Raw genomic sequence first — 56206 nt, forward strand, 5'->3', positions numbered from 1 at the left:
CCGCAAGCCTAACTGTCGGCGGCGCGCTGATTTACGCACTTCAGAACCGTCAACAAGGGCAGGGGCAGGAGCTGTATTCGACCGACAATCGCTCGACGCCCGATGGGCTCGCCGGCCTGCCAAAGGACTATGCGGGCGTTCCGAAGCTTGGCCCACCGCTTCCCGGCGATCTCGGCCGCCCGATCCTCGCCGCACAGAATGGCGGCCCCGCGCCATCGACAGGCCCCATCGGCCCGGACCCGGAGGAGCAGCGCCGGGAGCAGGAACTGGAAGCGGCGAGGACCGCGCGACTGTTCGCGTCCACGCAAACGCGGCCTGCGGGTGAGGCGACTGCCGCTCAAGCCACGACAGAGACCATGCCAAGGCCCGATCTCGCCAGCCTTGGCCTCGCGCCGCAGCCAGCGACGCCCTCGGCGCAGGACCGCCAGCGCGCATTCCTAGATCAGCCACCGGACAAACGCACCGTCTCGGCCGATCGCGTCGCGGCGCCGGCGTCGAAGAACGTCCTGCAGGCGGGCGCGGTCATCGCAGCCGCCCTCATCACCGGCATTCGTTCCGACCTCCCGGGTCAGATTACCGCGCAGGTGACGGAGAATGTCTATGACAGCCCCACCGGACAAATCCGCCTCATTCCCCAAGGGACGCGCCTCATCGGCCAGTATGACAATGGTGTCGGTTTCGGCCAGCGTCGCGTGTTGCTGGTCTGGACCAGGCTGATTTTTCCGAACGGCCGTTCCATCGTTCTGGAGCGTGAGCCCGGCGCGGATGCCGACGGTTATGCTGGTGTCGAGGATGGCGTCGACTATCACTGGGGCGAACTGTTCAAGGCTGCAGCACTTTCCACGGTTCTGAGCATCGGGGCGCAAGCAGGCTCATCGGGCGAGGAAAGCGACGTCGTGCGCGCGCTGCGCCAGGGCGCTTCGGACAGCATCAGCCAGACAGGACAGCAGATCGTCCAGCGGCAGCTCAACATAGCGCCGACGCTCACCATCCGACCGGGATTCCCGGTGCGCGTCATCGTCACACGCGATCTCGTGCTCGAACCTTACGGAGGCTGAAAATGGCCAAGCTGAAACTGGGACCAATCGCCGACGACAAACCCGTCAAGGTCATGGTGGAACTCCCTGCGGCACTGCACCGCGATCTGGCTGCTTATGCCGAGATCCTCGGTCGCGAAGCGGGCCAACGGCCAGCCGATGCGCCGCGCCTCATCGTTGCGATGCTGGAACGGTTCATTGCGACGGATCGGGGCTTTGCCAAGGCAAAGCGTTCGGACGGTGGTTAGAGGCCGTACCACTGAGGCGAACCGGGTCAGTCGCGCCTCCCAGTCATGGCGTGACTTCAGAAATCGCGCCGCGGCGTTCCGTACTTCCTGCATTGACGGGGGTAGGCCCGGGTCGCGTTCCTGTCACCATATTTCTTGCGGTCCCAACCAGCCGCAAAAGCGCGCGCTTTGGGTTCGATTCCAGCCACACTGCCTTGATCGAACTGATGCTGCTCAGGCCACTGATGGGTTTCCACACCGTGGCGTCGATAGCGACTGTGCTGGCAAAACCCTCGCCCGCCAGAGTCACGCCTTGACCGAGTTGCACCTTGAGGATGACCGTTGCTTCGCTGGCGCGACATATCTGGACAGTGGGGCCACCATTCGCAGCGATATGCTCCATCAAACCCAGATCCTGCGGCGATCCGCTTGAAACCAGCAGGCACGTATCTGCAAGATCTGCCCATGTGATCGCAGGCCTCTTGGCCAGCGGATGGTAACAGGGCAGGAGAACGAACAAGCGCTCGTGCGCAAATATCTCGCTACGGCATAATGCGGCGTTCTCAAGTCCATGCGTAAAGACGATGTCGAGGCGCCGGCGGCGTATAGCCGCCAGGCATTGTTCGACTGGAACGTCTTCGATCGCGACGCACACGTCCGGATGCAAACGGCCAAAACGATCGATGAGACGTGCCACGAACGTGCGCCCCATCTGGGCGCATAACCCTATCCTGACCGTTTTGGCATCCTGGTGACCGCGACTACTTCCGGCCAGGGCATCGCGCAAGCCTTCATAATGAGCGCGGACAAGGTCGACCCAGTCCCGACCCGCCTCGGTCAGCCGAACGCCATGGACGTCGCGGTCAAACAACTGCATGTCCAGCAACTGCTCCAGCGCAACGATGTTGCGGCTGACACAGGATTCCCTCACTCTGAGAACTCTTGCAGCCTGCCTGAGGCTGCCATGGTCGACAGCTGCGAAGACATGGTCCAAACGGCGGAGCGTGTTGTTGACCTGTCCCAAGGCCCCGGAGCCTATTCCTGCCCGGCGGCGCGGCTCACCGGCAGGGTCGGATACAAGCTGGTTTCGTAGACATACTCGTGCGGAATGGCTGGCGTGGCCAGCTGGGAGAGGTACCGGTTCAGATTTTCCTCGCTATTGCTCGCAGCGAGGCTACAGAAATTTCCGCTGTTCCAGGTCAGGGCGCAGTGGCTGAAATGCGCGTGTATTGCGTCAGCCATCTGCGCCAAAGTGACCTCATTGCCGAACATCGTATCCAGAACGAGGGTCTGCTTCTTCTCGATTTCGTCTGGGGGAAAATAGCGCGCCTTGAAGCCAAAATCCTTCTGGTATTCGCGGCGCCGGTAATCCGGCTCCTCGGCAGCCCGGAACTTCTCGACGAAGACGAAGATTCCGTCGTGCTTGAGGTGCTGGGTCACGAACTCGATCTGGCTTGCTCTGTTTGGCGAGTACATCTGAAAGGTCGTATCTTCGAGAATAATATCGAACCCGTGCGCGAAATTTGCCAGTCGCGGACCCGAGCTCAGGACGTCCTTGGTCAACTTATGGAAGGGGCCAATGAAGAAGTCGGCGTGCGATGGTTCGCCATAGGCCATGAAGCTTGTGTAGTTCTCAGCGTTTGGGCTGCACGACAGCGTGCGTATCTGTCCCTCGGACAGTTCCGACAACGTTCTCGCCATCGTGCCTTCCGCCGTTCCAAGGCTGTATAGCGAAAGCGGAGCGCCACGATGACGGGCATATTTCAGCACTGTGTAGGCCATCCGACACTCTTCCTCTAGTCTGTAGGGAATGCTGCCGTGGTAGTGCTGGTCGAAAAAACCTTGTCGTGCCGCATGCAGGGCAACCAAGCCGCGCAGCAGTTCATCGCTCGGCAGAAGGCGGGCGTCGGCGATGGGCTTGCGGATTGGCATCCCGCTCTTCCCGGCCGCGGTCGCCGCGAAAAAGCCGGCGAGTCCGTTGATCCGCGGACCATGGTCGCACTCAGCCAGAAAGTCGTCGAGTCCACGCATCGCAGTATGCCTCCAGCACCGTTCCATTGGTGAGATGCCGATACGTCGACGGGGGAAATTCCACTAAGATAAGTGTGGTCTAATATTTCACCGCGCTCAAGTATTGGCTGTGCCAACTGGTAGGCCAGCCGGATACTGGCGGCTTTCACTCGATTGTCATTTTTTCGCTAAAGTCACATCTTCTACCAATCCAGAGTTATTTGCGTGTTGTTCAGCAACCCATGGTTCGCCACATCACGCAACGACTGGCCACTCGCCAGTAAGGAGACTGTGGATACGTGAATACTCTTGCCCTCGACCCGACCGAGAACCGCCATTCACAGCACCAGTCGCTTGCCCACAAGTATGAGAGTTGGGGGAGCGTGCGGGCGGACGTGGTCAAAAGAACCGGGCTTGAGCGCCAGGAGACAAGAATCCTCCAGCCAAACCATGTGTTCTTGATGAACCTGAAGGGCACGGCGAGCCGCGGAGAAGACATTGTGGACGGGCGCCGGATTGCCTTTTTGCCGCGCCGGGCCGGTTCGATAATCTTCATGCCCGCCGGCAGTGATTGGAATGGGTGGGACGAGGGGGACGCGACCGCTTCCTACCTCCTGGTCTCGATTGAAAAAGGGTTCGCTGACGACGTGTTTGCGGGAATGGCTCGCAATCGCGCGGAAGTGCTGCCGCCTTCGATCGGATTTCGGGACACCACTGTAGAATTGGCGTTGCAGAGGATTGTCTTGGAGCTCAAGCAGCCTGACCCCATCAGCGCAACGATAGTGGAGTGCCAGGCCACGCAATTGCTCGGGCAAATGTTCAGGTTGAACGGCGTCCACCGGGAACCGGCAAAAGGCGGTTTGTCATCGTTCGATCTCAAGCGAGCGGTGGGAATGATCGAGGCCTTGTCGGGCGGCAGACCTACGCTCGCCGATTTGGCAAAAGAGGTTGGGATTAGCCGGTTCCATTTCTGGAGGGCCTTCAAGCAGTCGACTGGCATGACGCCGCACGCATTCATTGCGCAGCGCCGATTGGAGCACTCCGCGGATATGCTGCGATCGACCAATTTGTCGGCGACGGAGATCGCGATGGAATGTGGTTTCGGCAGTTCGAGCCATTTCACGACCGCCTTTAAGCGGGCCTTCGGCGCGGCCCCCACGGAATTTCGTCGTCAGTGCAGAATCTAGGCCGCCGATTGTCGGTTCTCAGCAAGTATCGGAAAACCCCAACATCACAGTAAAGCAGGCTTGGCGGAACAAGGTATCCATCGGCGGTCAGCCTGGATGAGCCGCTCATGTCGAACCTGGTTCGAATTCATCATGCCAAGGGGCGGGCCGACCGGTCCAATCCCCGCGTGGGATTCCTGGCGAGCACGCTATCGGCGGCTGTTGCCCGAAACGGCTACTACATCGCATCCGCCTGGATTCTCGTCGAGCGAGGATACGGAACTGCCGGCGTGGCGACTTTCCTTGCGATCGCAAGCATTGTCGAATTCATCGCGAGCCCTTTGGCCGGCCTAGCGGCGGATCGATTTGACAGGCGATGCTTGAACGTATCGGCAGACCTCGGCCGCTTCGTCGTCATGATGGCGACAGCTTGCGCGCTCCTCTACATGGACGTGTTTCTGATTATCTGCCTGTCAGCGGTCCTCTTTTCGTTTTGCGACCGTGTCGCGCTAACGAGCTCTCAATCAATGATCCCCGTGATAGCCGGCGGCCGCGATCTTGTAGCCTCGAATTCCGCCGTCTTCTTCGTCATGCAGTTCGGCAATCTCGGCGCAGCTCTGCTTGCAGGGCCGTTGCTGCATGAGCGCTCCCCAGCCCTGCCATTCACCGTTCTTGCTGCCTTCTTCCTATTTTCAGCGGGCTGCCTTGCCTTGATGCGGCTGGAACCGGTTTCGCGCGATGTCCGCATCGCCAAAATCTCTGCGGCACAAATCGATCCGAGCCTGCGTCGTCTCATCGTCGTCTACGCGCTTCTCTACACTGGCGCGGTGCTTGTCAGCGTCCTGGGATCGAGTTTCGTCTTCCAGGAGCAGAAGGGTACTGCCGTGGATTTCGGCTACCTCGAGGCTGCATGGTCGGCGGGCTCACTGATCGGCGCGGTCATTCTAATCCGAATTGAAAGAGCGATGAGCACTCATGCGCTGCATCTCATGCTTTTGGGCTTAACGGCGCTGGTACTCATGGCGTTGGCATATCTAAGCTCGCCTTGGACAGTGGTCCTTTTTGCCGCGCTCGGATTTCTATACAATCTTGGACGCGTCAGCGTTGAAGTCACATTGCAGTCGCATGTATCCGTTTATCTGTTGGGCCGGGCCAAAGGCATCATGCACAGTGTGGCCGTGGCGCTCGGGTTACTCGTCTTCGGCATCGGCGCCGCTGTAGGAGATCGAGCATTTCCTTCGACGATATTCTTCAGCTTCGGAGTGGTGCTCCTCATCAGTATTTCGTGTTTGAGCGTCGGTGCCGTTCAGCCGCAAGAAAAAGGTGAATCGTGAGGTGGAAGAGCTAACGGCAGGTGCAGATGCGAAACATGCAGTCCTGGGGTCGCTGACGGCACTCTACCCCTGGATGAGCCCATATTATTCCCGGCCGATACGCGACTATGCGTTTCGCCTGTTCGAGGCGCCAGCTCCGAAAGCCGTGCCGGAAATTCGCCGTCACGCCCTTACCAAGGTGCTCGACGCGATCAAGAACGCTGGGGAGCGAAACGGATTGCCCCTCAATGCCGTTTCACAAATCTGCAGAGAATTCGAAAAGCGCCGTGTGATGCAGACAGGCCCTCATTTGTTTCTCCTCATGGAGCCGGAAGCCTATTACACACACATCTTCAGCCTCCTGGGCCTCTCGGCGCATGGCTGTTCGACCTATGTTTCCTACGCCGTTTCGACGGTGAACCTCGTTGAAAAGCCACGCAAGGGGCCAGGCTGGCTCACCGTTGACGGGAAGCCGATCAACGTCTTCGGCCTCAGCCGAAGCCGGATGATCGGATACAGCCTGTTAGCCGGGCAGGGTCCCTATAGGTTCGAGTTGTTGCCGACGGAGTCAAACACGGGGGAAGACGCACTCGGGCTGCTTCGCAGCTTTCTGCCGAAGACGCAATTCGAGCGGCCCGCGCATGCCATCAAGGCAGCCAATCAGCTCCTCTGGCCAAAAATGTTCGGAGGCCGCTTTGCCTTCCTGCAGATCGACGACGAAGATGTTGCCGACCTGGTGGCTGATCATCTGTCGGACGAAAATTCCTGGCTACGCATGAGACTGCTGGAAGACCCGAAGTTCGCTTCCAATATCCTTGCCGGCCTCGACGGGCTCGCGTCTGGCCCCTGGAGTGGCTGGCTCGCTCGGGGTACTGATTTCTTTTGGTTCTATGAAAATGGCAAACGCCGTCCGCTGCGTCTCGTCGCCGGCGAACTCATCGATCCTGCGACCGGTATGAAGGTGGCGTGCTTCACAGCCCCCGACATCCTCGAGCGGCTGGCAAACCGCAGCCTTGTCCCGAATCTCCTGCTGATGTTTCTGGTTTTGTCGATCCTGCCCGGCGTGCGCGCGCTTGGAGGCAGCTATCAGCCAATCTACTACCCCCTGATGCGCTATGTCGTCTGCCGGGCGCTCGAGGCCGCAGGCGTGGATGGAGATCTTCAGCAGGCTCTCGCGACCGACGACGTTCCGGGCGCTTGGGGACATCGGGTCGTTGAGTGTGATGATGATCCGTTCGAGCTGTTCCTAAATGGCATGAACGGCGGGATGAGTGATCTCATCGACCGTTTGGGCGACATTTCCTTCGCCGAGGCATGCGGAAGCATGAAGGGCTTTGTGACTGACCCGTGGTGGCATGAACTTCACAGCCGGTTGCGGCAGGGGTTGGTCACGCCGGCCGACGAGGAATGGGCTTTTTCCTGAAATGTTTTATGCGCTTCCACCGCCGATTGCTAATGGCTGCTTCGCGCCTAATCGGCCGTTCAGGCAAACTTTGCCTTCGCCGAAAGAGGACAGTCCGTTCTAGTGAACCGGATGGCTGCCGTGCGCCCCAATCGAACGAGTCTTTCCATAGCGTCGCCCGAACGGCGCTCTCAGCACGCCCACGGCATCAGAGTTGTCAGCTGAAAAAAAATGCGCCAGGTGAGTAGCGCACCGAGCAAGCAGACGAGAAGGATGATGCTAAGAGCGAATCGGTGAAGTGTAATCCGGTTTTCCAGCTTGCGATAAAGAGGGAGGAACTCCGCGGCGACGACGGAGTAGTCGCCGTTTAGCTTTGTCTTCTGTCGGGTCAGATCGTCGTCTATCGTCGACAGCGTCAGCAGCTGGTTGACGATGGCAAACGCCAGAAGGGCAACAAACAGCGTTGCACCCAGCGAGATAGCCAAGTTCGCCCAAAAATTCACGTCGCATTGAGTTGCGGGTTTGAGCTGGGTGGCGATTATCACACTCGCGACGGGAATGCCCATTATCTGGTTCTGGATGTCGTGGAATGTTTTATGAATCTTACCGGTGTAGTCCGCGATGGCCTCTTCCGCCTTCCCCCGGATCTTGTCGTACGAGAACTCCGACGCGAACAGCCTGTAGCTGTCCTCACACTTCGTGACGAAGTCCCGAAGGTGTCGAAGAAGGTACTTGAAGCGCTCGCCGTCGGGATGAGTGCGGCACGTCTCAATGAGGGTAGTAGCGACGATCGCAGTTTTCTGGTCTTTGTGCACCTTCTGCATGACGAAGTTCTCGAACTCGTCGACCAGCATGGAGTTTAAGGAGACAAGGTCCGATGACTTGAAATCTACGGGGACCATCAGCCGGATCGGGCCGAGGAACAGCATCTCGGCCTGGTATGGGTCGAGAAAGGCAGCCGCCTCTTTTAAGGTGCGGACCAGGCGCAATGCATTCCGGTAGCGCGCGACGGAGTCGGGGACGACGGTATCGTTGTAGGCGAACCTTTCATCGATCAGGTAGTAGCGCTCCGGCTCGCCTATGCGGTTGCGACGGTTCTCGAGCAGCCGGTCGAGGTTGAGCGCAAGGAAGCCAAGTCCTGTGCGCGGAGCGCCGATCTCGACGCTAACGGTCGCGCCTATGAGGATCGAAGACGCTGAATCGACCGTGAATGCCGCGTCGTCGAACGCCTTCTCATCGTTTTCAATCTGCTTCAGCGTTTCCACGATGCTGTAATCGCGGACCGTCAACTTGCCCGCAGAGCCATCCTTCGAGAACTCCGTGTTGCGGTAGAGGGCTATCAGCTGGTCGAACGTGATCATGAGGCTACACTACTCCTGATCGTGTTCCAGTCTTTCGATCAGTTCGGCAGGGAGTTCGGTGAAAGTCAGGGTCTTCTTGTCGTCATTATAGACAATCTTGCCGTCGGTGAGGGCCTGCCGATTGAATTCGACCGACCAGAGTCGGGTCTTCGCGGAGAACTTCACCATCGGCGACAGTGCTCGTTTCTTCGGAACGAAGCCGTCGCTAAGTCCGACATCCGGATCACCAAGCGTTTTGGCGAGTTCTTTCGGATTATCTGGAAACAGCTCGTTGGAGAATGTCTCAAGATCCAAAGGCTCGTTGTCTCGGATGTATCGCTGGCAGATGTCGTACGCCTTCTGTAGAAAAGCCTGCTTGTCCTTCACGAAACCCTTCGCCGGCTCGGCGAAACCGTTCAGCACGCGCACGAGTGTCCTGGTATCCTCGAGGTCCTGAACGGTGCTGTCGCAACCGAGGAATTCCTTGAAGTACTCGGCGACGTTCCCCTTGCCCTTAAGGAAGCCGATGTAACGGTCCGCCGAGTTAGTCCATGCAGTGATGTTGATCCGGCCGGCGAAGCGGAAGCCGTCGAGATCGAGGTGTTCGACTGACGCAATGTCAAAGTTTTTGGTGAGCGCCGCGCCGAGCTTATCGTTGATGATCGCCACTAGCAGATACCGCTGCTCGTCCTTTTCGAGATGCGCGAACAGGACGTGGCCGCCCGTCGCCCCGGGCTTTCGGCGCGCCTGAACGGTCAGTGTCGTCATCAGCTTGGCCGTGAGCGTAGCGAAGTCCTTGAAGTCGCCCTTCCGGAATTCGTCAAGATAGGTCTGTGCCGGATAGTTGTCGGCGCTTGCCGCGAAGCGCCCGTGGGACTTCGAGGCGCGGCTCGCATACATCGCGTGCAGCTCGCCAACTACCCGCTCAACCGTTTTCGAGACCTTCAGGTGCGCGTTACCTGACACCGTTTCGAAGTTCTCGGAATCCTTCTTCAGGTCGTGCACCGCGACCTGAATGACCTGCTCGACCATCGAATCCTCCCCCTCATGATGGCAGTTATGCGAGACGTTAGGCTCCGAAGGCAAGTGTTCGTAGATTAGCGGAGGGAATATCCGCGCCGAGCGTGCAGAAAGGCGGAGCATCTTTCGACACGCATATGGCCTACGATCGCAGCGCGGATTGGATTTTCTTCCACTCAGGAATTTCATCAAAACGGTACTTTCTTAGCCCCAACAACTTCGTAAAAAGATCGAACGCGTGGAGGGTTCTTAGGATTAAGAGCGGCGCATTAAACGACGCCATTACCACGCCCGAGAGAGTGTCTTGCCGTTCAGAAAGCAACGCCTCGAGGACGACGATCTCATTGCCCGGATCTACGATCCAAGCTCCGGCATTGCCAACGAAGGTGAAGACACGGAATCGGCAGCCGGGTGAACGATCTCGCAAAGTTTCGCGTAGAGCGGCTTTACGCCGGGAATCTTCATTTTGTCCACGTGGTCGACGTACTGGAAGGTCTGCATCGCCTTATGACTGTCCGGTGTCTTTTCGGTCTTCAGCACCTTCCGGGCATGTGTGAAATGTATCAGCGTGTCTTCCAGCTCCTTTGCGGACAGCATGGGCTCTCCGGTCTGACCGGAAGTCTCGGCCCGTATCGCATCCTTGTTGTAGGCGAGCGTGTGGGCCACCGATCCCAAGCTGTGGTTTATATCGCCAGCTGATTCGATCAGGCTTCTACATGCCGACGCCCAGCCATATAGGCTTCCCGCCTCATGTTCGCGGATCGCCACCTTGATCCACCTGGACGTACGAAATACCGATGCAACCGCAGCCATATGCGCCCGGTAAAGCATCTCCGTCCAATAGATGTGCTTCATGTATTCTCGCCCGATCGTTTCGTCGCGAGACCTGCGTTCGAACTCCGACAAATCCTCGAAAGTGTACCTGTCTCTCATCAGATCAGGCGCAATGTCGTTGACTATGCGACCGTAGATTTCGGAGTTCTTCCCGAATACTGCGGACATTTTCTTAATGTCAAGATCGAGAGCTGGTGTTGGGGGCGACTCTGGGACCATGGAGAGAACGTCTTTCAAACACATCTTAACAGAGAAGCCGGACGCCCCCTGCCAAGGTGCATCGCTGACAAGGCTAATACATGGACTCGTGCCTAACCGAAATTGGCCTGGGCAGCGTCTAGCGCAATATGCCGACGAGAGCCGGAGTAGGATTAGGTGCGCTGACGCAGAAAATGCCAGCCTGGCGGCCTTCCTACTTCCACTTGGCTATTCGCTCCTTGCCGCTGGTACTCAAAACTGCACCAAGAAAGTCGCTCGAGCGCTCGTGGTCAATCTCTCGCCGCCGCGCCTTTATGACGTGCAAAGGCTTTGGCATCGAACTTGCGGATTCGATTAGGATAAGGCCAACGCCGTGCTTTGAGCACTCGTCCTTAACCCGGCTCTCCTGATCGGGTGCCGTCTTTGTCCACATTGCTGCATCGATGGGGAAGACCACATACGCCTTTGTCGCAGCGCTGGTGTGTGAAAGCGCTTCGAATACCGCCAGAACATTGGCCGAATCGGGTCGCTTCACTTCGAAAGTAACGACGTCAAATTCGTTGCCGATCGTATAGGAGAATTTCTTATGTGAAACGAGAGTGAAATCCGGTCTCGTCCATGGACCTATTATCTTACTATCTTTTCTCGCCGTATTCTCAAGAAGGAACTCAGATCTGTCGTAATTGCTACCGATCCATAATTCTTGAAGAACGTTCTCGACAACGGGATAATAACTCTCCTCAGGTACTATGAATGTTTTGTCACCGACGCTTTTGGTCAGGCTGATATAGCCTTGAGTAAGTTGATTGAGATAGTTTTGGCTTATGCCATATCTGATGGCTGCGTCAGTAGATGCTTCGTTGTCTCCAATCGTCCGCTTCAGTGTGGTGCGGGTAATTTGCCCACCATCCTTGCGGAATCTATCGATTACATCCTTTAAGAGCTCAAGCGTTCTTAGGCTTGGTGATAAAATCGAACCAGACAAACTTCCCCCCTCGTACAGTTTGATATCAGTTCGCTCCGCTACACCATATAAACAGGCTTTTGGCAGACCGAACATCGATAGGAACGCTGCTAACATATCTTCGCAGGACATTATTCTTCAATGGGCATATTTGCTCCTTTCTCAAAGCGTCCGGCCAACCCAAGCCCGCGCCTCGTCCTCCAAAGCGAGCGTCGCAGGCGAAACGCGCCGCGGGCCGTCGTAGGATCAGGTACTCAGGCGCCAGGCATCCTTGCATACAGCTTCCTAAGAGCAAAACCAGCGATCGCCCGAAAGAGCGACAAGTTACTCTTTTTGCTTGAGAGTACCCATACTGTCCGATTCTTGGTGTTATTCTTGGGCGAACAGTGCAGACTGCGTTTGGGGCGGACCATTCCAAGCAGGGGGGATCTTGGGGGAACTCAGAGACGCATTGCAGTCGCTGTTAGAGTCGCGGGGGCTGGCGCTGCCCGATGGCCGTCCGCTCTATGCATACAGGTTCGCGCGCACCGACTTCGACCGAATCGGCGCGATCTTGCGTCTATGCGGCCTTTCGGCGGTACGCGATCGTCATGGCGCGGCGCTAATCGTGTCGCACGTGGCGGAGTGGTTTAGACGCGAGCGGAGCGGCGGCCACTGGGATTGGATTCGTCCGCTCCGAGCCATTGGTCTGGACTACGGACCTTATGCACGGATCCAATATCGAGACGTCGAAAGCTTGGTGAGCCTCGGATTGCGAGTTTGGCGCCGTCCCGAGCCGACAGGAGGCGAGCGGCTCCTCGCCATAGTACGCGAGGCAGGCTTTCCGGTCGCATCGGTTCGCGAGGATCCGCGAATTTCGTCCTGGCTGAAGAATTCGGTGCTGTGCGCCGAAAGAGGTTTCTCGACCCGTGATGCCGTTGGCGCCGAGGCATGGCGCGTGTCGGACCGCTTGGCGCAGGCGCTATTCGATCCGGCAGTCGATCTCTGCGACAAGATCATCGACCTGCGCGCTTCGCTCCCACCCCCCGAAGCCCGCGGCGACCCGGTCGACTATCTAGATCAGAACAGGCTCGGCTGGCGAGACGAACTCCCGTTCGACGTAGAATGTGAGGACATTCGGTCCATGGTCGAGCAAATCGTCCGACTTCGCGACGATGGGGCCGCAGCGCTCGATGTCAGTCGACACCTAGTTCGCGCTGACGACGAATGGCAGGCGCGGGCTTCGCTCGGCTTGTCCGGACGGATCGATCTGCGGCGTTTGCCGTCGTCGGTTGCCGAGGCAGTTCTGGACGGCCGTAGGATCAGAATCTTTCCACGCCCTCCATTCTGCCAGGAGCTGATCGCCGTAGCCGCCATCGAGACGTATGAAAAGGACGACGCGCCAACGCACGAATTGCGCGCGTTTGTGGCCAAGTTTGATTCGCCGCTCGCTTTGGGGGACGAGGCGCGTCTCCTTGTACATTCGGGCAGCAACACCGTCGGTGAGTTCATCGCCGCCGGTGGGGAGCCGCTGCACGATCCTGTCATCGCGCTCCAAATCGAGCAGGTCGACCAAAACGAATCCCCAACAAGGCTGCGAGTGTTGGGGTCGTCACCTGCACGGACGAGCCGGCCCGCGCTTGCGCTCGCCGTGCGCGATGAGCACTTCCGCTCGGTCTCGTTCTCGGCTGGCTTCACGGATCTCGGGCGTTGCGCGGGCGATCGTCGTGTCGTCAGCTTCAGCGGCTCTGCAGCGTTCACGCTAGCGGGCGCGCGATCGTCGTGGAGGACGGCGGCGGAGCGCGAAGTCGACGCACGCCCTATACTCGTTGGCAATCTCGTTCGCAATGTGCGCGAGTCCGTGTTCCGCGGTATGCCGAAGCTATGGATCGACCGAGATGGCCACCTCGCTTCTCCGAGGCGCCAAACGCTGCATTGGCGCCCTCGCGGAAGAGGAACGTGGCGATCGGTCGATGGCTCGAAACCATGGGGAAATGTCGATCTCGCCGTGATCGAGAATGGCGAGCTCCTATTCGCGATTGGGGCATCGATCGTTCCGCCGAACTTTGACCTGGCGGTGGATCGCGGCAGGAGGGAGTTTCGGGTTACTGGGCTCGACACTCGACTGCTCGGCGCGCGCGGGTCGACCAATCTGGACGTTCGGTTCGAAGGCGAGATGGCGATTGTTCGGCTCGGCCCCCCGACCGGAGCATCGACGATCGTCCTCAGACCGCGATGGGATGCAGAGCTCGCGCTGACCTTCACCGATCCGAACTATGACCTGCGCCTAATCGACGCCAACGACGTCCTCGTCCCACCGCGTTCGACCTTCTCGGTCGACGGCTTGAAGGGGTTCCGAATCCTTGCCACGCGCGAAGTATCCTTGTGCATGGAATTGCGCGCGAACGATGCTCCGCGCTTGACGATCACACGGCGCGTGTCCGGCGAAGTTCCTCTTTCCGCCTTCGCCGATACGATAACGCAGTTACTCGGCAACTCGGAGAGCTTGGACGCCCGCGTCGAACTCTCCACGATCGGTGCGACCGCCAACATCGCCGATGTGCGATGGTATGCCGAGGACGTCGATCCTTTCGACGCTCCCCCGCTAAACGCCTTTTCCGTGCTCGCAACCACGCATGGGCTGGATCTCCAAGGGATTTCGCTCGCACATCCGGCAGCCGGCACCGTGTCTCTCGTGGCCCCCGCGAGCCAGGTCGCGATGCGTGCCGAACTAAGCCGCGCACTCCCGCCCGGCCCGTGGCTGATCTATGGTCGGCGTCGGCAAGGCACAAAGGTCCGGCCGAGGATCGTGCCTGCGGCGGCGAGGGCGGCCACAGGAGAAGAAACCTTGTTCGAACGGGCGATCGGCATCGATGGGTCTGCCGCTCGCGCAGCCGCCTTTATTCAGGCCTATGCGCAACCAGAACAGGTTGCCCCGCGAGATCGCCGCACGATTATCGATCTTCTCACGCTGGCTCGCCGCGAGGGCCTCCCTATCTCGTCGATCGACGCGCTGAAAGCATTCGACCGTTCGCCCGGCTTCGCCGCGCTCTTGCTTGCGTCGTGTGACTCCCTCGATGAGCGCGCGGCGCTGCTCGACTTGCAGCGGGACTTACCATTTTTGTGGTCCTCGACGACCGTTGGCAACTGGTTGAGCGCCTTCTCGGCTCGGATCGAGCATGCAAGGATGCGGTTGACGGAGGTCGGGATCGATACCTCCGTTGCCTACCGCAGCGCGATCACCGCTCTCGACGACATCGTTGGACTGAGACCAGAGCTGGCAGGCCATGCAAAGGCGGTCTTTCTGATGCAGATCGCTCCCGAAATGGCGCGTGAGAAAACGTCGATCGATGGTGCGGCCGTAAACTTCCTTCAGATTGGTGGAAGCGATCGAGTGCGACGCGAAATCGACCGTCTGATCGGCCGCCACGACGACGACGACCCACCACCCCAAGGCCTGCTAGGCGTCAGAAGCCGAACAGCTCAGCAGTCGCACTGGGCGCCCTATGATCCAAGCTTCATGGAAGTCATCGCGGTTCCCTTTGCCATCGCCGATCATGCGAGCGGTCGAACACCCCTCGACGAGGGCGAACAGCGGCGTTGCCGCCACGCCTGGCTTTACGATCCCGAATATTTCGAAGCGATTGTGCCGATAGGCATTGACGCGGTCCTTCGCGGCTTCGCTAGGGTTGGAGAAAGAAAATCATGATCGACTTCGACCGCATGATGGTGCGCCTGCCAGAGCAGGCAGCCGACGCTATCCTAGGTATGCTGCGCCCGAAATCGCGGACCCTCGTGAGCCACCTTAGGGCCACTTGGGGGGCGCCCGCCGGAAGCGACGGCTCTCTGATCGCAGAACCCTTTGTGGAAGGCGCGTTTCCATGGTTGCCATTGGACGGTGGTTGGGGGGCGCTCAAGCCGGGACTGCTCGATCCGCGAACGATCGACGTGCTTACATCCGTGTCGTTTCCACCCTATGTGCATCAAGCGGATGCTTGGCAACATCTAACGGCTGAATGTCCCTCTTCAGTGATCGTTTCGAGCGGCACTGGCTCCGGCAAGACGGAATGCTTCCTCGTTCCGATCCTCGATCGCTTGGTGCGACTCTCTGATGGTGGCGCGCGACCGCTCAACGGTGTGCGCGCCCTCATGCTCTATCCCCTCAATGCATTAATTAGCAGCCAGGAAGAGCGACTTCACCGGTGGTTCGAGCCTTTCGGCGGAACGCTTCGGTATTGTCTTTACAATGGGGAGACGCCCGACACTGCACGTGCCGCCGTTCGCGCGCAGAAGCCCTGGCGCGTCGGAGATCGCACAGCACTCCGCGCTTCTGCGCCCCCGGTGCTCGTTACCAACGCGACGATGCTCGAATATATGCTCATTCGCCAGAACGACGCGCCGATTCTGGCGGCGTCACAAGGAAAACTCGACTTTATCGTTCTCGACGAAGCCCATTCCTACATGGGCGCGCAAGCCGCTGAGATAGCGCTGCTCCTTCGACGGGTCGCGCTCGCCTTTGGTCGTACCCCAGATCAGATCCGCTACGTGGCGACGTCTGCAACGATTGGCGGAGCAAGCGCCAAGGCTGATCTCAGCCGTTTCCTGCAAGACCTGTCAGGCGCGCCTGCCGACGCGATCCACGTCGTCGATGGGCAGCGGGCGCCGCTCCCGCCAGAACCGCCGCATTATGACGAGCGGCCGCTCCGACCGGGAGCGCTCACCAACCTCGACCCTATAGAAAGTGGGCACCTACTCGCACAGTCCGCTCGGCTGCGCGCCACGCGCGAAGAGTTGCGGACAGGCAAAATCTATTCGTGGCGCGCATGGACCGAGAAAGCATCAACGCTCGCCGGCGGTGCGGTCGATGCGACGCGATTACTCGTCGAGGCCGCGCGAGCAAAAGACCCGCACGCCGACCCGGTAATGGCAGCGAGCGGCGGAGACGCCATTTTACCCAACCGAATTCATCTGTTTCATCGGACCGTCGCGGGCTTGTGGGTTTGCGTCAATCCCGCCTGTTCGGCGAGTCCCAGGCACGTGGAAGGTTCCGATTGGCCTTACGGTCCGATCTTCTCCGAAACGCGCGAGCATTGCCCACATTGCTCATCTATCGTTCTCGAATGGGTCTGCTGCACGCTTTGCGGCGAGGGTGCCCTCAGAGCCGAGGAGTACGATGGCGGCTCACGTATCGCCGCGTGGAGCGATGGCAACGACGAGGATGGATTCGAACAAACGCTTGAGCGCGAAGATCCAAGCGACCTCCAAGAGGAGGAGGAGCAGGAGAGAGCCGGCGCCGAGGCGCCGACGATAGTGTCGCGTCGATATCTGACGCTGCCGTTGAAAGCCGGGTCGCACGGACTAAGTGTGGAGTTGGAAACCGGCATCATCGATAGTGACGCTCGGCGGCAGATCGTTTTCGCGGCCAGCCGAGACATCTCCGAATGCCCGGCCTGTACGAAAGCACCCAATCGGGTAGATGCGAGCCGCGGCGCCATGCGGGCGGCAGTCGCCGGTGCGCCATTCCTCATGGCGCAGATTACGCCGGGTTTCCTGGCCGACATGTCGCCTGAGCCAGTGTCGGACGAACCGCTTCCCTTCGACGGTCGCCGGCTCATCACATTCACTGACGCCCGGCAAGGTACAGCGCGCCATGCAGCCAACGTGCAGATCGCGTCGGAACGCACTTTCGTGCGCGGCTTCATCTACCAGTTCGTCCAGGAAAGAGCTGGCGTCGACAGCGAGGCGCTAGCTTTGATCGACAGGAGGATCGCTCGGCTCAGGGAAGATCCCGGTGATGCAATGTTCGCTGGCATGGCCGATGATCTTGAGCGTGAACGAGCGAGAATGGTCGGTAGCACTGCGAGGCCCTGGCGCGACCTTGTCCGACGCCTGGCGCGACACACGACGGTTGATCATTTTCTCCGGGCGCTCTGGACGACCACTAATCGCGACGATCGCTTCCAGGACCCTGAAATGCTCGCTGAATTCCTCCTTTACCGGGAAGCCATGCGGCGACCGGTGCGCGCCAATTCGGCCGAAACCCTCGGGCTGTTCCGTTTCGAGCTGCCTGGGATAGACGATGCCGCGCCGCGCGTTCCCAAGTCGGCTCAAGCAGTAGGGATGACCGGTGAAGATTGGCGCGATTTGCTGCGGCTCCTCGTCACTCATTTCCTGCGCACCAACGTCGCGCTTGACTTCCCGCGTTGGTGGCTGAACTGGATCGATCGCCGCCAGAGCCATATTGAGGTCAAGCCTTGGGCACCGGGCGAAAAATCGAGCCTATACGTGCGCCTTTGGCCCAATCCCTATGGCGTACGCCTGACGCGCGTCGTTCGGCTTCTGTTTCAGGCGTTGCAGTTAGACCCGGACTATCAGGTCCACAAGGACAAGGTCAGTGATGTCCTGATCGATGCCTGGCACGCTCTACAACGATTCATGACGCCAACCGACAATGGATTCCGTCTCAAACTCGGCGATCTCGCGGTGGCGAAGGTCGAGAAGGCATTTTGGTGCCCTACGACTAGACGTGTCCTCGACACGACGATGAGAGGAAGGAGCCCTTACGACTTGGACGGCATCCATCCGATCGCCGCGCCAATGACGCTTCCGCGACTGCCGTTTCCTTGGCGCCGTGGCCCGGACGGACATGCAATCGACGAGGACGCGATGGATGCGTGGCTCGCGACCGACCCCATCGTCGTTGAGCGGCGCGACGCTGGTCAATGGGGCGACCAGCAAGATCGAACGGCGAAATTTTCGCCATGGCTGCGGGCCGCCGAGCATTCGGCTCAGCAGGCGAGCACGACGCTAAGGCGCTATGAGCGAGAATTCAAGGCGGGCAAAATTAACGTCCTCGGCTGTTCGACCACGATGGAGATGGGTGTTGACATCGGCAGCATCGAAGCCGTGCTCAACACCAATACACCACCAGAGATTGCCAACTACCGTCAGCGTGTCGGTCGCGCGGGCCGGCAACGCCAGCCGATCGCCGTCGGGTTGACGCTGTGTAAGGACCGGCCGCTCGATCGGATGACCATCGCCAACCCATTGGACTACCTTGAGCGCCAAGTTAGGACGCCTCGGGTCAGCCTTGAGAGCCCGACTATCGCGACGCGCCACGCCGCCGCGCTCCTCCTCGCTCGCTTCCTTGCGAGCCTCGGGACGGAACTCCACAAGCTCACCAACGGGACCTTCTTCGCGCTAACTTCCGAAGCGACTCTCGAGACGGGGACCGCCCCCGCGGTCGCCTTCTTGGCGTGGCTCGACGCGGTTCCGTCGAACCGTGCCATGACGGCCGCGCTGTCGCACTTGCTAGCGGGAACACCGGTCACGCCGGGTTGGGATCTCATCGAGGTACTTCGCACACGAATGGAGAGGATCACGGCCGAACTGCGGGCTGAATGGGAAGCGCTTGCATCCGCCACCAACGAAAGTCCAGCGGGCGATGTGGAGCTCGCCGCGATCAACAAGGCTCGCGAACTTCAGCGTCATCGCCTGGAACGCGGCTACCTGCTGGGCGAATTGGCCGGGAGGGGGTTCCTGCCTTCGTATGGGTTTCCCACCGACGTGGTCCAGTTCGTCACCGAGACGGCTAGCGAGAAATCGGCGAAGGAGCGGGCCGGCGGGGGTGGAGGCGAGCCTCAGGAGCGCAGCTTCGGCCGTGGCTATCCTTCACGCTCACGCGAAGTCGGTATCTACGAGTATGCCCCGGGCCGAGCCATCGTCGTCGACGGCGTGGTTCGCGAATCCGCTGGTGTCACGCTCAATTGGCAGCGTCCCGTATCGGCAGCAGGTCTGCGCGAGATCCAAAGCCTGCGAACAATGTGGTCCTGTAAGACTTGCGGTGCCTTGTCATCGAAACCTTCCGCGATCGAACAGACGCCGTGCGCCGAGTGCGGCTCGAATAGTATGACCCCAGTTCGTTATCTGAGCCCGGGAGGCTTCTCAGTGGATGTCCGTTTCAAGATTCATGACGATCCATCTGACATTGGTGGAGCCAAAGTGGTCGATCCCTGGGTCTCAACGCGTGAGGCGCCTTGGCGGTCGTTGCCGGACCCGGCAGTAGGGCGCGTGCGTGCTAGCCCGGATGGCACGGTCTTCTGGTTTAACCCCGGTGAGCATGGTCACGGGTATGCGCTCTGCCTGCATTGCGGCCGGGCCGAAGCTGAGGAAGACGCCTTGGGTGGCCCCGGTCTGTCGGAGCACAAGCCGTTGCGCGGCGCTCCAACCGCAATCGACGGTTTCACTTGCAGCGGCGCGCCAGAATTCGCCCCATACGCAGTCACGCGCAATCTGATGCTGGCCCACGAGATCAGGACCGATCTTTGTGAGATACAACTCTACGACTGCCGCTCACGCGATGTCGCATTGACCATTGCGCTCGCCCTGCGTGAAGCAGTGGCAAAGCGCCTTGGCGTGGATGCTGACGAAATGGGGTTCGCAGCGCCTGCCGCACCGAACCCACAAGGGCGGGATAATTGGAGCAGCGTCATTTTCGACCGGGCGAGCGGTGGTGCTGGATTCTCCGCGACGATTGCGCGCGATCCGGTTGGCCTGCTTGGCGATGCGCGAACGTTCCTTGATTGCAGCCTGCCCGGCCGATGCGGCGATCGCAACGCAACGCGTGTCTGTCCTCGCTGCGTCCTCGCGCCCGACGCGCAACACGCCGTCGAGGCTACCGATCGAGCCGCGGCGTTTGATCTACTCACCAATACGCTATCTCGCATTGCGCTTCCCGAGGAACATCGTTTGTTCGGGCCCACGACCGCTTACGAGTCTGCGGCGCTTACGGACGCGTTGAACGAGTGGATGACAACCGACCCAGCTGCCGAACTCTGTGTTGTACTGCACGGCGACCCGACGAACTGGGATTTCGATGCTTGGCCGATGGCTCCTGTTGTAGAGCGATGGGGCGCGCGAGGCCGTAAGGTGACGGTTGAAGTCGACAGAGCCGCGTTGGAGCGCGCCGATGCAGTCACTCGGCGCCGCATCGCCCTTTGGATCGAAAGGGCCCGAGCATCGCTCTGCTCTCTACCAAGAGCGGATGCGGAAATCCTGGCGGTCGTGACTGCGACCGACCGGGCGTTCGCTTGGGCTTCCCTCGATCGCGAGGCGTATCGTATCGGCTCCGGCTGGGCGAGCACATCAGGTGCGCCAGTGGTGCGGGGGAAGAGGGAGCGCATAAACGAAAGCCCGGCGACGATCGACTCGAGATCGCTGCTCGTTGAGAGAGTGAGAGAAACAATTTTCGAGCTGTACAACGAGTTAGATGGCCCGGTCACTGGCTTCGGACAGCGGTTGAAGGCCCTCATGATCGGCCGAAACGAGACGCTCGCCGCCGTTTTGTCCGAGCCATGTAGCGAGCTGCGCTATTCAGATCGCTATCTGTTCAGTCCTCTTGTCGTGCGGTTGGTCGCGGAGCTTTTTGCGGGTTTCGCGAATGCGAATACCGCCATTTTCGTCGACACGCTCGTACAGCGCCGCGACAATCGCCGTCCGCGTATCGGTAAGACATTAAAGGACGACTGGCCGGACGTGGCCGACCGCAACGTCGTGTTCCAGCATCTGCTTGCGCAAATTGCTCCCGCCGGGAGGCTCAACCTTCATCAGGACGTTCCCCATCGAAGGCGGCTGGATTTTCGCACGCCCAGAGGATCGGGGACGATCTTCTTCGACCAAGGTGTCGGATCGTGGGTAACCGCCAGCGTTGTTGCCTTCGATCCGATGGCACCAATTGCTGATCAGCTTCGTGCAGTGGACGCGCCTTTCGTGGTCGAGAATGGACCGAACGGAACTTTCTTCGCGTCTAGGTTGGATTAATGGTCGAGAACAAAATCGGAACTTTGCTGGTGGCGGATTTGACGGTAAGGTCTGAAACAGATGGAATCGGAGGAAGCGCGTGAAGGTTGCGGGACTGTTCGCGGGTATTGGGGGATTGGAGCGCGGCCTCGCAAAAGCGGGGCATGAGACGAGCCTGCTCTGCGAAATCTGGGAACCTGCGCGTGCCGTCCTCGCCGAGAGAATGCCCGACGTGCCATGTGAGTTGGACGTTTGCGACCTAAAGACGCTGCCGAAGGAAGTCGAACTGCTCGTCGGTGGATTTCCCTGCCAAGACCTCAGCCAGGCCGGACTAACGGCAGGCATTGGCGGCGCGCGGTCGGGCCTAGTCGGAGAAGTATTTCGACTGATCGACAAGCAGCGCGTGCCATGGGTCGTGCTTGAGAACGTGTCGTTCATGTTGCAACTGGATAAGGGCAGCGCGATGCGCATCTTGATAGATGCCTTCGAAGAGCGCGGCTATCGTTGGGCTTATCGCGTAGTGAACAGCCTTTCGTTCCTTCCACAAAGGCGCGAACGCGTCCTCTTCGTTGCGACCACGTCGGACGTTGATCCGGCTTCGGTCGTTCTCGCCGACGAGGCAGAACCTCGGCTCGCGCCGACCGATCTGGACGCGCGCGCGCATGGTTTTTACTGGACCGAGGGCGTGCGCGGACTGGGCTGGGCGCCAGACGCGATTCCAACACTCAAGAACGGATCGACGGTGGGCATCGCATCCCCGCCGGCGATCCTGTTGCCGTCGGGGGAGGTCATCACGCCGGATATTCGAGACGCCGAACGGTTTCAGGGCTTTCCCGAAAATTGGACATTGCCGGCCGAAATGGTCGGGCGCGCATCGCTTCGTTGGTCACTCATTGGCAATGCTGTCTCTGTTCCTGTCGCCGAGTGGTTAGGCGGGCGGCTCGCCGAGCCGGGATCTTACTATGCAGGCCGAGACGCCGACCTCCCAGCGAATGGCCGTTGGCCTAGAGCCGCTCGTTTCGATGGCGATCGTCGGCATGCAGTTTCCATAAACGCGTATCCACGTTGGGATGTGCGGCCGGCCCTGACGGATTTCCTTCGATATCGCGGTAAGCCGTTGTCGGCGCGTGCGACGCGGGGGTTCCTTTCTAGGACTGAGCGGGCTGTGCTTCGGTTCGCCGACGGCTTCCAGGATCGTCTGCGGTACCATCTCGAACGCATGGAGACGCCGGAGCGCACGAAAGACTTGGAACTCGCTGTCGCCGCGGAATGAGGGCGCCACGACCAGACCCCGACACGTCGGCGCGGATGGCGTTGGTCCGACAGAGAGGCACGGAGATGGAAGCGACGGTAGCGACCGTCCTTCGCGAGTTGGGTCTCCACTATCGGAAGAACGTTAAAAAGCTCCCTGGCAGCCCGGATTTTGCCAACCGCTCGCGCCTCTGGGCCGTCTTCGTCAATGGCTGTTTTTGGCACCATCACACCGGCTGCCGAAGAGCCACCATCCCAAAATCCAACAGCGACTTTTGGACGACGAAATTCCGCGACAACCGACGTCGAGACGCGCGGGCAATTCGCCGCCTTCGACAGGACGGCTATCGCGTAGTCGTAATTTGGGAATGTGAGAGGGGTCGCATTCGCGCCAAGTTAGGCAAGATCCTTGAAACGTGTCGCATAGATTCCCGATAGCCGCGCGATCATAGTGTCGTAGTGGTAAATATCACCTGGCTGAGGTGCCGGAGGTGTCTTGATCAGTGCAACTGGCGTCCCATCGTTTGGCATGTCGATCACCACGATCGAGAGCGCATCATAACCGACGTCGCCGACCTTGGACCGACGGGGGAGCTGTTTGATCTTGTCGATCGCAAGTTGAGCGTCACGTGGCTGCTTGTGCTGGCTCCACTCGGGATCGGCGGCCCGATTCTTCTTATTGAGATCGGGGCTGAGATAATGCTCGGCGATGTTTACCATCGTGAATCCGACCGCTATCGCCTGTTCGCTTGACCCGTGAACCGTGAGATGTGAAGAGTTTAGCTCATCGTAGAGCCGCGGCAGAGCGCGCTGATGCGCAGTCATGCATGCCTTGGCTTCGAGCGCCAAGATCACTGACCCTACTGGTGCCCGGACGAGTGTTGGAAGGCCATTCAGGATTGCACGCTCGCCTGCTGTCAACTCGATGTCGTAGCCGGCGGCGATGCTTGCAAGCGTATCATTGGTCGCCGTTCCACTCGGCATGCAAAGGACGAGATCGAGATTCTTTTTACGATCATGCACGAAGTCGCGCATCTCATGATTGATGCCGAAGCAGACGACGCCCGCTTCGACGTGGCGCCGCAGAAGCGGGGTAGTCGCGAGTAGATCGAAGATTACCCCCCAGCAAGCGACCTTCGAATGATGGTCACTGCGCGAATGATATTGCCAGAGGTTACCGGACCGGTCACGGCGTGTTGTGGGTGACAATGTCCGAATGAGGATTTGCGGCCCGTGCATCGCGCTCTTCGATCTCCGGACTCCGCGTGACAGTCAACTGACCGTCATTCTTCCCGAATCCACCTCAAAGTTTGAAGGCACGTTAGGAAACGAGTCAATGCCAGCCAAGGTCATGGATCAATCGGCAGGTTAAATTATTAATTTCTACGTGCGGGTCTTCCCCGGCGGAGCCTTATCCCACCCGAGCTTCCCTTTTAAGAACTTGAGCTCTTTTGCGACGGCTTCGCGATTCGCAGAATGAAACGCCACGTGCTCGGGTAGCCCGCAGGCGCAGTGATACGTTGCGTCCCACACACGCTGCTTGCTGGGTCACGCTCTTGGAAGCTCCCCCAGCAGCTGCAAACGAAAGATGCGAGAGGCATCCGCTATGACGGAAAAGTAGCAATTCGCAAATCAGGATGGCCTCAGGTTTGAGCAAATCGCTCGAAGCGGTGCGTTCGGCGCCACTATCGCCGTTTGGCCAAGCGCACGCCGGCACCGCCGCCGTTCTCCGGAATAAATTTTATACCGGCAGCTTCGAGCGCTTCGCGGATGGCACCGAGGTTGTTGCGATGTGGGATGCGCGATCCTCGTTCAAAATCCACAACCGTAGCGCGCGAAACACTTGCAGCTTCTGCTAGTTCAGCTTGGCTCCAGCCGAGCATCGCTCTGGCGCCTCTGCATTGCTCCACCGAAATTTGGCTCATCGTTAAAATCAGTCTTTTTGTTTGACTTTGGATCGAATGTCAGCTTAAATGTCGGATGTTAGACAAATTGCGATCTAGTTGACGGGCGGATGGCATCTGCCCAGCCTGACCACGACCAAGTTTAAGCGAGTTCGGATCATGGGTGATTCGACAATACCACGACTTTGCCTCTCGTCATCCGCAGGAGGGTGCTTGGGCAATTGCAATTGCGAGAATGGGAACCCGTCTTCCCCGCCAACTGAACGTTCAAGCCTGAGGATCTAAGAGCCGTACACCTTCACCCTTTTGGCCAGCGGACAAGAATTCGACACCGGCTTTTATCAAAGCCGCCTCAATGGCCTGCAGAGTGCTGATCCGGGAATCTACCTTGCCATTCTCCAACCGGGCCAGCGCATTCAGTGACACAATTGCCTTGTCAGCAAGCTCCTGCTGCGACCAACCAAGCAAAGCCCGTGCGGCTCGAATCTGTCGTGGACTGACCATGAGTCCACAATCGGCAGGCCGATATTCTTTGCCACCTATAGGGTTATTTTGCACCCTATAAGGTATATTAAATGGCGATTCGACATTTCAGAAAACATCGGCGCGAAGAGCCCGGAGCGTGCGACAGGTTCTGTCCGGCTCACTAGTGGAGCATCGAAAGGCCTTGTTGAAACCGCAACGCTCGTTTCTCCTTCGGATGGAGCCGAAGCCAAAGATCGAGAGTGATCCTCATCCCGCCGATCAGCATGTCGGCAGGCAGATTGCGACCGTTCGCGTCCAATCCGACGTATCGCAAGCCCAGCTTGCCCGATCCATAGGCATCAGTTTCCAGCAGCTCCAGAAATACGAGAACGCGCGCAATCGCGTAAGCGCGTCGATGCTCTACGAGATTGCCAGCTCGCTCGGCGTTCCTGTCGGCCGCTTCTTCGAAGGCCTGCCAGGAAACGATGAGACCCGCGTCGAGGCGCGGCCGCTGCCGGTCGATGAGCGCCTGGATTTCATCGCCAGCGCGGAAGGCCGGCGCCTGATCGAGGGGCTTGTGAACCTTCCGCCGCGTGTGCGCGGTCGCGTCTCGTCCCTGATCGCAGCGTTAGGAGAAGAACTGGCCCTGCTAGACACAAAGGCGGACAGCGAGACGGCCGGCGAATTCCCGCCGGCCGAAAGCAATACCGTCTGACGGCCGGTCGGGCCCGTCAGCCGAATTTTCGGGCAGCGGGCAGGGCGATGCGGCCGCAAGTCGAGGACACTTCGATTTCGACGCCGAACGCCCGCGAGCGGGTCGCGAATCCCTCGAGGATGTCTCGCGCCGCGCTTCCCGTCACGGCGACGGGTACCAATCTGCCTGTTGCTGATCCGAGGGACTGAGGGTCCGCGCCGATCGCTACGGGCAGGAGGTCTATTCCCGCTAGGTTCCCGCCGGCATCATAGCGGCACGCGGCGACAACGCTTTGCCAGACTTCCGGGGGATCCCATTCGGTTTCTTCGGGGTGTACGTGGAAAAGGAAGTTGCCGAGGCCGTAAAAGATCGGCGAGCCATTGTGGATTTCCACGGCCTGCAGCACCGGAGCGCCGTGGCTGACGAAGAGGTTGGCGCCGGCGTCGATGCACATCCGGGCAAAGGTCTGCACCCAGCGCGGCACATCCTGCCAACTTGGTTCCCAATGATGGTGATGAAGATAGGCGATGACAAAATCGCCTTGTGCCGCCGCGTTCCGGATGGCGGACAGATGGACACTCGCGCTCCGCTGATCGACTTCGATCAGACGGCCAAAATCGGCGGCCTGCGTGAACACGGTGCCGTAGAAATTGATCTCCTTGCCGGCTGCCACCTCTACCGGGTCCTCTGGTTGCGCATAGTTAGCCAGTTCAAAGGGCGAGCTTTGCAAATGAGCGCCCAGTCTTGCCAGTCTGCTGAAATGTCCGTCCGGCACCCCCATCTTGCGAACGGTGTTCAGGCGATTGACGCCGGGCCGAGGCGGCCGGAAGGCCGTGCGGTCTTCGGCATACATGTTGGTAGGGCCGGGGCCTGCATCCATCGCAAGAAGCGCGACCTCACGTGCGCCCAATCGGCGTCGGCCCGGTCTTCTGGCCTCCGTCTCGTCGGCTCCGATGCCGGCATGCAGGAAATCGCGCGCTTCCACTTCCTCCAGCGTCGAGAGGATGCCGCCGGCGCCGAGATCGAAGGCGTGGTTGTTCGCGAGCGCAAGCGCGTTGAAACCGATGGCCTGCAATGCATCGAGCACTTCAGCCCTGGAATATCCGAAGTATTTGCCCTTGGTCGGCCAACCGCCGTGCTTGCCGAGGATCGTCGACTCGAAATTGGTGAAGACGACGTCGCCTTGGCGCAGGAAGTCTGTAACAGCGATGAAGCGTTCGTCTTTGACGTCACGGACGTCGTGCGTGATCAGGGATTGGCCGGTAACGACCGCGCAGAACTGGTCTTTCATGGAACTCGCCTTGAAGGAGGGGAGGGCGCCGGCGTTCCGGCCAGCGCCACGTCAATGTCGAAGTCGGTTACCGGCTATTGCGGGAGGGCAGGTGAGATATCGCTCTTGAACCACTTCAGGCTCAGCGCCTTGATCGTCCCATCCTTGGTGGCGGCGTCGATTGCCGCGTTGAACTTGGTGAGAAGTTCGGCGTCGTCCTTGCGCATACCGGCGCCGACGCCGGGCCCCCAGAGCCCGCCTTTCAGTTCAGGGCCGAAAAACACCACATCCGAGCCGGCAGGCGTCTCCAGAAAATCCCGCCAGGTGAAATAGTCGGCGAGGCCGCCGTCGATGCGACCCGCGGCAAGATCGAGCTTCATGTTGTCCTGGCTGTCATAACTGCGGATGGTCACGACATCGCCCAGCATTTCCTTCACGACCGCTTCCGAATTCGACGAGCGCAGGGCTCCGATCGCCTTGCCGGCGAGTGTCGATCTGAGGCGTTCAATGGTCGCCTTCTCCTTGTCCCCGATGGTCGAGAGGTTGACCTTCTCCTTGGTGTCGCCGGCGTCGAGACCAAGGTCCTTGCGCACCACGAACTGGTTGAAGCCGGTGGCGTAGGGAACGGAGAACGCGATCTTCTGCTTGCGCTTTTCCGTGATCGCCATGCCAGACATGATCACGTCGAACTTGCCGACAAGCAGTGCCGGGATGATCCCGTCCCAATCCTGCGGGACAAAGGTACATTTGATCTCGATGCGGCGGCACAGTTCCTGTCCAACATCGATATCGTAACCGTAAAGTTGACCGTTCGCGTCGGTAGAGTCCCAAGGCGGCGAAGCACCTTCGGAGGCGATCGAAATCACGCGCTCGCTTTGCGCTCCGGCTGGGAATGCCGACATCAGGGAAGCGATAGAAACAGCAATAGCCAGGGGTATGCGCATGATGCACCTCTTCGTTGGTTTGGATGGAAAGGGCTGCCGAAAGACCGGCGGGTCAGGGCAGGGGCGTCGTGATCTCGGGATCAGGCAATGGTGGGCGCAATCGCGGCTTTCGTCGACGCACAGGATGGCCGTCGGTCGAAAGCCATCGCTCCAGCAACTGGATCGCTTTCACCGCGATCGAGGTGAGCGATAGGTAGATCGCTCCGGCGACGATGAAGATCTCGTACGGCGCGAACGTGGTCGACACCATCTGTCTCGCCATGCCGGTGATCTCGAGCAGCGTTACGGTGCTTGCCAGGGACGAACCCTTGATCATCCCCACGATCTCGTTGCCGTAGGCCGGAAGCGATATCCTGAAAGCGATCGGGAAGGTGACCAGGCGAGCGGTCTGGAAGCGTTTCAAGCCGAGAGACTTGGCCGCCTCAGTGACACCCTTAGGCACGGACTGGAGACCGCGGCACAGGATCTCGGTGGTGTGTGCCGCGCTGTTCAGCGAAAATGTCAGAAGGGCGCACCAGAAAGGGTCGCGCAGGATCACCCAGAAGATGCTGGCTCGCACCGCCTCGATCTGACCGAGGCCATAGTACAGCAGGAAGAGCTGAACGAGCATCGGCGTTCCGCGGATGACATAGGTGTATGCCAGCACCGCGAGCGAGAGGCCGGGACGTCCAAACGCGCGGATGAAGGCCAACGGCACCGACAGAAGAAATCCGGCCGTCAGCGACAGGACCGTCAGGGTCAAGGTGAGGCCAATGCCCGAAGGCAGGACAACCAGAGCGTCAAACATCAAGCCGAGGTTCATGGTCGCTCCCTCCTACCGGCCAAGGGCTGGATAGCGTCGCTCAGCCAGCCGGATCGACAGCAGCGTGACGGTGGTCAGCGAGAGGTAGAGAGCGGCGGCCGCAAGATAGAAGGTCAATGGTGCGCGCAAGGATCCGGCCCCCACATACGCAACGCGCATGATGTCGGCCAGGCCGACGATCGAGACCAGTGCGGTGTCCTTGAAGAGCGAAATCCAGAGATTGCCATAGGCCGGCAGCGCCAGCCGCAGCATCTGCGGTCCGATGATGAACATCCAGCGCTGCCAGGCGTTCAGCCCAAGCGACTTTGCCGCTTCGGCTTGGCCCGCTGGCACCGCCGCAATCGCGCCGCGAAACACTTCGGTCGCATAGCCGCTGAAGACGACCGAGAGCGCGATAACGCCTGCGGTGAATGCGTTCACCTCCACGTACCGGCCGGCGATCTTGCTGGCGAGGGTCGTTCCGCCGAAGTAGATGAGCAGGATAATGAGAAGTTCTGGTACACCACGAACAACCGTCGAGTAGGCCGTCACGACGCTGTTGAGGCGCGGCTGTGCCGTGCCCTTCGAAATGGCCAGAAACAGCCCGAATGCCGTACCCAGGCAGCCGCTGACAAGAGCCAGGCTTATGGTCACGGTGAGTGCGACAACAAACTGAGTAGTAAAACCACCCATGGGGCGCGTTCCTTGGCTCGCAATACCGCGAGATACGACGGTCCGTGTCACTCAGACCAAGTCGTATAACCCAAGGTTGCGAATTGTTATATTTGTAATTTGGAGTTAATTTAAGATATTGGCTAATTCTAGCGCCTGAAATTACACACTCAATCTATAATTTTTATTATTTTATCTATAACGCACCGTTATATACTGAAGCGGTTCGTTGCTCCCTGGGTTGGCGGTATGCTTCCGGGGTGGCGTTATCAGGGAAAGGAGCGCAGGCAATGGAGTTGCTGCAGAGCGACCTCAAGCTCCGTCAGTTGAAGGTCTTCCGAGAAGTGTTGCGGGCCGGTTCGACAAGGCGAGCAGCGGTTGCGCTCGGGATAAGCCAGCCCGCCGTCAGTCAACATGTGAAGCAACTCGAGACCACGCTCGGCATCACACTATTCAAGAGATCAGCCAACCGAATCGTCCCCTTGCAGGAAGCCTGGGAACTCCTGCGAAACGTTGAACTTGCCCTGACGTCCCTGGATCGGCTGGAAGCGTCGATCTTCGCGATGAAGAACGAGGAAAGGCAGAGGATTGCGATTGCCGCGCCTTCTGTTTTCGGTTTTGTGACCTTGCCCAAGGTCGTGGCGATTATCCACGCAAAGACGGCTTCGAATGTCCGGTCTATCTCGGGAAGCTACGACCAGATCGGCGAGCACATCCTGGCTGGGCGGGCAGATCTTGGGATCTCGAGATTGCCGCTCGACCCAAGTCTGTTTGAATGGGCGCCGCTGGGATCGGCACGAAACGTGTGCATCTTTCATCCCGACCATCGCTTCTCAAAACAGACATGTATTGGCGCTCAAGACCTGGCAGGCGAAACGATCGTCGATATCGATCCCCAGTTCGCCGCCCATCAGATGAACTTCAATGCGTTGCGCTTCGCCGGCGTTGAGCCAAACATACTGGTGGAATTCGATTGCAACGGTCACGAGGCCGGATACGTTTCGGCTGGCCTCGGCATTTCAATCACCAATGAGATCATTGCGCGCGAATACGCGGCATTTCAGCTGGGAATAAAGCCCGTGGAACCATCCGCGTTGTATCACTACGTGGCGATTTGGCAGAAGGGCAGGACCTTTTCCAACGTACTAAATGTGTCGCTCCAGGCGATCATCACTGCGTTTTCCACCCGAGAGGGCGATATTCCTCAGGGGCGGCGAGAGAACGACGCCAGGCGGCCAAGTGCGGCGTGTGCGCCGGATCGTTTGACAAGTCGTGCGAATACTGCGCGCCCGCGAGGATAAGGCGATAAGGCCATTGCCGAAGTTAAAGAGACCGCCTCGCGCCGGCGGCGAAACCGCATGTCGATCCCAGCTTAGGATGCGAGGGTGTCGTCGACGGTGTCCGGAAGAGCCCTTGGTGACGTGATTGCCACCTGCGCAGTTGCCCACGCCTTGGCGTCCGGTTCGACAAATTGCTGGGTAAGGAAAACCCGCTCTCATAATCGGCTGAAGGAAGGCTCTGCGCAAGCATCGAGACGCCGGTCGGCATCGTTCTTCGGCCAAGCTTAGGGAAGTCGTGTTCGACCGCGTAGTGGCATCTAAATTCGATCCTCGCGGCAGGAGGTGCCCTCCATTGCTTGCCGAAGATCGGCCGTCCCGATCGGCCCGCGCCCTCCGCAAGAGGCGCGGGCTTTCGCTGCACCCTTGCACCATCCCCGTCAACCTTTTCGGCCCGTAAAACACGCGGCCGATTTACTTCGCGACAATGGTCGGGCAAGTGTGTAACGTCCACGCTTGGAGAGGCAAAACGCCGCTCGTCTGGCTTGTGCCTATGTTTCAACCCATCGCGAATATCGAAGATGCGCAGACACTGGCGCAGGCGATCGTCAACACAATCACCGAGCCGTTTCTCGTGCTGGACGAACAATTTCGCGTGTTGGCCGCCAGTCGCTCCTTCTACAAGGCATTCGAAGTCGACCCCGCGCAGACTCAAGGCTCGCTGCTCTACGCGCTCGGCGACGGTCAGTGGGATATTCCCGCACTTCGCCTGTTGCTCGAAACAATCATTCCCGAGAAGACCGCAATGGACGGTTTCGAGGTCGAGCACGATTTCCCGCGAATCGGCCGCCGCATCATGCTGCTCAATGCCCGCAAGGTGCTCTACGATCACAGTTCGGCCATCACCATCCTGCTCGCCTTCAATGACATAACCGCCCGCCGGGTGATTGAGAGAGAGAAAGAGGAGTTGCTCAAGCGCACGGAAGATCTGCTCCACCAGAAAGACGTGCTGCTGCGCGAAATGGAGCATAGAGTTGCCAACAGCCTTCAGATCATCGCCAGCATCCTGTTGCTAAAGGCACGATCCGTCACCTCGGAAGAGACGCGCCAGCATCTCAAGGACGCTCACCAGCGCGTTCTGTCCGTGGCCGAAGTGCAGCGCCATCTCCACACCGCAGCCGGTATCGACGAGATCGACGTTAGCTCTTACCTACCGAAATTGTGCAGCAGCCTCGCCTCGTCGATGGTCGGCGAAGCTCAGCCGATCACGGTCACCGTCACGGCCGAAGGCGGCAGGATGGACTCGCAGCGTGCCGTCAGCCTGGGACTGATCGTCACCGAACTCGTCCTCAACGCCATCAAATATGCCTTCCCCAAGGAGAAGGCCGGCGCCCGCATCCAGGTCAGCTACGAGACCGCCGGCATCGACTGGAAACTGACGGTTTCGGACAATGGCGTCGGCAAGATCGCCAACGACATACCAGCTACTGGGCTTGGAACGGCCATCGTCGAAGCTCTGGTCAAACAGCTGGAAGCAAGGGTCGACGTCATCAGCGACGCCGGTGGAACCAGCGTGGCGGTGACCCGGGCGACATTCACCTCCCGGGTACCACGAGCGGCTTAAAAAATCGCTGCCACGAGGCCCGCCTTCAGGCTCTAACGAACCATTGACTCCCGATTGTTGCCGGCGTTCTGCTCATCAACGTCAGCGGACACACGTGGCGACCGCTGCTCTCAGCGCTCTATAAAGGCATAGAGATGTCGCTTGCCTGCCCGGGTTCCAGCCTTCAAACCTGTGCAACTCGTGCTCGAGACATCTACGCGGCGCGCGCCGCCAGCAGCGCGTGGAGAGCCTCCGGCTTCAGATGGGTGTAGCGCTTCAACATTTTCCAGTCCTTGTGCCCAGTTACCAGCGCAACTTGTTCGATCGTGAATCCGGCCTCGAAAAGGCGGCTTGTCCCTTCGTGCCGCAAGTCATGAAAATGAAGGTCTTGGATGCCAAGGTCAGCGCACCCTCGACGGAAGGCGGTGCCGACTGACCTATGATTGAATGGGAAAATTCGATCATCGTCATTGCTGCGCCTTGCCTGCTGCTCCTCGACAATTGCCCATGCGTCGTAACCGGTAGCCGCGAACAGCGGTATGCGCTGATTGTTGCCCTTCTTGTGCCGCGGGTCTTTCCGGTCACGGATCAGAAGCATTCGCGTGTGCGTTTCCAGATCGGACCAACGTGCTTTGCAGATTTCCTCCTGGCGCATCGCGGTTGCGACGGCGAAACGTATGATCTGGCTAACCGGTGCAATCTGACGAGGGTTTTCGTCGAAGTGAGCGATCAGCCTATCAAGCTCATCCTGGGTCGGCCGCCTGTCGCGCTCATGCCCTTTGCCAACAAGGCCAAGCCGCTTTAGGGCGATACGCGCGAGATCAACGGGTTCGACCTTGACCGGCAGGCCGTGTACCGCAGCAGCGTGGGATAGGATGAGTTTTATCAGGCCGATGTCGATGCCGAGAGTCACCGGTCCGGCGCCTTGGGCGGCACGATCGCGGCCGAAACGAATGAGCCGCTCGCGATCGAGAGCCGCCATATTGCACTTGCCAAGATGTCTTCGCAGCATGTCGAGTGTCGCGGCCTTGGAGCGGAGAGGGGACTTGCCTACATCGCACATGTCGTCGATATGAAGGTCGATGAGTTCGCCGAAGGTCTTCAGGCGCGCTATACGGGACTTTGTCGGCGTCTCGCCACGATCGACCTGGCGCTCGGTGTCGGTTGCCCAGCGTCGTGCATCGTCTCGACGCAGGAAGGTCTCGCTGACGTAGCGACCTTTGCGACGGACTTGGACACGCCAGGAACCGGACGAGAGTTTTGTGTAAGTGGCCATATTTTCGTGTGCGCTCCGTGTGCACTGAGAGATCGAAACGTGGCGAAAAGGGTCGTATTCTGGCGTAAATTCGTGTGCACTCGGCACGTTCTAACGATTTGATGTTAAAGAAAAAATGCTGAAAAATCAAGATCATAGACTGGCCGTGGCGCCTATGATGGATTGGACGGACCGCCATTGCCGGTTCTTCCATCGCCAGCTGACTCGCCGTGCGTTGCTCTACACCGAGATGGTGGTGGCGGACGCGGTCATCCAGGGCGCGCGCGAGCGCCTGCTCGGTTTCGACGATGCGGAACATCCGGTCGCGCTGCAGCTCGGCGGCTCCGATCCGGGGAAGCTGGCCGAGGCGGCGCGCATCGGCCAGGCTTTCGGCTATGAGGAAATCAACCTCAATGTCGGCTGCCCGTCGGACCGCGTCCAGTCCGGTACGTTCGGCGCCTGCCTGATGAAGGTGCCTGACCTCGTCGCCGACTGTGTCGCGGCGATGAAGGCGGCGGTGACCATTCCCGTAACCGTCAAATGCCGCATCGGCGTCGACGAGCAGGATCCCGAGCCGGCGCTGGATGCGCTTGCAGACGGTGTTTTCGCGGCCGGCGCCGACGCCCTTTGGGTGCATGCGCGCAAGGCATGGCTGGAGGGGCTGAGCCCCAAGGAAAACCGCGACATCCCGCCGCTCGACTATGGCCGCGTCTATCGGTTGAAGGCGAGAAAACCGAGCGAATTCATCGGCATCAATGGCGGTATTCAATCGCTTGAAGAGGCGCAGACGCATCTCCAGCACCTCGACGGCGCCATGCTCGGCCGCGCCGCCTACCATACTCCAGGCATTCTGACCGGCGTCGATGCCATGTTTTATGGAGAGCGGACCGGTCCCTTCGATTTCGCCGCGCTGATCGATGTCATGGCCGGCTACGCCGCACGCCATGTCGAACAGGGCGGGCGGCTCGGCCACGTCACCCGCCATATGGTCGGGTTGTTCCATGGATTGCCCGGTGCGCGCCGCTACCGCCAGATCCTCTCCACGGATGCAACGCGCCCCGGCGCTGGGCCGCAGGTGCTGAAGACGGCGTTCGCTGCGGTCGACCTCAGCGGGGCGGTCGACAAGGCCGCCTGAACCGCTTTTGCCGAACGTCAATCCCGGAGGGTCATCCGGTCGCCGCGCACGTCGAAGCCGGACAGCGAACTGATGAAGTTCATGCCGAGCAGGCTCTGGCCAAGCATACCGGGTGCCGCGACCATCACCGGCATATTCTTTCGCACGATGCCGCCGATGGCCAGTTCGTTGGTTTTCACAGCCGCGGCGCGCGCCGTGCCGTTGGCGGTCGAGACCGGTATGGTGAAATCGAGAGCGGCGGGATTGATCCCGGCTGCCTGGGCGTCCTGCGACGTCAACACGGTGCTGGTCGCTCCTGTGTCGACCACCGTGCGCACTGGCGCGCCGTTGATCAGGATGCGCGCCTCGAAATGGCCATTGTCGGCCTTGTCGAGCGTCACGGTGGCATGGCCGTCCTCGATGCCCAGCGCCAGCGGGCTGCCGGGAACAAGGCCAGCGGTTACCCGGTTGGCGAAATCCTGCAATTCGTAGCGATATTGATAGCCGGCGATCAGCGCGAGCGCGATCGCCGCCCACGCGCCGAGATTGCGCGCCATGGCGCTGAGCGGGCGGCCCGACCTTAGAAGGCCGGCGCCGATGAGCGCGCCGAAGGCGCCCAGCCAGATCAACCGGCCGAAATCATCGTTTTCGACGCCGAGCGTATTGCCGGCGGAATCGTCGAACATCAGCAGCACCGCGCCGACGCCGATGACGAGCATCAGGATCCAGAACAGGCGGTTCATGTCGGCAATCCGTTCACGAGAGCGCGTCGCGTTCGCGCGCCATCCGGGTGCGGCGGGTTTCGCGGCGCGGCCTGCGCTCGACCGTCTCCAGCCTCGCCGGCAGTTGGGCCATGACGTCGCGGCGCGCCTGCGCCGTCATGTCGATCCAGGCGCCGATCTCGTCCCGGGTGCGGCCGCACCCAAAACAAAAACCGGTCTTCATATCGATCGAACAGACCAGAATGCATGGGGATTCGATGGCCGTCATGGATGTTTCCTTGGCTGACTTCCACATGGTGCAACGACATGGCCTTTGCAAGCCCTCGGGAATGCGTCGCCCGCGGCCGCTTTTACATCAAGAGCGGGAGGTTGTGCCGGCGCACGAGGGCGGCTATGCCGCTGCCCATCTGCAAGGACGAATTCCACGACATGACCAGAGCACAGCCTTTCGACGATTTCCGTAACCTGCTGGCCAATCTGCCGGCGGCCGACACGACAGCGGAGGCCCGTGTGCGAACGCTGTTCGCCAAGGCGGACAAGCCAAGGAACTCGCTTGGTCGCATCGAGGATATCGCTGCCTGGCTGGCAGCATGGAGTGGCCGTGCGCCGCCGGCAGTGACGCGGCCTCTGGTCGCGGTCTTTGCCGGCAACCATGGTGTTGTCAGGCACGGCGTCTCGCCGAGAGCCGTGGCGGCGACCGCCAACGCCGTCGAACTGTGTGCGGCCGGCGGTGCAGCGATCAACCAGGTCTGCGTCGCCAACGACCTCGGGCTGAAGGTTTTCGATCTCGCCTTGCATATTCCGACAGCCGACATCACGCAGGATGCCGCACTCGACGAGCGGGGTTGCGCCGCGACCATGGCCTTCGGCATGGAGGCGATCGCCGGCGGCGCCGACCTGCTTTGCCTCGGCGATCTGGGCGTCGGCAATTCCACCGTCGCCGCGGCCCTGTTCGCGGCCGTGTTGGGCGGCAAGGGCGCCGATTGGGTCGGCCCGGGTTCTGGCGCCGATGCGGCGATGCAGGCGCGCAAGGCGGAGGTGGTCGATGCGGCGCTGGCTTTCCACGCCGGCCATCTCGATGAGCCGTTGGAGGTGCTGCGCCGGCTCGGCGGCCGCGAGTTCGCGGCGATAGCCGGCGCCATCCTTGCGGCACGGATGCAGAGAATCCCCGTGCTGCTCGACGGAGTTGCGGCAACGGCAGCCGCAGCGGTCCTGCATGCCGCCAATCCTGCCGCGCTGGATCATTGCCTTCTCGCCGGCCTGTCGCCGGAGCCCGCGCATGCGCAGGCCGCCGAGCGCCTTGGCCTTCGCCCCTTGCTTGACCTCGGCGTCGGCCACGGCGAGGGAGTAGGCGCGGCACTTGCCGCCGGCCTAATCAAGGCAGCGGCACTGACCAGTTCGGGCATGGCCGCGGCCGTTCGCGGCTAGGCCGAGCATTCGTCGCTCATTCCACGCATGAGGCGCGTCAACGCCGACGCGCCGCGACCGCCGCGGTCGGCAGGGCCGGCAGTTCCTCCATCACCCGGCTCAGCGGGAAGATGGCAATCGCCTCTGTGCCTTCGCGCAGCTTGGAATGAAGTTGGAATTCGCCGCCATGCATGGCGAGCAGGCCCTGCACGATCGGCAGACCAAGTCCGGTGCCCTGTTCGGCGCTCTTGATGGCGATCGAACCCTGGCCGAAGGCCGAAAGCACTACCGGGATCTCGTCTTCCGGTATGCCGGGGCCGTTGTCCCTGACCGAGATGTATTGTCCGCCGCCGGCCGTCCAGCCGACGCGCACGCGGATTTCGCCGCCGGTGGCGGTGAACTTGATCGCGTTGGACAAGAGGTTGAGGGTGATCTGGCGCACCGCGCGCTCGTCGGCGAACAGGCGCGGCAAGGCATGTTCGAAATCCTGAATGACGCGGATATCCTTGTTGCGCGCCTTCAACTCCATCATGTGGCAGCAATCCTCGACAATGCCGAGCAGCATCACCGGCTCTTCATTGAGCTGGTACCGGCCGGCCTCGATGCGCGACAGGTCGAGGATCTCGTTGATGAGGTCGAGAAGATGCTGGCCGGATTCGTGCACGTCATGGGCATAGTCGCGATAAGTGGGATTGCTCATCGGCCCCAGCACTTCGTTCGACATCACTTCGGAAAAACCGAGAATTGCGTTGAGCGGCGTGCGCAATTCATGGCTCATCGAGGCAAGAAAGCGCGATTTCGCCAGATTGGCATCTTCCGCGCGCCGCCGCGCCTCGTCCGACATCGATTTCGCGGTCTCGACTTCGGCGATCAGTGCGTCCTTTTCGGAGCGGAACGACAAAAGCATCAGGGAGGAGCGGTTGAGGTTCCGCGCGATATAGGCAAAGAAAGGCAGCGAAAGAACGAGCAGTACGGCCATGATCGCCCCGACAGGCATCCACAGCCTTATTTCGGCGTAGGCGTAAAGCGTCACCGGAACAGCGAAAGTCGCCAGCAGCGCCCCGCGCAGGGATGAGGCCATGATAGCGGTTCCGGCCATGGCAAGCAGCAGCACCACGGCCTTGACCACCTGAAACTGGTCGACCGCGCAGGCACCGCAGCCGATCCAGACGAACCAGCCCCAGCCGAGGCCGCACAGGAAATGTGCGAACAGGAATTCTCTCTGGGTTTGCAACGGGTTAAGATCGGACGCTTCCACGCGTTCGACGCGGCGCGCCATGAAAGCCAACATCGTGTAGCAGGTCAGGGTGAACAGCGCCCAGAGAATGATCTCATTGCCGATGCCGGCCAGCCGGCCAAGCGCGGCGATCGCCAGGACAAGCAGCGGAATGGCAATGGCCCCGCTGGTCATCGCGCGCGCATGGAGTTTCAATAGTTCGCGATCGAAATCCGGATTGCCAGCCTGTTGCGAAAGACGGTCGCGCGTCTTGCGCACCGCGCGCGCGACATCGCTGTTGCGATGGCGTTTCCTGCGGTCCACAATGAATTTGTCCGCTGTGTTCGAGCGTTGCAAAGGCATGAAGACTTCAATTTATGCGGGCGGCATTTCAAGGTGTTAAGCTACGTTCGAATGATTAACCAACCGTTTGCCATATGAGCCGTTCCTGGTCGCAGGGACCGCGCCGGCGGTACGCTGCGCCGCGTCCGCGGAGCCTGTGGCGCAAATTGCTGGACTACGGGCTGACCGTCATTATTCTGGGGTTGCTGATCGTGCTTGCGGCGCGCCTCGATCGCGTGGAGACGCGAAAGACACAGGGCGTCGCCATCATCAATGATGGCGACTCGATCACGCTCGGGGCCGAACGCATCCGCATGCGCGGCATCGACGCGCCGGAATACACCCAGACCTGCCGCAAGAACGGCGCCGATTATTCCTGTGGCACGCTTGCGCGCCAATCTCTGGTGCGCCTGATCGCCGGCAGGCCCGTCATCTGCAGCGGCTGGCAGCGCGATCGTTACGGCCGGCTGCTCGGCGATTGCAGGGCCGGGGACATCGATCTCAACCGCGCACAGGTCGAGGCAGGCTGGGCGGTCGCTTTCGGCGATTACGAGAGCGAGGAAGCGATCGCGCGCGCGGCAAAGGCCGGTATCTGGGCAGGTACGTTCGACCAGCCGCAAGATTGGCGCGACAGCCACCATGGCGAGTCCGTCGAGAGAAAACATGGCACGCTCGCCTCCATCGGCGATGCCGTGCGAGAGATCTTCCGCTTCTGGTAAGCCGGCGGAAGCTGAACCCTGCCATCACCGGCAAGAACTGGAGGATCGAATGAAGCTCTTCGACGGCGGCCGAGCGCCCAACCCAAGACGGGTTCGCGTTTTTCTGGCCGAGAAGGGAATCGCGGTTCCGCTGGTGTCCGTCGACATGGGCGCGCTGGAACACAGGCAACAGGCCGTCAGCTCGCTCAATCCCTTACGGAGGCTGCCGGTGCTGGAGCTTGACGATGGCACCGTCATCACCGAGTCAGTCGCCATCTGCCGCTATTTCGAGGAACTCAATCCCGAGCCCGCACTGTTCGGTCGCGGGGCGCTCGGCAAGGCGCAGGTCGAGATGTGGCAAAGGCGGATGGAATTCAACCTGCTGACCTGCGTCGCGCAAGCTTTCCGCCACACCCATCCGGCTATGAAGGAATGGGAGATCCCGCAGATTCCCGAGTGGGGCGAGGCCAACAAGCCGAAGGCAATCGAATTCCTGCGACTTCTCGAGGGCGAGCTGGGAACCCGCGAATTCGCCGCCGGCGACGCCTATTCGATCGCCGATATCACCGGGATGATCGCCATCGATTTTATGAAACCGGCGCGCATCAAGGTGCCGGACGAGTGCAGCAATGTGTTGCGCTGGTATCGGATGGTTTCGAGCCGGCCGAGTGCCGCGGCCTGAGGATGACTGCGGAACTCGAAAGCTTCGCCGCGACGGTTCGCGCCTGCCGCATCTGCGTCGACAATCCGATCGGCCGGCCACTGCCGCACGAACCGCGCCCGGTGCTGCGACCCTCGTCGAATGCCCGCATCCTGATTGCCAGCCAGGCGCCGGGAACCAAGGTGCATCTGTCGGGCATGCCGTTCACCGATGCTTCGGGCGACCGGCTGCGAGACTGGCTCGGCGTCACCAGCGAGGAGTTCTACGACACCGAGAAGTTCGCTATCGTGCCGATGGGCTTCTGTTTCCCCGGCCAGGACGCCAAGGGCAGCGACTTGCCGCCAAGGCGTGAATGCGCGCCGGCCTGGCGCGCGCCGTTGATGGGGCTCATGCCGCAGATCGACTTGGTGCTGACGATCGGCATCTACGCGCAGTCCTGGCACATGGGTGCCGCGCGGCGCCCGTCCCTGACGGAAACGGTGAGGGACTGGCGCTCCATCTGGGAGAAATCCGCTGGCCAGAAGGTGCTGCCGCTGCCGCATCCGTCCTGGCGCAACACCGGCTGGCTGAAGCGGAATCCCTGGTTTGAAATGGATTTGCTGCCTTTCCTCAGGTCGGAAATCCGCTATCGCCTCGGTTAGACATTCAGCAAGAAACCACCGGCTTTTCCGCCAATCAGCAGAATTTTTTTCTTGTGAAAGCCTATAATAACGCCGATTATGGCCAATCCATTCCTTCAGGAGCTTTCAATGGACCGCCTTGACCGAAAAATTCTCCGCCTCCTGCAGGAGGACGCGACGCTCGCGGTCGCAGATGTCGCCAAGAAAGTGGGACTGTCGACGACCCCTTGCTGGCGGCGCATCCAGAAGCTCGAGGAAGAGGGCGTCATCAAGCGGCGTGTCGCCATTCTCGATCATGAAAAGGTCAATGTGCGGGTCACCGTCTTCGTCTCGATCCGCACCAATTCGCACAGCCATGAATGGCTGCGGCGCTTTTCCGAAGTCATCCAGGAATTCCCCGAGGTGGTCGAGTTCTACCGCATGAGCGGCGATGTCGACTATCTCCTGCGTGTCGTGGTGCCCGACATTGCAGCCTATGATGCCTTCTATAAGCGGCTGATCGCCAAGATCGAGATTCGCGACGTCTCGTCCTCGTTCGCCATGGAGCAGATCAAATACACGACCGAAATCCCGCTCGATTACATGGTGCTGGACAAGGAATCGGGTGCGAACGCGGCCTGAGCGCGCGTGGCCTTGATGCATGCAAGGTCACGCAAGCTCGCCTTGCTTAGTTCTTCTTTTTGTTGAGGAAAGTCCAAGGCGAGTTGACCGGTAGGGTTATTGTGTCCGGCACGGTGTCGACGCCGGTCACGCCTGCCTTGCGCACGGTATAGCCCGACTGGATGACCGAGACGCCGTCCAGGATGAACAGCTGGCTCTTCTCCATGCCCGGTTTCAGCGCGCCGGTTACGGAAACCGGCTGGTAGGCCTGCGACATCCTGTAGGGATGAGCCGGGGTGACCAGGACGATCTGGTTGGGCGGCGGCGTCGGCATGTGACTGCATGCCCCGGTCCACGGCACCAGTAGGAATTGATAGACAAGATCGCCTTCGCGATCGACCGGCAACGCATAGCCGGCTATTTGTATGGTCTTGTCCTGCAGGCCGAGGGATAACGTCTCGCCGTGATCGGGCAATTTTGCCGCGATCATCGGCAGGCCGGCTTCTTCTGCAACCGCCTGGGTCGCCGGGCGCAGATCCTTCCAGAATATGTGTGTGGTCTCGGCCGAAGCGAGGGCGGCTGTAAATGCCGACATTGCGCCTGCGAACGCTGCCATGGCTATGAGACGTTTGGTCATCGGACGTTTTCCTTTGCGTTCGAGTAAAGACACCGCCACCGGCGACGTCAACGCTCGAGCCGCATTACATGCCGGCGAGAACCGGTCATGCCGGCGTCGTGAAAGCCGCGCGCCGCAAACATGTCGCGAAACCCCATGAAACGGTAGCTCGGCGATGCCTCGCCCACCGGATAGGCCTCAATGATATGCGCCCCCTTGGCGAACGCGTGGTCAATGGCCGCATCGAGCAATGCGGAAGCAAAACCGCGGCCGCGCAAAGCCCTTGGCACATAAAAGCAGACGATCGACCATACCCCCGTCTCGCTGTCGTCCTGCCGCTTTGAAAGCCTTCGGTAGGTTTCGCGCGGCGCGACCGAACACCAGGCAACGGTCTTGCCGTCGATCTGGGCGAGGATGCCGACCGGCCTGCCGGCATCGATAAGTGCCATCATCTGGCGCTTTTTCTCATCATTCGGGATGTGCTCGCGGACGGACTGCCGCCACGCCATGCACCAGCAATATTTTGGCGCACCCGGCTGCTCGAACAATATCTCGAAGTCGCCGCGTGTTGCCGGCGTCACCTCCGTGAACCGGATATCGGCAAGATCAGCTTTTTCTGGAGGTGAGCCGTTCCAGCCTTTTGGCATCCGTTAACTCCTTCACGGCGTCCCGGCCGATCCAGCGCGCCGTCTTGTCGGATGATCCGGCCAACTTTTGCGCGAGCGCAAGGGCAGGGGCATGCAGCGCCGCCGAGCGTTTGCCAATCTGCCGCAGCGCCCAGCTGACCGCCTTCCTGACGAAATTGCGCGGATCGCCGGCATGCGCCCCGATCAACGGCAGATAGGCGAGAAACGTCGCGTCCGGCTCCTGCTTCAGATGTACTGCGCTCCACGCCACCATGGCAAAGCCGGCGCGGCGCACGAACTCGCGTTCGTCGGCAGCAAACTCCTCGATCAACTCACGCCGGAACGGCGTTTCAGCAAAGAGATCCGAAACGCTGTCTACGATCTCCCAGGAATCGAAATCGCCGGCCCAGCGGCGGCACTGCTCGGCCGTGATCCTTTTCGGCTCCCCGGTGAACGCCGCCACCAGCCGCGCCTCGCGAACACCGCTGTCCCACAGGGCAAGCGCCCGCTCGTGATTGCGCTTCAGCTTGCGCGCCAGCGGCCGCAAATCCGAATTGCCTACACCAAGCGCCGTCGCGGTGTTGATGCCGAACCGGGCCATGCCGGCGCGGTTTTCCTGCGTGCCTATCGAGCGCAGGTGAGCGACGATGTCGTCCGCGCTCCAGCTCGGGCAGGGCAGGGACATTTGCGTTCTACTTTTCCAGCCTCGCCAGCAGTGAGGATGTGTCCCAGCGCCTGCCGCCCATCGCCTGGACGTCCTTATAGAACTGGTCGACGAGCGCCGTCACGGGCAGTCTGGCCCCGTTGCGGTCGGCTTCATCAAGGCAGATGCCGAGATCCTTGCGCATCCAGTCGACCGCGAAGCCGAAGTCGTATTTGCCTGCATTCATCGTCTTGTGCCGGTTCTCCATCTGCCACGAGCCCGCTGCGCCCTTGGAGATCACATCGATGACCTTCTCGATGTCGAGCCCGGCCTTCCTGCCGAAATGGATGCCTTCGGACAGTCCCTGCACCAGCCCGGCGATGCAGATTTGGTTGATCATCTTGGTGAGCTGGCCGGCGCCTGCCGGTCCCATAAGCCCGACCATCCGGGCATAGGCGTCGATGACGGGCCTGGCTTTGTCGAAGGCTGCCTGATCGCCGCCGACCATGACGGTCAGAATGCCGTTTTCGGCGCCGGCCTGGCCGCCGGAGACCGGCGCGTCGAGGAACGAGAAGCCGCGCTCCTGTGCGGTCTCGGCCAATTCGCGCGCGACCTCGGCCGATGCCGTGGTGTTGTCGATGTAGACGGCGCCCTTTTTCATGGCCTGAAAGGCACCGTCCTTTGCCGTCGTCACCGAACGCAGATCGTCGTCATTGCCCACGCACGAGAAAACAAAGTCCTTGCCTTCGGCAGCCTGCGCCGGCGTCAGGGCGAGAGCGCCGCCGTGCTGGGCGACCCATTGCTCCGCCTTTGCCCCGGTGCGGTTGTAGACGGTGACGTCATGGCCGCCCTTGTTCTTCAGATGCGCGGCCATGGGGTAGCCCATGACGCCAAGACCGAGAAATGCCACCGATGCCATGGCTTGTTCCTTCCGACGGGAGCAGAGATTGCAGTTGCGGAAGGTCTAGGCCATGCGGCGGATTCGTCAAGGCGGGCGCCGAGCCATCGACTGGCACAGATCAGGTAAGCTTACCGTTTCAGGTGAATGGTAATCCGGCGCTCGATCCATTCGACGCCGTGGCGCAGGATCTCGACCATCACCAGATAAACGATCGCCACCCAGACATAGGCCTGGAAGTCGAAGGACTTGGCGTAGGCGAGTTTCGCATTGCCCATCAGGTCGTAGACGGTGATGATGGCGACGATCGCGGAGGCCTTGATCATCAGAACGAGTTCATTGCCGTAGGGTCGCAAGGCCACGATGATCGCCTGGGGCAGAATGACCTTGCGCAGCGTCTGCAACTTGTGCAGGCCGAGCGAAGCGGCGCCTTCCCACTGGCCCCTTGGAACGCTCTCTATGGCGCCGCGCAAGATTTCGGCCTGATAGGCGGCCGTGTTGAGCGCAAAGGCGAACACGCCGCAGTTGAAGGCGTCGCGGAAGAACCACCATAGCCCAACCGATTCGAGCTGCACGCGGAAAGAACCGACCCCGTAATAGACCAGATAGACCTGAACCAGCAGCGGCGTGCCGCGGAAGAAATAGACGTAGCAATAGGCGGGCCACGACAGCAACCGGTTGTTTGACATGCGGCCATAGGTGACGGGCAGCGACAGGATGGCGCCGGCCACCATCGACACAGCCACCAGCGACAGGGTGGTTCCAAGTCCCTGCAGATAGGCCGGCGCATATCGTGCGAAGAACTCGCCGTTCCACGCGGAGACCAGATAGGCCAGTATGCCGAAGCCGAAGAGGATCCAGAGGCCGACGAGTGCGTATCCCACGATACGGGCACGCGGCCAGCCGCGCGCCGGCGGCGGCGGCCGATCGACGGCAATGGTGTCGGTGACGCTCATCGCGCTTCCTTCTGCCCGAGCGACCGCAAGATGAAGCCGGTGGCGATCGAAGACAGGATTGCCAGGATGAGAAAGACCAGCGCCGCGACGCTGTAGAACAGGAACGAATGTTTGGTGACGCGCGCCGCGACGCCCGCATTGCGCAAGGTCTCGGCGAGGTTGACGACCGAGACCAGGGCTGTGTCCTTGAGCAGGCTGAGCCAGCAATTCTCGAGACCGGGGAAGGCGATGCGCAGCAATTGAGGCAGGATCACCTTGCGCATGGTCAGCCACTTCGACAGACCGATCGCATAGCCGCCCTCATACTGGCCCTTCGGAATGGCGCGAAAGGCCGAAAGGAATACCTCGCTGGCATAGGAAGAGAAGATCAGCGAGAGCACGATCATGCCGGCGATGAAGCTGTCGACATCGATCGTCGCCTCGGGCCTGAAGAAGCGGATGATGTATTGCAGCAGGATGGGCATGCCGAAGAAGAACAGGAAGAGCGTCACCAGCTCCGGAAGGCCCCGAAACATGGTGGTGTAAATGTTCGCGGCCAGCCGCAGCGAAGGCTCTTCGGATTGCTTTGCCCAGGCAATGAAAAAGCCGATCGTCAGGCCGATCGGAAGCGTGGCGAGCGCCAGCGCGATGGTGACCACCGCGCCATAGGCGATATCGTCAAGCCAGCCATTGGGTCCCCAACTGAGAAGTGTCCATATGCTTTGGGCTGGCATCGAGTGGTGTTATCTCCAGAGCTCCCAGATCGGGTAAGGCGGCAGGGAGACCCTGCCGCCCTTGGAGGTGATTATCAGGACTCGGCGCCGTAGACGTCGAACTTGAAGTACTTGTCGTTGATTTCCTTGTATTTTCCGTTGGCCCTGATGGCGTCGATGGCGGAATTCAGCTTGTTGACCAGATCGGTCTCGCCCTTGCGCACCGCAATGCCCGCGCCAGGTCCGAAAATCTCGACCGGCTGCGGCGAGGGCTGGCCGAGGATCTTGCAGCAGGCACCGTCAGGCGAATCCAGCCACTGCTGCAGCACCACGATATCATCCTCGATGGCGTCGAGGCGGCCGTTGGCCAGATCCGCCTGTTCCTCGGGGCTGCTCGGATAACCCTTGATCGTGCTGTCGGTGTAGGTCTTCGAGGCATAGTTGAAATGGGTCGTCGTGGTGGCCACGCCGATACTCTTGCCGGCGAGGTCCTCCTTGGTCACGCCCTTCAGCGTCGAATCCTTCGGCACGGCGAGCGCCGAGGGCGTGTTGTAGTATTTGTGAGTGAAGTCGACCTTCTCGGCACGCTCCGGCGTGATCGACATCGATGCCACGATGGCGTCGAACTTGCCCGCCTGCAGCGCCGGGATGATGCCGTCCCAATCCTGGGCAACGAAGGTGCACTTGACCTTCATCTCATCGCAGAGCGCCTGGGCGATGTCGATGTCGAAACCGACGAGCTTGCCATCGGAAGTCAGGTTGTTGAAGGGCGGGTAGGCGCCCTCGGTGCCGATCCTCAGGGTCTTTTCCTGGGCCTGGGCTACGCCGAGCGTCAGCAGCGCGGCCGAAGCGGCGAGCGCGATACGCAGTGCAATACGCATAATGATCCTCTCTTTATGGTCCCGGCCGTCGTTCCGAAACGGCTCTGTGGGGGCGGTGCTTTTGACCGCCCGCTGGCCCGATACTCCCACTCTTTCCAAGAAAAAAGCAACTGCAAAACCACGAAAATCGGCAATGTCCTTCTGCCGTTACGTTACTTCTCAAGCAACGAGGCCGGTCGCGCGCTCGACGAAGTCGGCTATCGATTTCACGTCGTCGAGATCGAACACCGGCAGGCTTTTGTCCTCGATGGCGAAGTCGGCCGCAATGGCAACGATCCCGGGGTCACCCGCCGAAAGCGGCGTCCGGTCCTTCGCCTCCAGGCGCCGGGTTTCGATCTTGCGGTGGGCTTCGCGCTTGTAGCCTTCGACCAGCACGATGTCGGACGGCGCAAGCCGCGACAGGATCGCTTCCAGCGCCGGCTCATCCTCGCCGCGCAATTCGTGCATCAGCGCCCAGCGATTGGCGGAGACGATGGCGACTTCCATGGCTCCTGCCTGCCGGTGGCGAAAGCTGTCCGCGCCCGGCTTGTCGATGTCGAAATCATGATGGGCGTGCTTTACGGTCGAAACCCTCCAGCCGCGCCCAACGAGTTCCGCGACCAGTTTCTCAGTCAGGGTCGTCTTGCCGGAGTTCTTCCAGCCGGTGATGCCGAAGAGGCGCTTGTTCATCTCAGATGCTCTGCAGCAACCGCGCCGCCTTGGCAAGATCGTCGGGCATGTTGATGTTGATCGGCCGCCGTGGCCAGCCGCTTTCGAGCCGCAGCAAGGTCTTGTCGCCGCCGCCCCTGCGTCTGGATTGAACGCCGGCCAGCATCAATCCCGCAATATCTCTCACCATCATCGAGCCCGTGCGCCTTCGCGAAAATTCCCCGCGAGCCTCTTATATGCCGTCCGGGGCCATGGCAGGACCAGTGCTTTCCGCGACGATCCTGCGCCGGCCGACGACGCGCTCACGATAAAGCGCGTAAAGGCCGGAGCCGACGATTGTGCTGGCGCCGATGATCATTGTCATGTCGGGGACATCGCCGAAGACCAGCAGGCCGAGCACAATGGACCAGAGCAGCGCCGTATAGCGGAACGGTGCTATGAAGGAAATCTCGCCCGAGCGCATCGCCATGATGATGAATTGGTAGCCGATGAGCACCAGCACTGCTGCGAGCGCCAGCAGCGCAGTGGCTTTTCCCGTCATCGGTGTCCAGCCGCCCATCGGCGACAGCAGCAGCGCGCCGACCACCGTCATGGCCAATGCCGTTGCGGTGGAGACCAGCAGCGTGGGGATAGCCTGCGGAATCCGCTTGGTGGCGAGATCGCGCACCGCGCAGCAGGCGACGCTGGCCAGCGCCACGAGCGAAAACATGCTGAACCCCTCGAAGCCCGGGCGCACCACGACCAGCACGCCGCCAAATCCAACGGCGATCGCCAGCCAGCGGCGCCAGCCGACCGCCTCGCCGAAGACAAGGGCCGCGCCCATTGTCACGGCCAGCGGCAGTGCCTGCAGGACGGCCGAGACGCTGGCGATCGGCAAATGGGCAAGCGCGACCAGGAAGGTCACCGTCGCGCCGGCCTCGGCAAGGACGCGCAGCGCCACCAGTGGCTGCAGCATCGAGCGCGGCCGGACCAGCGCGCCGCGCTGCCAGGCAAGCAGGCCGACGAAGAGCGAGGCAAATGCGCCTCTGATCAGCATGACCTGCGCCATGTTCATCGACTGCGACGAATATTTGGTGATCGCGTCATTGAGGGTGAAGCCGGCCATCGCCACCACCATGAACAACGCACCGCGAAGATTGGGAGAAAGGGGCAAGATCTCTACCGGTTCTGCTTTGAAAAAAGCCTGTAGCAGCCGGGACCGAAACAGCAACGACAAAGGGCTGGGCCACGGCCTTGATCGCGGCCCAGAATTTCAACCGCGGATGGCCGGCCTTACTTCTTCGGCGTCAGCACCTCGGTGCCGCTGCCGTCTTTGCCGGCGATCGTCCACAGGCCGTGCAGCGAGCCGTCGTCATCCATCTTGTAGACGACAAGGCCGATCTCCTTGCCCAGGACATAGCCGGCCGAGAAGGCGTTGTCGTTGCGCATGCAGATGCCGTCCGAGGACGAGCCGCCGGTTTCCCAATGGATCGTGCAGGTCGTGCCGCTTGTCAGCGTGATGGTTGCTTCGCCGCCATAGGCCGAACCATCGAAATTGGTGCCGGCGACATCGTAAGTGCCGCCGATGGATTGCGCCGCCGCCGGCATGGCGGCGAGGCCGAGCAAGGCAACAGAAAAGATGAATTTGCGCATAATGTTTTCCCCCAACGGAGCGAAAGCCGCTACCGGATGGAAGGCTAGGCGCGAAAACGGCTGGGGTAAATCAGGCGGGCATCCGCCGGCGGAGATTTATTGCGGCATGGCCGCAATAGTCACGGTCCCTCGAGGCTGGCGGCGATGGCGCCGACCAGCGGGTCGTATTTCGGCTTCACGGCCGGCGGATATTCGATCCAGACGGTGCGGATGACGCCGTCCTTGCCGAACAGGCGGCGCTCATAAAAGATGTTCCCGGCCTTCAGCCCCGAAAGCACGGCCGTGCTGGCTTTCTCGGTCGCGACGAAGTGCCTCGGCGTGTCGTTGTCGATATTCAGGATGCCGGAACAGATCAGGCTGGCGCCGTCGGGCGCGAGCCATTGCTGGCCGTCACCGTTGTCCGGTTCGGGCTGGCGGTCGGTGAAAACATCATCGGGAAAGGTGCAGACCGTGCCGAATCGCTCGTTGGTGTAGGTGAAAGGAGCGGCGGCCGAGGGGATTGCGGCGATCGCCGCAACGAATGCCAATACCGAGCGCGCGCACTTCATTCCATTCCTCCAGCAGTCAGCCGGAAGCGATCCTGCACCAGATCCGTGGGAAAATCAGCCGCCGGTGACGCTCATATGCCGCGACACGGAGGGGCGGCTGGTGCGACGGTCGATGATGAAATCATGCCCTTTCGGCTTGCGCCCGATCGCCTCGTCGATCGCCGCGCCGACCAGATCGTTGCCTTCGGACGCACGCAACGGCTCCCTGAGATCGGCGGCATCCTCCTGGCCCAGGCACATATAGAGCGTGCCGGTGCAGGTCAGCCGGACGCGGTTGCAGCTCTCGCAAAAATTATGGGTCATCGGCGTGATGAAGCCGAGCCGGCCACCGGTTTCCGCGACATGGACATAGCGGGCCGGACCGCCGGTCTTGAACGGGACGTCTGTCAGCGTGAACTGGCGCTCCAGCGAGGCGCGCAGCAGCGACAGCGGCAGGTACTGGTCGGTGCGGTCGGCGTCGATCTCGCCCATCGGCATGGTTTCGATGACGGTCAGGTCCATGCCGCGGCCATGCGCCCAGCGCATCATCTCAGGCAATTCGGCGTCGTTGAAATCCTTCAGCGCCACGGCGTTGAGCTTTATCTTCAGCCCCGCCGCCTGCGCCGCATCGATGCCGGCCATGACCTTGCCGAGATGGCCCCAGCGGGTGATTGCGTGGAACTTGTCGGCATCAAGCGTGTCGAGCGAAACATTGATGCGCTTGACGCCGCAATCGGCGAGCTCGGCAGCAAAACGCGAAAGCTGCGAGCCGTTGGTGGTCAGCGTCAGTTCTTCCAGCGCGCCGCTTTCGAGATGACGCGACAGCTGACGGACCAGGTGCATGATGTTCTTGCGCACCAGCGGCTCGCCGCCGGTGAGACGCAATTTGCGCACGCCCTTTGCGATGAAGACGCTGCACAGCCGGTCGAGTTCCTCGAGCGACAGCAGGTCCTTCTTGGGCAGGAAAGCCATGTCCTCGGCCATGCAATAGGTGCAGCGGAAATCGCAGCGGTCGGTGACCGACACGCGCAGGTAGCTGATCGTGCGGCCGAAAGGATCGATCATGTCCATGCGTGAAGCGTTTCCCGTGGCTGTGAACGACGGCGTTATATATCGCTATGTGATACGATCCGGCCTGTCGTTCAAGATAGCCGCTCTCGATCTTTGGTAACATTCCCTGACCGACACCGGATGTCGGCTGCCTGGTACGGGCTTTTCCAATCCGGCGAAGCGGCGTAGGGAAGGGTGGTTCGAAACGGAAAAACACCATGACGGCGCCGAAGGAACTGCGGGTCTCCAAAGACCGCAAACTGCTCTCCGTGACCTTTCCCGGCCACCAGCCATTCGAGCTGCCGGCCGAGCTGCTGCGCGTCGCCTCGCCGTCGGCCGAGGTGCAGGGCCATTCGCCGGACCAGCGGGTGACCGTTCCGGGCAAGCGCGATGTCACCATCCTCAAAATTGAACCGGTCGGCAACTACGCGGTCCGCATAACCTTCGATGATTTCCATGACACCGGCATCTTCACCTGGAATTACCTGCACACGCTGGGCCACGAGAAGGATGCGCGCTGGAATGCCTATCTTGCCGAGCTGGCACAAAAGGGTCTCAGCCGCGACCGTTAGCCGGCGGGCGTCGTCAAGATGTCATGGAGCGGGAGTAGGGGCGGCGGATCGGGAGACAAGACAATGTCCATCATAACCACCGTCGAACAGCTTGAAGCGTTCTATGGCCTGCCCGGCGAAGCCTCGGTGGTCAAGGAACTCGACCACGTCATTCCCGAATACGCCGCCTTCATCGAGGCCTCGCCCTTCGTCGCGCTGGCGACGAGCGGGCCGGAAGGGCTGGATTGCTCGCCGCGCGGCGATCTCGCCGGCTTCGTGCGCATCGTCGATCCGAAAACCCTGATGATGCCGGACCGGCGCGGCAACAACCGCGCCGATTCGCTGAAGAACATCATTCGCGATCCCCGCGTCGGGCTGCTGTTCCTGGTGCCGGGCTCCGGCACGACGCTGCGCATCAACGGCCGCGCGCGCATCACCACGGATGCCGCGCTCTGCGCGTCGTTCACGGTCGACGGCAGGCCGGCACGCTCGGTGAGCGTCATCGATGTCGATACGGTCTATTTCCAATGCGCCCGCGCCATCGTGCGGTCGGAACTGTGGAACCCGGAAAGGCATGTCGATCCGAAATCCCTGCCGACGCCAGGAAAGATCCTGGAGATCACCAGCCGCAGGAACATCGACGGCGAAACCTATGACAAGGAATGGCCGGAGCGGGCAAAAAAGACGATGTGGTGATCCGCCGGACCGCAATGGCGGTCAGGCGTCCTTCAACACCTCGTAGATCTTGCGCATCTGCTCGCCGATCATGTCGCACTGCTCCGGCGTCGACTGGCTCATCGCTTTCTCGATCAGCGCCATGTGCACCTTCAGCGCCTGCATCAGCAGCGCCTCGCCGGCTTCGGTGAGGGCCAGCCGCAGTATGCGCTTGTCCTTCTCGTCGCCTTCGCGGCGCAGCAGGCCGCGAGCCTCAAGCTGCGGCAACAGCATGGTGATGTTGGAGCGGCCGACGAGCAGCTTGCGAGCGAGATCGTGCTGCGACATGCCGGGATGGCGGTAGAGATTCATCAACACATCGAGCTGCGCGGGCTTCAGATCGAGCGGCGCCAGCTTCACGGCAAGCGTGCGCTCCAGCACATGGCAGGCGCGCGCAACCGCGACCCAGTTGCGAAACCGCGGGTTGTCCCAAGGCAGCTCTTGTTTATTGTTCATCTTTGAACTATTATGTTCATGCTTGAACGTATGGATGGATTCCCACTATGGCATCATTCGGACTGAAGGTCATCCGGGGTGTATTCGGGGCCGCCGAACATGTCGCCCCCCGCCTCACTGGGCGCGCCGCATTCGAGCTGTTCTGCCGTACGCCGAACGCCAGGGTGCTGAGCGAGGGCGAACGCGGTGCCGTCGACCGCGCGGCAGATTTCATGGCTGAAGCGCGGCATCACCGGCTAAAAGCCGGATCCGGCTGCGTCATGGTGCATGAATTCCGTCCGGAGCCGGGCAGGGCGTCCGCCGGAACGGTTCTCGTCGTTCATGGGTGGCGCTCGCGCACCGAATATATGCGCATGCTGATCGAGGGCTACCGCGCCGCCGGCTACAGGGTCGTCTCGCTCGACCTTCCCTGCCACGGCCAATCGCATGGCCGGCGGTTGAACATGGTCAATGCCGTGGATGCGGTGCGAATCGCGGGCGAATGGTTCGGCCCGTTCGCGGCGGTGGTCGGTCATTCCTTCGGCGGCGCCGTCGCCGCTAATGCAATCGCCGGATCGATCAGGAACATTGCGCCGCTGGCGGCCGGGCGCCTGGTGCTGATCGCCGCGCCCAGTTCATTGCCGGCCATCTTCGCCGACTTCAGTCGCATGCTCAATGTCGGTCCGCGCTCGCAGGCCGCCATGGCGGACCGTGTCGAACATCTTTCCGGCCGGCCGCTGCACGAATTCACCGGCGATCGCCAGCTTGCCCAGGCGCCGGTGCCGACGCTGGTCATCCACGCACCCGACGATCGCGAAGTCTCGGCCGATCATGCCTGGCGTTATGCCGGCGCCGGTGACCATGTGTTGCTCCACTGGGCCGAAGGGCTCGGCCATCGCCGCATCCTGGCGGACAAGGGCGTGGTGGAACGCGCCGTCAGCTTCGTGGCCGCGCACCGGGAGCCGTCGCTGCTCCATTGAACCGCAATCAGGGCTGTTTCTTCTTCTCGCCGGGTTCCACCGGCAGTCCGGCCGCCTTCCAGGCGGTGTAGCCGCCAAGGATATGCTTGACGGGCGACAGCCCCATGTCCTGCGCGGTCTTGGTGGCGAGCGCCGAACGCCAGCCGCCGGCGCAGAAGAAGACGAAGCTCTTTCCCGACGCGAAGAACGGCTTGTGGTAAGGGCTCTCGGGATCGATCCAGAATTCCAGCATGCCACGGGTGACATGTTTGGCGCCGGGAATCCTGCCGTCGCGTTCAATCTCGCGAGGATCTCGCAGGTCGACAAAGATGGTGCCTTCGTCCTCGATCAGGGCTGCCGCTTCCTCGGGCGAAAGCACTTCGATCTCGGCATTCGCCTCGTCCAGCAGTTCGCGATAACCCTTTTTCACCGTCCGATCCTCCCGGCCCGTTTAGACTGGCGCTCCGTCCGTTCGGATTTCGAGCACAACGCCCGGCATTTGTCATCCCGCGTCGGTACCGGCCATCGTCTTCCAGGCCGCCATTGCCCCCTCCACGGTCGCCAGCAGAGCCGCATGCGAAGCACCGTCGCGCGCCTGGATCGACATGCCGTGTTGAACCGTGGCGAAAAAGGTCGCGGCGGCTTCGCAGTCGAAACTCCTCGGCAATTCGCCCTCGGCCACGCCACGCTCCAACCGCCTCTGCAAGGCTGCGTGGTTTTCGGCGCGCCGACGGCGCAGGTCGTTGCAGATGGCGCCGCGCGAGCTGTCCTGATGCAACGCGCCGAGCGTGACCAGGCATCCTTGCGGGCGGTCGGTCTGCGAATAGGCCTTGGCGGTCTGACGCAGGAAAGCCTCGATCGCCTCACGTGCCGTTGGCGCCTCGTCCAGCGCGGTCCAGATGTCCGTGCCTTCGGCCTGCGTGTAAAACTCGGTCGCCTCGAGGAAGAGCGCTTCCTTGCTGCCGAAAGCCGCGTAAAGGCTTGGCGAATTGATGCCCATCGCCCGGGTCAGGTCGCTTATCGACGTGCCTTCATAGCCCTTGACCCAGAACACCTCCATCGCGCGCCGCAGGGCGGCGGTTCTGTCGAAGGTGCGGGGGCGGCCTCGTTCCGGCATCATGCTCTTTCTGTGCTGATCGATACATAATTCAGTTGACGGGGCCGGACAAGCCTGACATCTATTTCTGTATCGATCGTTACAAAAGGAGAAATCGATGTCATCGAATCGTTTGAGCGGCAAGGCCGCGCTCGTCACCGGCGGCAGCCGCGGCATCGGCGCAGCGATCGCTCGCAAGCTCGCGGCAGACGGCGCCAGCGTGGCACTGACCTATGTCAATGGCGAGGAGCAGGCCCGTGCGGTGGTCGGCGAGATCGAGGCCAAGGGCGGACGCGCCATCGCCATCAAGGCCGACAACCGCGACGCCGCGGCGGTCGCGAGGGCGGTCGACGATGTTGCTTCTGCCTTCGGACGGCTCGACATATTGGTCAACAGCGCGGGCATCTGGCGCGCCGCGCCCATCGACACCCTGTCGCTCGCCGACTTCGATGAAACCATGGAGGTCAACCTGAGAGCGCCGTTCGTCGCCTCCAAGGCCGCGGTGGCGCATATGGGCAAGGGCGGCAGGATCATCTCCATCGGCAGCAATCTGGCGGAGCGTGTGACCGACACAAGCCTCAGTGCCTATTCCGCGAGCAAGGCGGCGCTGGTCGGACTGACCAAAGCCCTGGCACGTGACCTCGGTGCGCGCGGCATTACCGCCAATATCGTCCATCCGGGCTCGACGGACACTGACATGAATCCGGCAAGCGGTCCGCATGCCGAGCATCAGCGGGAAAAAATGGCCACACCGCGTTTCGGCGACGCCGATGAGGTCGCAGGCATGGTCGCCTGGCTGGCCGGTCCCGAGGGGCGCTTTGTGACCGGCGCCGCGCTGACCATCGATGGCGGCGCCAACGCCTGACGACGCCCGCCCGCTTCGACGGCCGGAGCGGATTGTGTCCGCTCCGGCCGTCACGATGTTGTGAAACCGTTCTGCCACAGCTGCCCCAAAATTTATGAAAGCTTAACGAAATCGGTATGAATCGGTATAGTCGCGTCTTACATCCGCCATGCGGTGGGCAAGACGCACGAGCGTGCGGAACGGAGCCGGTTGCGGCTGGAGCGGGTGACCATGAAATTGCCGGGAAACAAAGCTACCGCGTTGCCGCTTGCAGCGCTCGTGGCGACGCTGGCCCTGGGAACGCCGCAAGCAGGCGCGCAGGGGCTTTTCGACATGCTTTTCGGCGGCGGCGTAAGGCACGAGCCGCGAGGTGAGTTTCCTCCTCCGCCACCAAGGCGCAAGCCGAACCCCAACGTATCCGCCGGCGGTGGTGGCGGCGGCAGCGTGAAGATCAGCAGCCCTTCCTACTACACCTACAAAGCCGACAAGCTCGTGCGCGTCGACTTCTCGGCGCTTACGGCAGCGCCGCAGCCGGCGACGCCGCAGGACGCCGCCTTCGTGCCCTCAGCCACCGGCAACGCCTTTCGCGAGGCAATCGCCGGACTGAGCGACTACGAGCTCTATGCGGAGCCGGATATCGCCAAGGCGCTGATCGCCTATTATTCGGCCAATCCGGATTTCATCTGGGTGACCGGAGCCAACGCCAACAGCCGCGCACAGGACGCGGTGCGGGTGCTTGGCGAGGCGGCGAGCTACGGCCTGGCACCGTCCGACTACACGGTCGACGTGCCGACCGCCGCTGCGTCGACTGGTGACGCCGCTGCACGTTTGAAGGAGTTCGTGCGCTTCGAAATGGCGCTGTCGGCTCGCGTGCTTCGCTATGTCCATGATGCCCAAAGCGGCCGCGTCGAACCCAACCGCATGACCGGCTACTATGATTTCCCCGCCAAGCCGCTCGACATGGAAGGCGTTTTGAAGACGCTGGCGCACACCCAGGAAGTGCGCACCTATCTCGAATCGCGGCATCCGCAGAACCCGGAGTACCAGGCGCTGCGCGTCGAGCTGGAGTCGCTGCAAGCGAGCGCCGAAAACGAGATCGTCGTCGATCCCAAGCTGTTGCTGAAGCCGGGCGAAACCAGTCCCGAGCTTCCCAAGCTGCTGAGCCTGATCGCGCGCAATCTCGACGACGAGATGGGCGGCGCCTACGGCGAAGTGCTGTCGCGGCTCGCCACCAGCGACGTCTACCTCCCTGAGCTGGTCCCGGTCATCAAGGCGGTGCAGCAAAAGGCAGGCATGAAGGGCGACGGCGTCATCGGACCGCGCACCGTCGCGTCGCTGGCCGGAACGTCCAAGGCCGACCGGCTGCTCAAGGTACAGGTGGCGCTGGAAGAACTGCGCTGGCTGCCATCCGACCTCGGCAGCCCGCGTGTGTTCATCAACCAGCCGGCCTTCACGGCGAGCTACATCGACAATGGCGAGGAAAAGCTGAAAACCCGTGCGGTCATCGGCAGGACCACCAACCAGACCGCCTTCTTCTACGACCAGATCAAGCAGGTCGACTTCCATCCCTATTGGGGGGTGCCGCAGTCGATCATCGTCAACGAAATGCTGCCGAGATTGCGCAGCGATCCGGGTTATCTCGACCGGGCCGGCT

At 61.0% G+C, this 56206-nt stretch carries 55 protein-coding genes and 1 pseudogene (2 of these 56 only partly in view); 23 read left to right on the plus strand and 33 right to left on the minus strand.

All coding sequences use genetic code 11. From position 1 onward, the window contains the following. Both FJ428_RS16170 and FJ428_RS16175 read left to right on the plus strand, forming a co-directional pair. Positions 1 to 1058, plus strand: the 3' portion of a protein-coding gene (locus tag FJ428_RS16170) for a TrbI/VirB10 family protein (protein ID WP_181167314.1). The gene continues 187 nt to the left of window position 1, outside the view; 1058 of the gene's 1245 nt are visible here — the last part of the coding sequence; the start codon falls outside the window, past its left edge; its stop codon occupies positions 1056 to 1058. Between the two features lie 2 nt (positions 1059 to 1060). Continuing rightward, positions 1061 to 1285 (plus strand): DUF2274 domain-containing protein, encoded by a 225-nt coding sequence (locus FJ428_RS16175; protein ID WP_140879764.1) that lies wholly within the window; start codon positions 1061 to 1063, stop codon positions 1283 to 1285. 43 nt (positions 1286 to 1328) lie between these two features. Here FJ428_RS16175 and FJ428_RS16180 read toward each other — a convergent pair whose 3' ends face one another. Both FJ428_RS16180 and FJ428_RS16185 read right to left on the minus strand, forming a co-directional pair. After that, positions 1329 to 2288 (minus strand): LysR family transcriptional regulator, encoded by a 960-nt coding sequence (locus FJ428_RS16180; RefSeq protein ID WP_140879765.1) that lies wholly within the window; start codon positions 2286 to 2288, stop codon positions 1329 to 1331. Positions 2289 to 2299: 11 nt separating this feature from the next. Continuing rightward, positions 2300 to 3295 (minus strand): class I SAM-dependent methyltransferase, encoded by a 996-nt coding sequence (locus FJ428_RS16185; RefSeq protein WP_140879766.1) that lies wholly within the window; start codon positions 3293 to 3295, stop codon positions 2300 to 2302. A 278-nt stretch (positions 3296 to 3573) separates the two neighbouring features. Between FJ428_RS16185 and FJ428_RS16190 the strand changes: the two genes are divergently transcribed. The 3 genes from FJ428_RS16190 to FJ428_RS16200 all read left to right on the plus strand — a co-directional run bounded on the left by FJ428_RS16190 (position 3574) and on the right by FJ428_RS16200 (position 7176). Then, a complete protein-coding gene (locus tag FJ428_RS16190; RefSeq protein WP_140879767.1) occupies positions 3574 to 4461 on the plus strand; it encodes an AraC family transcriptional regulator in 888 nt (295 codons plus the stop codon). Between the two features lie 107 nt (positions 4462 to 4568). Next, positions 4569 to 5774 (plus strand): MFS transporter, encoded by a 1206-nt coding sequence (locus FJ428_RS16195; RefSeq protein WP_140879768.1) that lies wholly within the window; start codon positions 4569 to 4571, stop codon positions 5772 to 5774. After that, a complete protein-coding gene (locus FJ428_RS16200) occupies positions 5740 to 7176 on the plus strand; it encodes a hypothetical protein (protein WP_140879769.1) in 1437 nt (478 codons plus the stop codon). The genes FJ428_RS16195 and FJ428_RS16200 overlap by 35 nt, the downstream gene beginning before the upstream one ends. 170 nt (positions 7177 to 7346) lie before the next feature. Here FJ428_RS16200 and FJ428_RS16205 read toward each other — a convergent pair whose 3' ends face one another. The 4 genes from FJ428_RS16205 to FJ428_RS16220 all read right to left on the minus strand — a co-directional run bounded on the left by FJ428_RS16205 (position 7347) and on the right by FJ428_RS16220 (position 11607). Continuing rightward, positions 7347 to 8516 (minus strand): hypothetical protein, encoded by a 1170-nt coding sequence (locus tag FJ428_RS16205; protein ID WP_140879770.1) that lies wholly within the window; start codon positions 8514 to 8516, stop codon positions 7347 to 7349. 9 nt (positions 8517 to 8525) lie between these two features. Continuing rightward, the gene (locus FJ428_RS16210; protein ID WP_181167315.1) at positions 8526 to 9527 is read right to left on the minus strand and encodes a nucleoid-associated protein; all 1002 of its coding nucleotides are present in this window, start codon (positions 9525 to 9527) and stop codon (positions 8526 to 8528) included. Between the two features lie 342 nt (positions 9528 to 9869). Then, on the minus strand, positions 9870 to 10370 hold the full coding sequence (locus FJ428_RS16215; protein WP_140879772.1) for a hypothetical protein: 501 nt from the start codon (positions 10368 to 10370) through the stop codon (positions 9870 to 9872). 391 nt (positions 10371 to 10761) lie between these two features. After that, positions 10762 to 11607 carry a hypothetical protein gene (locus FJ428_RS16220; protein WP_181167316.1) on the minus strand — a complete coding sequence of 282 codons (846 nt, stop codon included), beginning with the start codon at positions 11605 to 11607 and terminating at the stop codon, positions 10762 to 10764. Positions 11608 to 11962: 355 nt separating this feature from the next. Here FJ428_RS16220 and FJ428_RS16225 point away from each other — a divergent pair, with 355 nt between their 5' ends. From FJ428_RS16225 to vsr, 4 genes are all read left to right on the plus strand, one after another. Further along, a complete protein-coding gene (locus FJ428_RS16225; protein WP_140879774.1) occupies positions 11963 to 15199 on the plus strand; it encodes an STY4851/ECs_5259 family protein in 3237 nt (1078 codons plus the stop codon). Further along, entirely contained in the window at positions 15196 to 21309 is a 6114-nt protein-coding gene (locus tag FJ428_RS16230) for a DEAD/DEAH box helicase (RefSeq protein ID WP_140879775.1), read from the plus strand. The genes FJ428_RS16225 and FJ428_RS16230 overlap by 4 nt, the downstream gene beginning before the upstream one ends. A 79-nt stretch (positions 21310 to 21388) precedes the next feature. After that, positions 21389 to 22561, plus strand: coding sequence for a DNA (cytosine-5-)-methyltransferase (gene dcm, locus FJ428_RS16235; protein ID WP_140879776.1), 1173 nt, complete (start codon positions 21389 to 21391; stop codon positions 22559 to 22561). A gap of 35 nt (positions 22562 to 22596) precedes the next feature. Further along, positions 22597 to 22977 (plus strand): DNA mismatch endonuclease Vsr, encoded by a 381-nt coding sequence (gene vsr / locus FJ428_RS16240; RefSeq protein WP_224518973.1) that lies wholly within the window; start codon positions 22597 to 22599, stop codon positions 22975 to 22977. Here vsr and FJ428_RS16245 read toward each other — a convergent pair. The 3 genes from FJ428_RS16245 to FJ428_RS16255 form a co-directional block, all read right to left on the minus strand. Continuing rightward, entirely contained in the window at positions 22936 to 23778 is an 843-nt protein-coding gene (locus FJ428_RS16245) for a hypothetical protein (protein WP_140879778.1), read from the minus strand. The genes vsr and FJ428_RS16245 overlap by 42 nt on opposite strands. A gap of 446 nt (positions 23779 to 24224) precedes the next feature. Then, positions 24225 to 24464, minus strand: coding sequence for a helix-turn-helix transcriptional regulator (locus FJ428_RS16250; RefSeq protein WP_224518974.1), 240 nt, complete (start codon positions 24462 to 24464; stop codon positions 24225 to 24227). 246 nt (positions 24465 to 24710) lie between these two features. Further along, a complete protein-coding gene (locus tag FJ428_RS16255; RefSeq protein WP_140879779.1) occupies positions 24711 to 24947 on the minus strand; it encodes a helix-turn-helix domain-containing protein in 237 nt (78 codons plus the stop codon). A 166-nt stretch (positions 24948 to 25113) separates the two neighbouring features. On the opposite strand from FJ428_RS16255, the gene FJ428_RS16260 reads away from it, so the two are divergent. Then, on the plus strand, positions 25114 to 25623 hold the full coding sequence (locus FJ428_RS16260; RefSeq protein ID WP_246675779.1) for a helix-turn-helix transcriptional regulator: 510 nt from the start codon (positions 25114 to 25116) through the stop codon (positions 25621 to 25623). 16 nt (positions 25624 to 25639) lie between these two features. Here the strand turns inward: FJ428_RS16260 and FJ428_RS16265 are convergent, their stop codons facing one another. The 4 genes from FJ428_RS16265 to FJ428_RS16280 all read right to left on the minus strand — a co-directional run bounded on the left by FJ428_RS16265 (position 25640) and on the right by FJ428_RS16280 (position 29290). Further along, the gene (locus FJ428_RS16265; protein ID WP_140879780.1) at positions 25640 to 26893 is read right to left on the minus strand and encodes a CapA family protein; all 1254 of its coding nucleotides are present in this window, start codon (positions 26891 to 26893) and stop codon (positions 25640 to 25642) included. A gap of 74 nt (positions 26894 to 26967) precedes the next feature. Then, positions 26968 to 27816, minus strand: coding sequence for a transporter substrate-binding domain-containing protein (locus tag FJ428_RS16270; RefSeq protein WP_140879781.1), 849 nt, complete (start codon positions 27814 to 27816; stop codon positions 26968 to 26970). 52 nt (positions 27817 to 27868) lie between these two features. Continuing rightward, the gene (locus FJ428_RS16275) at positions 27869 to 28618 is read right to left on the minus strand and encodes an ABC transporter permease subunit (protein ID WP_140879782.1); all 750 of its coding nucleotides are present in this window, start codon (positions 28616 to 28618) and stop codon (positions 27869 to 27871) included. 12 nt (positions 28619 to 28630) lie between these two features. Next, positions 28631 to 29290: an ABC transporter permease subunit gene (locus FJ428_RS16280; protein WP_140879783.1), complete on the minus strand. Its 660-nt coding sequence runs from the start codon at positions 29288 to 29290 to the stop codon at positions 28631 to 28633. 269 nt (positions 29291 to 29559) lie between these two features. Between FJ428_RS16280 and FJ428_RS16285 the strand changes: the two genes are divergently transcribed. Continuing rightward, positions 29560 to 30570 carry a LysR family transcriptional regulator gene (locus tag FJ428_RS16285; RefSeq protein WP_281405851.1) on the plus strand — a complete coding sequence of 337 codons (1011 nt, stop codon included), beginning with the start codon at positions 29560 to 29562 and terminating at the stop codon, positions 30568 to 30570. A 529-nt stretch (positions 30571 to 31099) separates the two neighbouring features. Then, positions 31100 to 32170, plus strand: a complete 1071-nt coding sequence (locus tag FJ428_RS16290; protein WP_140879784.1) for a PAS domain-containing sensor histidine kinase — start codon at positions 31100 to 31102, stop codon at positions 32168 to 32170. Positions 32171 to 32363: 193 nt separating this feature from the next. Here FJ428_RS16290 and FJ428_RS16295 read toward each other — a convergent pair whose 3' ends face one another. Further along, complete coding sequence (locus tag FJ428_RS16295; protein ID WP_140879785.1) at positions 32364 to 33425, minus strand: site-specific integrase; 1062 nt, start codon at positions 33423 to 33425, stop codon at positions 32364 to 32366. Between the two features lie 115 nt (positions 33426 to 33540). On the opposite strand from FJ428_RS16295, the gene dusA reads away from it, so the two are divergent. After that, positions 33541 to 34539 carry a tRNA dihydrouridine(20/20a) synthase DusA gene (gene dusA / locus FJ428_RS16300; RefSeq protein WP_140879786.1) on the plus strand — a complete coding sequence of 333 codons (999 nt, stop codon included), beginning with the start codon at positions 33541 to 33543 and terminating at the stop codon, positions 34537 to 34539. Between the two features lie 17 nt (positions 34540 to 34556). Here dusA and FJ428_RS16305 read toward each other — a convergent pair whose 3' ends face one another. Further along, positions 34557 to 35261 carry a TIGR02281 family clan AA aspartic protease gene (locus tag FJ428_RS16305; protein ID WP_140557180.1) on the minus strand — a complete coding sequence of 235 codons (705 nt, stop codon included), beginning with the start codon at positions 35259 to 35261 and terminating at the stop codon, positions 34557 to 34559. A gap of 13 nt (positions 35262 to 35274) precedes the next feature. Then, a complete protein-coding gene (locus FJ428_RS16310) occupies positions 35275 to 35508 on the minus strand; it encodes a DUF1289 domain-containing protein (RefSeq protein WP_140515375.1) in 234 nt (77 codons plus the stop codon). Positions 35509 to 35669: 161 nt separating this feature from the next. On the opposite strand from FJ428_RS16310, the gene FJ428_RS16315 reads away from it, so the two are divergent. After that, on the plus strand, positions 35670 to 36668 hold the full coding sequence (locus tag FJ428_RS16315; RefSeq protein WP_140879836.1) for a nicotinate-nucleotide--dimethylbenzimidazole phosphoribosyltransferase: 999 nt from the start codon (positions 35670 to 35672) through the stop codon (positions 36666 to 36668). A gap of 37 nt (positions 36669 to 36705) precedes the next feature. Here the strand turns inward: FJ428_RS16315 and FJ428_RS16320 are convergent, their stop codons facing one another. After that, positions 36706 to 38226, minus strand: coding sequence for a HAMP domain-containing sensor histidine kinase (locus FJ428_RS16320; RefSeq protein ID WP_140879787.1), 1521 nt, complete (start codon positions 38224 to 38226; stop codon positions 36706 to 36708). A gap of 74 nt (positions 38227 to 38300) precedes the next feature. On the opposite strand from FJ428_RS16320, the gene FJ428_RS16325 reads away from it, so the two are divergent. The 4 genes from FJ428_RS16325 (at position 38301) to FJ428_RS16340 (ending at position 40805) form a co-directional block, all read left to right on the plus strand. Further along, entirely contained in the window at positions 38301 to 38924 is a 624-nt protein-coding gene (locus tag FJ428_RS16325) for a thermonuclease family protein (RefSeq protein WP_140879788.1), read from the plus strand. Between the two features lie 49 nt (positions 38925 to 38973). After that, entirely contained in the window at positions 38974 to 39585 is a 612-nt protein-coding gene (locus FJ428_RS16330; protein WP_140879789.1) for a glutathione S-transferase, read from the plus strand. A 2-nt stretch (positions 39586 to 39587) separates the two neighbouring features. Further along, a complete protein-coding gene (locus tag FJ428_RS16335; RefSeq protein ID WP_224518976.1) occupies positions 39588 to 40205 on the plus strand; it encodes a uracil-DNA glycosylase family protein in 618 nt (205 codons plus the stop codon). Between the two features lie 108 nt (positions 40206 to 40313). After that, entirely contained in the window at positions 40314 to 40805 is a 492-nt protein-coding gene (locus FJ428_RS16340) for an Lrp/AsnC family transcriptional regulator (RefSeq protein ID WP_006205209.1), read from the plus strand. Positions 40806 to 40851: 46 nt separating this feature from the next. On the opposite strand, the gene FJ428_RS16345 is transcribed toward FJ428_RS16340, so the two are convergent. From FJ428_RS16345 to moaA, 13 genes and pseudogenes are all read right to left on the minus strand, one after another. After that, positions 40852 to 41400, minus strand: coding sequence for a DUF3299 domain-containing protein (locus tag FJ428_RS16345; RefSeq protein ID WP_318012477.1), 549 nt, complete (start codon positions 41398 to 41400; stop codon positions 40852 to 40854). A 68-nt stretch (positions 41401 to 41468) separates the two neighbouring features. After that, a complete protein-coding gene (locus FJ428_RS16350) occupies positions 41469 to 42047 on the minus strand; it encodes a GNAT family N-acetyltransferase (RefSeq protein WP_140525214.1) in 579 nt (192 codons plus the stop codon). Beyond that, positions 42007 to 42711, minus strand: a complete 705-nt coding sequence (locus tag FJ428_RS16355; RefSeq protein WP_140648943.1) for a DNA alkylation repair protein — start codon at positions 42709 to 42711, stop codon at positions 42007 to 42009. Before FJ428_RS16355 ends, FJ428_RS16350 begins: the two co-directional genes overlap by 41 nt. Before the next feature lie 7 nt (positions 42712 to 42718). Continuing rightward, entirely contained in the window at positions 42719 to 43588 is an 870-nt protein-coding gene (locus FJ428_RS16360; protein ID WP_140498634.1) for an NAD(P)-dependent oxidoreductase, read from the minus strand. A 110-nt stretch (positions 43589 to 43698) separates the two neighbouring features. Continuing rightward, positions 43699 to 44523, minus strand: a complete 825-nt coding sequence (locus FJ428_RS16365; RefSeq protein ID WP_140498633.1) for an ABC transporter permease — start codon at positions 44521 to 44523, stop codon at positions 43699 to 43701. Next, positions 44520 to 45236 (minus strand): ABC transporter permease, encoded by a 717-nt coding sequence (locus tag FJ428_RS16370; protein WP_140498632.1) that lies wholly within the window; start codon positions 45234 to 45236, stop codon positions 44520 to 44522. Before FJ428_RS16370 ends, FJ428_RS16365 begins: the two co-directional genes overlap by 4 nt. A 74-nt stretch (positions 45237 to 45310) precedes the next feature. Beyond that, positions 45311 to 46096, minus strand: coding sequence for an ABC transporter substrate-binding protein (locus FJ428_RS16375; RefSeq protein WP_140498631.1), 786 nt, complete (start codon positions 46094 to 46096; stop codon positions 45311 to 45313). Positions 46097 to 46255: 159 nt separating this feature from the next. Beyond that, the gene (gene mobB / locus FJ428_RS16380) at positions 46256 to 46765 is read right to left on the minus strand and encodes a molybdopterin-guanine dinucleotide biosynthesis protein B (protein ID WP_140879790.1); all 510 of its coding nucleotides are present in this window, start codon (positions 46763 to 46765) and stop codon (positions 46256 to 46258) included. Between the two features lie 76 nt (positions 46766 to 46841). Next, positions 46842 to 46934, minus strand: a pseudogene (locus FJ428_RS30945) (molybdenum cofactor guanylyltransferase MobA); the annotation flags it as partial. A 42-nt stretch (positions 46935 to 46976) separates the two neighbouring features. Beyond that, the gene (locus tag FJ428_RS16390) at positions 46977 to 47897 is read right to left on the minus strand and encodes a DMT family transporter (protein WP_140625130.1); all 921 of its coding nucleotides are present in this window, start codon (positions 47895 to 47897) and stop codon (positions 46977 to 46979) included. A 119-nt stretch (positions 47898 to 48016) separates the two neighbouring features. Further along, positions 48017 to 48376, minus strand: a complete 360-nt coding sequence (locus tag FJ428_RS16395; RefSeq protein ID WP_140498628.1) for a hypothetical protein — start codon at positions 48374 to 48376, stop codon at positions 48017 to 48019. A 119-nt stretch (positions 48377 to 48495) separates the two neighbouring features. Beyond that, positions 48496 to 48924 carry a hypothetical protein gene (locus tag FJ428_RS16400; RefSeq protein ID WP_140879791.1) on the minus strand — a complete coding sequence of 143 codons (429 nt, stop codon included), beginning with the start codon at positions 48922 to 48924 and terminating at the stop codon, positions 48496 to 48498. A 54-nt stretch (positions 48925 to 48978) separates the two neighbouring features. After that, positions 48979 to 49974: a GTP 3',8-cyclase MoaA gene (gene moaA, locus FJ428_RS16405; RefSeq protein ID WP_140515385.1), complete on the minus strand. Its 996-nt coding sequence runs from the start codon at positions 49972 to 49974 to the stop codon at positions 48979 to 48981. Positions 49975 to 50171: 197 nt separating this feature from the next. On the opposite strand from moaA, the gene FJ428_RS16410 reads away from it, so the two are divergent. After that, complete coding sequence (locus FJ428_RS16410) at positions 50172 to 50525, plus strand: DUF971 domain-containing protein (protein ID WP_140561222.1); 354 nt, start codon at positions 50172 to 50174, stop codon at positions 50523 to 50525. A gap of 63 nt (positions 50526 to 50588) precedes the next feature. Beyond that, entirely contained in the window at positions 50589 to 51200 is a 612-nt protein-coding gene (locus FJ428_RS16415; RefSeq protein ID WP_140648949.1) for a pyridoxamine 5'-phosphate oxidase family protein, read from the plus strand. A 21-nt stretch (positions 51201 to 51221) separates the two neighbouring features. Here FJ428_RS16415 and FJ428_RS16420 read toward each other — a convergent pair whose 3' ends face one another. After that, positions 51222 to 51674, minus strand: coding sequence for a MarR family transcriptional regulator (locus FJ428_RS16420; RefSeq protein WP_140548466.1), 453 nt, complete (start codon positions 51672 to 51674; stop codon positions 51222 to 51224). A 47-nt stretch (positions 51675 to 51721) separates the two neighbouring features. Here FJ428_RS16420 and FJ428_RS16425 point away from each other — a divergent pair, with 47 nt between their 5' ends. Then, positions 51722 to 52633, plus strand: a complete 912-nt coding sequence (locus FJ428_RS16425) for an alpha/beta fold hydrolase (RefSeq protein ID WP_140879792.1) — start codon at positions 51722 to 51724, stop codon at positions 52631 to 52633. A 7-nt stretch (positions 52634 to 52640) separates the two neighbouring features. On the opposite strand, the gene FJ428_RS16430 is transcribed toward FJ428_RS16425, so the two are convergent. Both FJ428_RS16430 and FJ428_RS16435 read right to left on the minus strand, forming a co-directional pair. Beyond that, on the minus strand, positions 52641 to 53042 hold the full coding sequence (locus FJ428_RS16430; RefSeq protein WP_140548470.1) for a rhodanese-like domain-containing protein: 402 nt from the start codon (positions 53040 to 53042) through the stop codon (positions 52641 to 52643). A 72-nt stretch (positions 53043 to 53114) separates the two neighbouring features. Then, positions 53115 to 53729, minus strand: a complete 615-nt coding sequence (locus FJ428_RS16435; RefSeq protein ID WP_140879837.1) for a TetR/AcrR family transcriptional regulator — start codon at positions 53727 to 53729, stop codon at positions 53115 to 53117. A gap of 97 nt (positions 53730 to 53826) precedes the next feature. On the opposite strand from FJ428_RS16435, the gene FJ428_RS16440 reads away from it, so the two are divergent. Next, entirely contained in the window at positions 53827 to 54573 is a 747-nt protein-coding gene (locus FJ428_RS16440; RefSeq protein ID WP_140879793.1) for an SDR family oxidoreductase, read from the plus strand. A gap of 210 nt (positions 54574 to 54783) precedes the next feature. Beyond that, positions 54784 to 56206 carry the 5' portion of a murein L,D-transpeptidase gene (locus FJ428_RS16445; RefSeq protein ID WP_140584421.1) on the plus strand. 473 nt of this gene lie beyond the right edge of the window, so the window shows 1423 of its 1896 coding nt (coding positions 1-1423); the start codon lies at positions 54784 to 54786; its stop codon lies off the right edge, out of view.

Origin of the sequence: Mesorhizobium sp. B2-8-1, assembly GCF_006440955.1 — a bacterium.
Lineage (GTDB): Bacteria > Pseudomonadota > Alphaproteobacteria > Rhizobiales > Rhizobiaceae > Mesorhizobium.

Coding starts and splice junctions, on each gene's coding strand:
- FJ428_RS16175 (WP_140879764.1), top strand. CDS start 1,061: ATGGCCAAGCTGAAACTGGGACCAATCGCCGACGACAAACCCGTCAAG.
- FJ428_RS16185 (WP_140879766.1), bottom strand. CDS start 3,295: ATGCGTGGACTCGACGACTTTCTGGCTGAGTGCGACCATGGTCCGCGG.
- FJ428_RS16195 (WP_140879768.1), top strand. CDS start 4,569: ATGTCGAACCTGGTTCGAATTCATCATGCCAAGGGGCGGGCCGACCGG.
- FJ428_RS16205 (WP_140879770.1), bottom strand. CDS start 8,516: ATGATCACGTTCGACCAGCTGATAGCCCTCTACCGCAACACGGAGTTC.
- FJ428_RS16210 (WP_181167315.1), bottom strand. CDS start 9,527: ATGGTCGAGCAGGTCATTCAGGTCGCGGTGCACGACCTGAAGAAGGAT.
- FJ428_RS16215 (WP_140879772.1), bottom strand. CDS start 10,370: ATGAAGCACATCTATTGGACGGAGATGCTTTACCGGGCGCATATGGCT.
- FJ428_RS16220 (WP_181167316.1), bottom strand. CDS start 11,607: ATGTTCGGTCTGCCAAAAGCCTGTTTATATGGTGTAGCGGAGCGAACT.
- FJ428_RS16230 (WP_140879775.1), top strand. CDS start 15,196: ATGATCGACTTCGACCGCATGATGGTGCGCCTGCCAGAGCAGGCAGCC.
- vsr (WP_224518973.1), top strand. CDS start 22,597: ATGGCGTTGGTCCGACAGAGAGGCACGGAGATGGAAGCGACGGTAGCG.
- FJ428_RS16245 (WP_140879778.1), bottom strand. CDS start 23,778: ATGCACGGGCCGCAAATCCTCATTCGGACATTGTCACCCACAACACGC.
- FJ428_RS16250 (WP_224518974.1), bottom strand. CDS start 24,464: ATGAGCCAAATTTCGGTGGAGCAATGCAGAGGCGCCAGAGCGATGCTC.
- FJ428_RS16255 (WP_140879779.1), bottom strand. CDS start 24,947: ATGGTCAGTCCACGACAGATTCGAGCCGCACGGGCTTTGCTTGGTTGG.
- FJ428_RS16265 (WP_140879780.1), bottom strand. CDS start 26,893: ATGAAAGACCAGTTCTGCGCGGTCGTTACCGGCCAATCCCTGATCACG.
- FJ428_RS16270 (WP_140879781.1), bottom strand. CDS start 27,816: ATGCGCATACCCCTGGCTATTGCTGTTTCTATCGCTTCCCTGATGTCG.
- FJ428_RS16275 (WP_140879782.1), bottom strand. CDS start 28,618: ATGAACCTCGGCTTGATGTTTGACGCTCTGGTTGTCCTGCCTTCGGGC.
- FJ428_RS16280 (WP_140879783.1), bottom strand. CDS start 29,290: ATGGGTGGTTTTACTACTCAGTTTGTTGTCGCACTCACCGTGACCATA.
- FJ428_RS16285 (WP_281405851.1), top strand. CDS start 29,560: ATGGAGTTGCTGCAGAGCGACCTCAAGCTCCGTCAGTTGAAGGTCTTC.
- FJ428_RS16290 (WP_140879784.1), top strand. CDS start 31,100: ATGTTTCAACCCATCGCGAATATCGAAGATGCGCAGACACTGGCGCAG.
- FJ428_RS16295 (WP_140879785.1), bottom strand. CDS start 33,425: ATGGCCACTTACACAAAACTCTCGTCCGGTTCCTGGCGTGTCCAAGTC.
- dusA (WP_140879786.1), top strand. CDS start 33,541: ATGCTGAAAAATCAAGATCATAGACTGGCCGTGGCGCCTATGATGGAT.
- FJ428_RS16305 (WP_140557180.1), bottom strand. CDS start 35,261: ATGAACCGCCTGTTCTGGATCCTGATGCTCGTCATCGGCGTCGGCGCG.
- FJ428_RS16310 (WP_140515375.1), bottom strand. CDS start 35,508: ATGACGGCCATCGAATCCCCATGCATTCTGGTCTGTTCGATCGATATG.
- FJ428_RS16315 (WP_140879836.1), top strand. CDS start 35,670: ATGACCAGAGCACAGCCTTTCGACGATTTCCGTAACCTGCTGGCCAAT.
- FJ428_RS16320 (WP_140879787.1), bottom strand. CDS start 38,226: ATGCCTTTGCAACGCTCGAACACAGCGGACAAATTCATTGTGGACCGC.
- FJ428_RS16325 (WP_140879788.1), top strand. CDS start 38,301: ATGAGCCGTTCCTGGTCGCAGGGACCGCGCCGGCGGTACGCTGCGCCG.
- FJ428_RS16330 (WP_140879789.1), top strand. CDS start 38,974: ATGAAGCTCTTCGACGGCGGCCGAGCGCCCAACCCAAGACGGGTTCGC.
- FJ428_RS16335 (WP_224518976.1), top strand. CDS start 39,588: ATGACTGCGGAACTCGAAAGCTTCGCCGCGACGGTTCGCGCCTGCCGC.
- FJ428_RS16340 (WP_006205209.1), top strand. CDS start 40,314: ATGGACCGCCTTGACCGAAAAATTCTCCGCCTCCTGCAGGAGGACGCG.
- FJ428_RS16345 (WP_318012477.1), bottom strand. CDS start 41,400: ATGGCAGCGTTCGCAGGCGCAATGTCGGCATTTACAGCCGCCCTCGCT.
- FJ428_RS16350 (WP_140525214.1), bottom strand. CDS start 42,047: ATGCCAAAAGGCTGGAACGGCTCACCTCCAGAAAAAGCTGATCTTGCC.
- FJ428_RS16355 (WP_140648943.1), bottom strand. CDS start 42,711: ATGTCCCTGCCCTGCCCGAGCTGGAGCGCGGACGACATCGTCGCTCAC.
- FJ428_RS16360 (WP_140498634.1), bottom strand. CDS start 43,588: ATGGCATCGGTGGCATTTCTCGGTCTTGGCGTCATGGGCTACCCCATG.
- FJ428_RS16365 (WP_140498633.1), bottom strand. CDS start 44,523: ATGAGCGTCACCGACACCATTGCCGTCGATCGGCCGCCGCCGCCGGCG.
- FJ428_RS16370 (WP_140498632.1), bottom strand. CDS start 45,236: ATGCCAGCCCAAAGCATATGGACACTTCTCAGTTGGGGACCCAATGGC.
- FJ428_RS16375 (WP_140498631.1), bottom strand. CDS start 46,096: ATGCGTATTGCACTGCGTATCGCGCTCGCCGCTTCGGCCGCGCTGCTG.
- mobB (WP_140879790.1), bottom strand. CDS start 46,765: ATGAACAAGCGCCTCTTCGGCATCACCGGCTGGAAGAACTCCGGCAAG.
- FJ428_RS16395 (WP_140498628.1), bottom strand. CDS start 48,376: ATGCGCAAATTCATCTTTTCTGTTGCCTTGCTCGGCCTCGCCGCCATG.
- FJ428_RS16400 (WP_140879791.1), bottom strand. CDS start 48,924: ATGAAGTGCGCGCGCTCGGTATTGGCATTCGTTGCGGCGATCGCCGCA.
- moaA (WP_140515385.1), bottom strand. CDS start 49,974: ATGGACATGATCGATCCTTTCGGCCGCACGATCAGCTACCTGCGCGTG.
- FJ428_RS16410 (WP_140561222.1), top strand. CDS start 50,172: ATGACGGCGCCGAAGGAACTGCGGGTCTCCAAAGACCGCAAACTGCTC.
- FJ428_RS16415 (WP_140648949.1), top strand. CDS start 50,589: ATGTCCATCATAACCACCGTCGAACAGCTTGAAGCGTTCTATGGCCTG.
- FJ428_RS16420 (WP_140548466.1), bottom strand. CDS start 51,674: ATGAACAATAAACAAGAGCTGCCTTGGGACAACCCGCGGTTTCGCAAC.
- FJ428_RS16425 (WP_140879792.1), top strand. CDS start 51,722: ATGGCATCATTCGGACTGAAGGTCATCCGGGGTGTATTCGGGGCCGCC.
- FJ428_RS16435 (WP_140879837.1), bottom strand. CDS start 53,729: ATGCCGGAACGAGGCCGCCCCCGCACCTTCGACAGAACCGCCGCCCTG.
- FJ428_RS16440 (WP_140879793.1), top strand. CDS start 53,827: ATGTCATCGAATCGTTTGAGCGGCAAGGCCGCGCTCGTCACCGGCGGC.